Source organism: Microvirga aerilata, from assembly GCF_016743775.1.
Classification (GTDB): Bacteria; Pseudomonadota; Alphaproteobacteria; order Rhizobiales; family Beijerinckiaceae; genus Microvirga; species Microvirga aerilata.
Genome location: NZ_JAEQMY010000004.1, coordinates 113,057 through 169,086, shown reverse-complemented (window position 1 = coordinate 169,086; position 56,030 = coordinate 113,057). Strand labels below are relative to the sequence as shown.

Genomic DNA, 56,030 nt, shown 5'->3' with positions numbered 1-56,030 from the left:
GCATTCGTCCAGCCCGGCGACCGGATCGTGTGCGTGGAGCACGTCTATCCTGACGCGTACCGTCTCTTCCAGACCTATCTCAAGCGCATCAACGTGACCGTCGACTATGTGGACGGCCGCGACCTCGATGCGGTGCGGCGCGCTCTGCCCGGCGCGCGGCTCTTCTACATGGAAAGCCCGACGAGCTGGCTCATGCATGTTCATGACGTGGCGGCGCTTGCGCGGATCGCCCGCGAGAACGGCGCCCTTTCCATCATCGACAACAGCTGGGCGAGCCCGGTCTTCCAGCAGCCGCTGACCCTCGGTTGCGACCTCGTGGTGCACTCAGCCTCCAAATATATCGGCGGCCACAGCGACGTGGTGGCGGGTGTGGTCGTCGGGTCCAAGGCGCTCATCGGCGAGATCCGCTCCCGCGTCTATCCTTACCTGGGAGGCAAGCTGTCCCCCTTCGATGCGTGGCTCCTCCTGCGGGGCTTGCGCACCTTGCCGATCCGTATGAAGGCGCACGAGGCGGCGGCGCTGCACGTGGCGCGAGCGCTTGCGGACCGCCCCGACGTGGTGGCGGTTTACCATCCCGGGCTCGGCAACGGCTTGCCGGATGGGCTGCAGGGCTCATCCGGCCTGTTCTCCTTCGAGTTCGACGACAGCGTGGACATCCCGAGGTTCGCGGATGCGCTGCGGTTCTTCAAGCTCGGCGTCAGCTGGGGCGGGCATGAGAGCCTCGTGGTGCCGGCCCAGGTCGTGCGGGTGCAGGCGGCAGGCCCGAACTCCGCCATCGATTTCGGCGTCTCGGAGCGGATCGTGCGGCTCCATGTGGGCCTGGAGGGCCAGGAAGCCCTGGTCGAGGATCTCTCCCAAGCCATCAGGGAGGCGAAGATGAGTTAGACGAAGCGTCATCCACGAGCGGTCGAACATGTTCGAGTCAAAGCAAACATAGAGGGAAGACCATGATCCAACGCCTACTGCTCGCCACTGCGCTCGCCACCGCTTTCGCCGGCAGCGCATTTGCCCAAACCACATTGAAGCTCACCGAGGTCATCACCAGCCCCGAGCGCACGGAAACCCTCAAGAGCATCGTCAAAGGCTTCGAGGATGCCAACCCCGGCGTCAAAGTGGAGATCACGTCGCTGCCTTGGAGCCAGGCCTTCGAGAAATTCGCCACGATGGTCTCTGCCGGCGACACGCCGGACGTGGTCGAGATGCCGGATCGGTGGCTTTCGCTTTACGCCAACAACGGCGCCCTGGAGAGCCTCGAGCCCTACCTGAAGACCTGGCCGAATACGGCCGGCCTCAACGACAGGGCTCTGGAGGTCGGCCGCTCCGTCAAGAACACCGCCTACACGATTCCCTACGGCTTCTATCTCCGGGCCATGTTCTACAACAAGAAGCTCTTCGAGCAGGCCGGCGTGAAGGAGCCGCCGAAGACGCTGGCGGAGTTCGAGGAGGTCTCGAAGAAGGTCTCGGCCATTCCCGGCAAGTACGGATACTGCCTGCGCGGCGGCCCGGGCGGCCTGAACGGCTGGGTGATGTTCGGCGCCACGATGGCCGGCGACAACACCTTCTTCAAGCAGGACGGGACCTCCACCTTCGCCGATGAAGGCTGGGTGAAGGGGCTTGCCTATCTGACCGATCTCTACAGGAAGGGCTATGCGCCGAAGGACAGCGTCAACTGGGGCTTCAACGAGATCGTCGCAGGCTTCTACTCCAGCACCTGCGCCATGCTCGATCAGGACCCCGATGCCCTGATCGCCATTGCCGAGCGCATGAAGCCCGAGGAATACGGCGTGGCGCCGTTCCCGAAGGGCCCTGACGGCAAGGCTTTCCCGACCCTGGGCTATGCCGGATGGTCGATGTTCGCCAGCAGCAAGAACAAGGACCTGTCCTGGAAGCTGCTTGCCGCGCTTGCCGGCCCCGAGGGCAACATCGCCTGGAACAAGAAGACGGGCGCTCTGCCGATCTACAAGTCTGCCGAGAACGATCCGTTCTATGCCGGCCCGCAGTTCAAGGGATGGTTCGAGGAGCTGGCCGACAAGAACGTCGTGCCGACCATCATGCCGACCTACCTGCAGGAATTCGCCTTCTTCGCCGACTCGCTGGCGGTCAAGACGAGCCAGCAGGCGCTCCTCGGGCAACTCGCCCCGAAGGACATGGCCACGCAATGGGCCGACTACATGACCAAGGCGCAGAAGAAGCACCTCGCTTCGGCCAAGTAGGATGAACACCGGCGCGGCTCGACGAGCCGCGCCGCTTCTCGGTTCGTAACGCTTAGGAGCGCCGCATGTCCACGATGCCCTTGTACGAGGAGGCTGCACCACGCAGGCCCGCGCCCCTGCGCAGGCTGGCGCTCGGGCTGGAGCCGTACCTGTACATCGCTCCATCCGTGATCCTGATCGCGACCATCATGCTGGTGCCGCTGATCGTCGGATTGTCATACGCCTTTCGCGACATGCAGCTGATCAACCCCTTCAGCGGCGGCTTCATCGGCCTGGAGCATTTCCGGGCCCTGTGGACGGATGCGGCGTTCTGGCTTTCCATGAAGAACACCCTCGTCTGGACCTTTGCATCCGTCGCGCTGCAATTCGCCTTCGGTCTCGTGCTGGCGCTTCTCCTCAACAGCCCCTTTCCAGGACGCGGCATCGTTCAGGCCCTGGTCTTTCTGCCCTGGGCCGTGCCGACCTTTCTGTCGGGCCTGAACTGGGCCTGGCTCTTCAATCCGGTGGTCGGTCCCCTGCCGCACTGGATGGCGGCTCTTGGAATACTGCCCGCCCCGGAAAACATCCTGTCGGATCCGAGCGTTGCGATCTGGGGACCGATCATCGCCAATGTGTGGTGGGGCATTCCGTTCTTCGCCATCACGCTCCTGGCGGCTCTTCAGTCGATTCCCCAAGACATCTATGAGGCCGCATCCATCGACGGCGCAGGCGCGTGGCGGCGCTTCACCGACATCACGCTTCCCTTCCTGGCGCCCACCATTGCCATTGCGGTGCTGCTGCGGACCGTGTGGATCGCAAACTTCGCCGACCTGATCATCGTCATGACCAATGGCGGACCCGCCGATCAGACGCAGATCGTGTCGAGCTACATCTTCACCCAGGCCTTCAGGCGGCTCGATTTCGGATATGCATCCGCGATTGCGATGGTTCTTCTCGTCCTGCTGCTGGCCTATTCCTTCGTCATCATTCTGCTGCGGCAGTCCCTGCTGAGACGATGAGGAGAGCATCATGACATCCTCTGCCCGCAGCACTTCGCACTGGCTCTTGCATTACGGGCTTCTCGCCTTCTACGTGGCGTTCGCGTTGTTCCCGCTGTACTGGCTGCTCAAGGTCTCGGTGACGCCCAACGATCTTCTCTACAGCGAGGGCATCCGGCTCTGGCCGTCGCGCTCGTCCCTGGCGCATTACACCTTCGTGCTCGCCCACAGCGACTTTCCGCTCTTCTTCAAGAACAGCGTGATCGTTTCAGGCAGCACCGCGGTGCTGGTGACGCTGATCGCGGCCTTGTCCGGCTACGCCATGTCGCGCTTCGATTTCCGCGGCAAGATGTGGCTGGTCGGGCTGATGCTCATCACGCAGATGTTCCCGCTCGTCATGCTCGTGGCGCCGATCTTCAAGCTGTTCTCGCCGCTTGGACTCACCAACAGCCTGACAGGTCTCGTCATCGTCTACACGGCCTTCAACGTGCCCTTCGCGACATTCCTGATGCAGTCCTTCTTCGACGGCATCCCGAAGGACCTGGAAGAGGCTGCCATGATCGACGGCGCATCGCGCTTTCGCGCCTTCAGGCAGATCATTCTGCCGCTCACCCTGCCGGGCGTTGCCGCAACCCTCGGCTTCGTGTTCACGGCCGCCTGGAGCGAGCTGCTCTTCGCCCTGATGCTTGTATCGAAGGCCGATGCCAGCACCTTCCCCGTGGGGCTGCTCGGTTTCGTGTCGAAGTTCTCGGTGGATTTCGGGCAGATGATGGCAGCCGGCGTGCTGGCCCTGATCCCCGCCTGCCTCTTCTTCCTTCTCATTCAACGGTATCTCGTCCAGGGCCTCACGGCCGGCGCGGTCAAAGGCTGAAGGTTCGCAACATGGCTTCCATCGATATCCAAGGCGTCCGCAAATCCTACGGGACCGTGCCCGTCCTTCATAACGTCGACCTGTCGATTCAGGACGGGGAGTTCGTGGTGCTGGTCGGGCCGTCGGGATGCGGCAAGTCCACGCTCCTGCGCATGGTCGCGGGGCTGGAGGGCATTACAAGCGGCGCGATCCGCATCGGCGAGCGGGTGGTGAACGAGCTCGCGCCCAAGGACCGGGACATCGCCATGGTGTTCCAGTCCTATGCCCTTTATCCCCACATGACCGTCCGGGACAACATGAACTACAGCCTCAGGCTGCGCCGGACGCCGGCCGAGCGCATGGCCCATGTCGTTTCCGCCGCCGCTTCCAAGCTCGGACTCGACACGTTTCTCGACCGCAAGCCCCGCACCCTCTCGGGCGGACAGCGCCAGCGCGTGGCCATGGGGCGCTCGATCGTGCGGCAGCCGCAGGCGTTCCTGTTCGACGAGCCCCTGTCCAACCTCGATGCCCGCCTTCGCGAGCAGATGCGCGTCGAGATCAAGAAGCTGCACCGCGACCTCGGCACGACCTCGATCTATGTCACGCACGATCAGGTGGAGGCCATGACCCTGGCAGACCGCATCGTGGCCATGAACGGCGGCGTCGTTCAGCAGGTAGGAACTCCGCTCGATCTTTATGAGCGCCCCACCAACCTTTTCGTGGCCGGCTTCATCGGCTCGCCTGCCATCAACATCATCAACGCCGTCTTGCGCCATGATGGAGAGCAGCGGCTGATCGCGCTCGAGTCGGGAGAGCGGATTCCTGCGCCTCCTCGTGTCGGTGGTCACGATGGGCAAGCCGTGAAGGTAGGCATCCGCCCCGAGGATGTTCAGATTTCCGCCCAGGCCGAGGGAGACTTTGCCGGCCATGTCGAATTGGTCGAGCCCATGGGCCTGGGAACGATCGTTCACCTTGGGACGGCGCATCATGCCTTGAAGGCGTTCGTAGTGGAGCGCGTCAACTATCCGGTCGGAACGAACATCGCCTACAGGCTGCCTGCCTCCAAGCTTCACATCTTCGATGCCAAGACCGGCCAGAGGCTTCCGGAGTAGGGGCTCGCGTCTCCTGCGCAGCAGGGCCGTGTTGCCGACATCGAGGTGACGTCGGCAACCGTTGCGTCATTGGCTAGGTCGCTGCCTTCTTGACGAAACGATCGTCGAAGGTTGCTGCGAGATCGACCTTGGCATCCCTCAATTCCGGATCGAGCTGCTTGAGCATGTCCATGACGCTCGCCATGCCGTCCGGCGGCACGATGCCGGTGCGGGAGTAGCTCTCCAACGAGTTCTGCACCGCCTTCAGGTAGAGCGCCTTGTCGCCGAGGTGGTATTCCGGCGGCACGGTATCCGCGACCTCTTCCGGCTTGGCCGTCTGAAGCCACCGGAGCGATTTCATGAAGGCATTGACGAGGTGCTGGGTCGTCACCGGGTTGGCGTCGATGAAGTCCTTTTTGGAATAGAGCGTTGCGGCCGGGTTCGAGCCGCCGAAGAGCGCCCGTGTGCCGGCTTCCGTGCGTGTATCGATGAGGACCACGATGTCTCCATCCGATTCCAGCTTGGCGATGACCGGGTCGAGATGCGAGATCACGTCGATTTCGCCCTTCTGCATGGCGGCCACGCCGCTGGCGCCCGATCCGACGCCGATGATCGCGGCGTCCGCAGGCTTCAGGCCCGCCTTCACCATGGCGTATTGCGCCGTGAGCGCGGTCGACGAGCCTGGGGCCGTTACGCCGATCTTGATGCCTTTGAAGTCGGCCGCGGATTTGATCTGCCCGGCCTTGTCCTTCTTGACCGCAATCACAATGGCCGGAAAGCGTCCGAGCTCGGTGATGGCGCGAATGTCCTGGCCCTTGGCCTGCATGCGGATCGTATGCTCGTAGGCGCCGGTCACGACATCGACCGAACCGCCGATGAGCGCCTGAAGCGACTTGGCGCCGCCCCCGAAATCGTTGATCTCGACCTCGAGCCCTTCCTCCTTGAAGAAGCCTTTCCGCTCCGCAATGGTCAGGGGCAGGTAGTAAAGCAGCGGCTTGCCGCCCACTCCCAGGGTGACCTTGCTTTTCTCGGGCTTCGACTGTGCAAAGGCGCCCGGGCCGATGCCCGCGGCCAAGGCAGCCGCGCCCGTTCCGATGAGAAATGTACGGCGTTCCATCCTAGTCTCCCTGCTTGAATGCAGTTTGTCGCAGGGAGAGGATTGCCTAACCTTGCCCGTTTGTCGATGGGCTTGGATGCCAGACCAGGAGGCGCCGTTCGATGAACGTCACCACCGCATCGATGAGGATCACGAAGATGGACAGGATGGCCATGCCGGCGAAAACACCGGTCACGTCGAAGACGCTTTCCGCCTCGTGGATCTTGTAGCCAAGGCCCGCCGAGGAGCCGAGATATTCCCCGACGACCGCGCCCACGAGGGCAAAGCCCACGGAGGTGTGCAGGGACGAGAACATCCAGGTCAGCGCCGCCGGCCAATAAACGTGCCGCAGGAGCTGGCGCTCGTTCATGCCGAGCATCCTCGCATTGGCCAGCACCACAGGGCTCACCTCGCGCACGCCCTGGTACACGTTGAAGAACACGATGAAGAAGACCAGCGTGAACCCAAGCGCAACCTTCGACCAGATCCCCAGGCCGAACCACAGGGCAAAGATAGGCGCGAGCACCACGCGCGGCAGCGCGTTCGCCGCCTTGATGTAGGGGTCGAAAACGGCGGCGAGCAGCGCGCGCCGGGCGAACAGGAACCCGAATAGAATGCCGCCTCCGGCCCCGAACGCGAAGGCGAGGATCGTCTCCAGAAGCGTGATCCCGAGATGCCGCCAGATCTCGCCGGAGGCAAATTCCTTCCAAACCCGCGCGAGCACGTCCAGGGGTGTCGAGAAGAAGAACTGCGTTTGTCGGGTGGGCGCGAGAATGGGGTAGGCGGTCAGGACATGCCAGAGCAGCAGGAAGGCGATGCCGACTGCCAGCTGAAGCAGGATCAACTTCATGCGGTTCATGGGGCGGCTCCCTCTTCCTGTGCATAAGCCTTCTGCACCTCCGCGCGGAGGCTCGCCCAGATCTCCTTGTAGATCTGATGGAACGACGGGTCGAGCCGAACCTCGGCAATGTCGCGCGGGCGCGGCAGCGTGACCGGGAACTCCCCGATGATGCGTGCGGCCGGGCCGGCGGACATGACCACGACCCGATCGGCGAGGGCGATCGCCTCTTCCAGATCGTGCGTGACGAAGAGCACGGCCTTGCGATTGGCGGCCCAGAGATCGAGGAGCAGATTGCCCATGATCTGCCGGGTCTGCGCGTCGAGCGGGCCGAACGGCTCGTCCATCAGCAGGATCTCGGGGTCGCGGATCAGCATCTGGGCCAGGGCGACCCGTTTTCTCTGCCCGCCTGAAAGCATGTGCGGGTAGCGGTCGACGAAAGCCGATAGGCCAACCCGGCGCAGCCAGTCACGGGCCCTGTCCCGAGCCTCCGCAGGCCCGACACCCTTGGGCTCGAGGGCGACGCTCACGTTTTGAAGCGCCGTCTTCCATGGCATCAGCGCGTCCTGCTGGAAGAGATAGCCTGCCCGGCCGTTGAGGCCGGACAGCGGCGTGCCGAAGATCTCCACGTGGCCTTCGGAGGGCTTGAGCAGCCCTGCCGATGCATTGAGCAGGGTTGACTTGCCGCAGCCGGTCGGCCCGACGATGGCGATGAACTCCCCGGGTTTTGCGGCAAGATCGATGGATTTGACCGCCGTATAACCAGCCTCCTTCGCGCCGAAGGTGATGGCGATATTACGGAGCAAAACGGCAGGGGCAATAGGTGGTGCGAGCATGAGGATCGGCGGTTCCCGCGCCTGTCAGCGACGCTTGTGGCTATCCTAAGGGCTTGCACCCGGATGACAAGGCCTGCCAAGCCTGCTGGACTGGGAGCACCCGCGGTATGAGCCCACAGGCGCACATCCGCCCCGTCGTCAATGATCCAAGAATGAGCGGTTTCGATCATCCGTGTAGATGTCGTGCGGCTCCTTCTCGAGCCGGCCCGCAAGGTAGAGCACGCTTGCGACGCTGCCGGTTCTGGTCTCGGGCAGGATCTGCCGGGAAACAAAGGGAAACACGCTGCGGATCGTAGCATCGATGCTGCGGCTGAACCTGTCCTCGAACGTGGGCGACGTGATGATGTTCATGATCACCTGACCTTCCGGGGCCACAGCCTGCCGGACGGCTTCGAATGCCTCCCGCGTGACCAGGTCCGGCGGCAGGTTGATCCGGTTGGTGAAAGCATCGAGCACGACAACATCATAGGTCTGGGTGTTGCGCCGCAGGAATGCGCGGGCCGATTCAGGCACGAAGGTCTTGTTCGATGACAAAGGCTGGCGCAGGAAGTGCTCCTCGCTCACCTCCCGCAGGGCGGGGTCGATGTCGACATAGGTGTAGGCATGGAAGCGATCTTCCAGGCCGATGGTGAACCCTCCGGCCCCGATCACCAGGATGCGGCGAGGCCGATCCGTCTCGAGCCGCCTGAGAACTTCCCTGTCGATGAACTTCAGGTAGGCGAAGCGGTGCTCCGGATGGGCGGCTACCTTGGAAGACGGGCTGTTGTTGATGACCAGCAGGCGGCTGTTCTGCGCCGGGTTCTCGACGACCCGGACCTCGCTGTAAAGATTGTTGCTGACGATGCCGTAGGCTCTGACCGCTGCGGGGCTGTTGATGGCAACGATGTAGGCACCAAGCGCACCCGCCGTGAGAACCAGCCTGTTGCGCCCCTCCATCCGCCAGCCGATGAGGGCGGCGAGCACGACCAGAAGGCCCAGGGTGAGCGCCACCGTGATGTGGACGCCGAAGAAGGTCATGAACACAAGGGTCGACACCACCGAGCCCAGGAACGACCCGAGGGTGGACAGGAACAGCATCAGCCCCGTGGATCGGGGCAGGTTCGCGCCGGTGGAGCAGTAGGCGACCAGCGGGATGGTCTGGCCCAGGAGGTAGACCGGATAGACCAGGAACAGGGAGGTATGAGCGGCAGCCTGGACCAGGCGATGCGTGAGACCAAGGCCGTCGAGGATCTGGAAGAAGGCGGCCAGGAAGGGATGGGACAGCCCGAAGCTGAGGATCAGGGCCGCAATCAGAAGGTTTCGGGTGAGCTGCCGGCGTACGCCCGCCTCATCGCCAGGGACGAAACTGGCCCGGCCGCCAGCCTCGTACCCGAGCGCCAAAGGAAGCAGTACGGCCGCAATGACGATGGCGACGGTGTCGGTGGCATTGCCCACATAAGGGGTGAGCTGACGGATGGCGAGAAGTTCCACCGCCAGAACGGCGTAGCCTTCTATGGCAATCGCCCCTAGCAACAACGGGGAGGAGAACATGAGCAGTTACCGCCTTTGGCCGCTGGGTAGCATGCAGGATGCCCGGCTGACGATCTCATATAGGGGAGACAGGCGTTGGCGGGAGGGAAAGGTCAGCTTCTCCGTTTCGCCAAAGCGGCGCCTGCGCCTATCAGGCAGCCTATGGACGGGGATTGGAGGAAGCATCGGGACAAGCCCTGTCGCCGAGGCTCCGGAACGATGAGGATTGCTGTGACATTGCCTCGATGCCTCCATCGATCTGTTCAGGGATGACGACAACCATGTTCGATAGTCTGCCGTCGGTGTTGATCGCACTCTTCCTGGCTTTATGTGTCCTCTGGCTGATATGGCAGATGTTCAGGCGTCTCCTGTCTCCCGGGAAGAGGAGGCGAGAGCCTTTTCGTGATGTCGAATCACACCCGGGTCTCGAGGCTCCAACCGCGCAGCCGGCGACGGCAACAGTGTCGACAATTCCGGACGCGGCCGACGTTCTTGCCCTCAAGGCGGCAATCGACAACCTGGCCCGGCAAGTTGCTGCTCTCGAGCGGCGTCTCGCGTCAGGTCAAGCCAGCGTCCCGCCCCAGCCATTGCCGGGCGACAGAGCCGTCGAGCAGAGGTCCACGATTCCGTCCGTGACGCCGGACCATCGGATCTGACGCGGAATCGCTGTTGAGCCTTCTGTTTCCAGACCCCTCAGGCCATGCCGTGTCGTGGCGCGATCACGTCGATGTCTGTGCCTCGCCAGCCCACGGGTGCGGTCTGCGCATGGCGGTGTTGCGCCGATCGAGGAGACAGAGCACTGTCATTGCCCCACATCCGACCTAGCTTGTGCAACAAGGACCTTTCCCTGCCAAGCTGTCCAAGGGCACCTCCGGAAGCGATCTTGAAGTTATGACCCATACCCCTGCCGCTACGGATCAGCCCGCCGCCAAGCCCGGCTTCATTGCGCTGCTCATTGCCGTTTCCGCCGTGAGCCCGCTCGGCATCAATATGTACCTGCCTTCGATGCCCGGAATGGCGCGGGCGCTCGGTGTCGATTTCACGACCATTCAGCTTACCCTGTCGCTTTATCTCGGCGCGATGGCGTTCGGACAGCTGGTTATCGGTCCCCTGTCCGATAGACTGGGACGACGGCCCGTTCTTCTGACAGGCCTGCTCGTCTTCGTGGTCGGCTCGGCCATCTGCCTGTCGGCTCAGAACATTGGGGTGCTGATCTTCGGTCGTATCGTGCAGGCCATAGGAGGTTGCGCGGGGATCACCCTGAGCCGCGCCATCGTCCGTGATCTTTACGGGCGCAATCAGGTGGCGAGCATGATCGCCTATGTCACCATGGGCATGGCGGTCGCTCCCATGATTGCACCAACCATCGGCGGCGTGCTCGAGACGTTTTTCGGTTGGCGCGCCTCGTTCGCCTTTCTGATCGGATTCGGCGGGCTGGCCTTGATGTTCGCGTATTGGCATCTTCGCGAGACGAACCACAGTCGCGCCTCCGGGGAGTCCGCCCGCGAACTCCTGCGGGGCTACGGGAGCCTTTTCCGGTCCCGCCAGTTCTGGGGCTACACGCTGGTGACCAGCTTCGTGTCGGCCATGTTCTTTGCGTTCCTGGCGGGGGCCCCGTATGTGATGATCGAACTGCTCGGGCGCAGTCCCGCCGAGTACGGCTTCTATTTTGCCATGGTGCCGAGCGGCTATATCCTGGGCAACTTCGCCACTGGCCGCATAGCAGGCAGGATGGGGCCAAACCGGATGATCCTGGCGGGCACGCTCCTGTCTCTGGTCAGCATCGCGGCCATGGCGGCTTTGATCGCTTCAGGCTTCCTGTCGCCGGTCGCCCTGTTCGGGCCGATGCTGTTCATCGGCGTGGCGAACGGGCTGGTCCTGCCGAGCGGCATTGCCGGCGCCGTGAGCGTGAGGTCCGATCTGGCCGGGGCCGCCGCTGGCCTGTCAGGGAGCTTCCAGATCGGGTTCGGCGCGCTCGTCGCCCCCATTGTTGGCGCGACACTCAGCTCCACTGTCTGGCCCCTCATCGCGATCATGACGATCTGCTCCTCGCTGGCCATCGCCTCGTTGGCACTTGTCGCTACTCGGCGCATGCCGGCGGCTGGCAACTAGGCTGCCGCTGGTGGCGCAAAGGGCGCCGCCGTCACAAATGCAGGCGTTGGCTTTTGCCCCAGAGGAGCGCTGGCGCCGTGCCAGAGCCTAGTTGTTCGGGTCGACCGCCGCCTTGATACGCTGCAGCCCCTCTGGCGTCAGAGGATCAACTCTCAGGATCGGGTGACCTCCTGCCGAATGGCGTTGCGAGAATATAAGGCGGACGTAGCCGCCATCCTGCAGAGGCAGGAAGAAGATCCCGTCTGTTTCTCCCTTCAGAAAGCAGCGCAGGCCGATGTAGAAGCTTTCCTCGTACCCGCCTACGGCGCGCCGGATGGCAGGATGAAGCACAAGGGTGATTTTCTTGCTCTCGCAGACCTCTTCGACGGTTTTGAAACTCAACACTGCTTGACCCTCGCTGACCGCACGGCCCATCGGCCGCTGTCCTGGGTCAACGCAGTTCGCAAGGTTACGGTTCTCGCGGATCATCTCACCGGAAATCACGGGCTTGACCCTCACGAGAGCCATCAGGCTTTCGGACCACGGTGGCGCTCCCATGCGTCGGGTGCCAAGAGGCTGCGCGGCACAGACGAATGGGCAATTTCACCAATCGATGAGGCAAACCTGTAATGTGTTTCCTGCGATATGAGGTTGAGGAGAAGAGGGCTGCGGCATCGGCCGCTTCTAAGTCCTGACTCCATAAGGGATATGCATGAAGTCTCGGACAAATCCGGGTTTTTATCCTTGCGTCCTCTACGTAATACGCTCTGCATAGGAAAGTATTACGCTAATCGTTTGTAAACGCTTTAGAGCAGACGATGCCCCTGGGGTCTGGGTTTCTGTTGTTCCACAGGTGCTGTCATGAAGAGTTTCCGCCGCTTCCTTGTTGCTCCGTGCCTTGCTCGCATGATCTCGAGAGATCTGGGTGTCGATCGTCAGATTGTTGAAGGCTATCTCTCGTCCCAGCCTGGCAAAGACCAATTCATCAGGCTTGAGGCTAATCAGGCTCACTTCGTCCTGTCCGGGAGCGATCCGGCAGGAGATGTGCTGGAGAACCTGGCTCCGCTCCCGCGTGAGCATGCCGAGGCGCTGTTCGGTCTCTGCATCGGCCAGATCTCCTACGACCGCCTCAATGTGCCCGCCCAAAGCGATCTCGGCTATACGATACAGATCGACCGGGTCGTGTATCCATGCAGCATCGATCTCATCACGGTCGCGTTCGCCGATGCCCAACAGGCAGAAGCCTTCGAGATCCCAATGTGGTTTGGGCCTGAGGTGACGGCCGAGTATGCGTATGAGTGGCGCTACATCGCGCTGAACGGCCTGCAGTCGAACCCCGAGGTGCCGCTCTTGAGCCAGCAGGTCGAAGCTGTTCTCGATATGCTGGACCAATCCAAGCAGGCCGTTCAAGCCAGCAACATGTCTGCGGCTGACGACGTTATTGTCGCCCTCAGCCGTTCGCTCGAGACGTCCGGTCTCCTGAAGGCAACAAAGGAAAGCGCTGTTCCGCCAGCCCTGGAACCGGTGGCCGAAGAGTTTTGCGGGCCGGTGAAGAGGTCGGCTCAATAATCTCGTGCAACGGACGCTTGAGCGGAGCGACCCGGCATTCGATGGGGCTGGCCTTGATGCGGACTATTCCGCATGCCGGCCCCATCTGTCAGTGCAACCCTGAGGGATCCCTCACAATGCCTGCTCCTGCGGTCGTGGCCGAAGGCGTTTCCATGACCAGATGAAGGCCGGCCACAGCAGGGCCGCGATGGTCATCGTGGCCAGAACGGCCGAGACGGGGCGCTCGAAGAACGGCAGCAGGCTCCCGTCGGATTTGATCAGCGACGTGACGAAACTCTGCTCGACCATTGTGCCCATCACGATGCCAAGCACCATCGCGGCAACGGGAAAGCCGTTATTTTCCATCACATAGCCAATCACGCCGAAAGCCGCGACGAGGATGATGGCAAACAGGTTGTTGCCGGTCGCGAAGGCCCCGACGGCGCAGCAAACCAGGATCACCGGCATGATGGTCGCACGAGGAGCCCGCAGGATTGAGCTCGCCGCGCGGATCATGACGATTCCGAGCGGGATCATGATGATGTTGGCGAGAATGAAGATGATGTAGAGCGCGTACATGCTCGAGGCTCTCTCCGTGAAGAGAGTCGGGCCCGGATTGAGCCCCTTCATGTACAGGACGCCGATGGCGATAGCCGTAATCGTATCCCCGGGTATGCCGAACAACAGTGCCGGCACCCAGCCGCTTGCAAGGCTCGCGTTGTTGCTTGCTCCCGCTTCGACGAGCCCCTCCGGATGCCCGGTACCGAACTTCTTCGGTTCCTTGGAGAACCGTTTGGACATGGCATAGCTCACCCAGGCCGCCATATCTGCGCCCGCTCCCGGCAGAACGCCGATGATGATGCCAACGACATTGCCCCGGGTCATCTGCCGCCAGTATTTGCGGGTGAGGGCGAGTTGACCGGCCAGGATGCTGCCAAACCTGCGGGACGGCAGGGGAGGTGGTTCAGGCGAGACGATGGCGCGGATAACCTCCGACACGGCAAAGACGCCGACCAAGGCCGGGATCGGCTCGATGCCGCCGAGGAGCTCCGCGACCCCGAATGTGAAGCGAGGCACGCCGCCGGGGTTTTCCATCCCGATGCAGGCGACGAGAAGGCCGAGCAGCATGCTTGCAATTGCTTTTACCGGGGACGACCGCGCCACCAACGTCGCGCACATCAAACCCAGGAAGGCGAGCCAGAAATACTCGTATGTCGAGAAGTTCAGCGCCAGCTCGGCGAGCATAGGGGCCATGACCACGAGCGAAATCGTCCCTGCGACACCGCCCAGTGCGCTGAACCAAAGTCCCGCCCCAAGAGCAACCTCCGCCTGCCCGTTGCGGGTCATCGCATAGGCTTCGTCCGTGTAAGCGGCGGACGCGGGAGTTCCGGGAATGCGGAGCAGGCAGCCCGGTATATCGCCCGAGAAGATCGCCATGGCGGACGCCGCGATGATCGAGGCTACCGCAGCGATGGGAGAGAGATAGAACGTCACCGGCACCAGCAGCGCCGTTGCCATGGTGGCCGACAAACCAGGCAACGAGCCGATGACGAGGCCGTAGATCGACGACAGCAGAATCGCGATCATCACGTCGGGTGCGAGGACGAGCCGGAAGGCTTCAACGAGTTCGTTCATGATCACCAGGGCATCGGTAGAAGGCCGGGAGGCAGTGGGACGCGCAGAAGCTTGTAGAAGATCAGGTGGATGACGATCGGCGCCAGTAGAGCGAGCGGAAGGGCCACGCGCAGCTTGGCGCTGAAGGCCAGGGCCGATATGAAGATCATCACGGCCGCAACCGGAACGAACCCGATCCGGTCTGCGGCGTACACGTAAAACAAAAGCAGAATGGGCGGCAGCAAGGCACGAAGCCTGTAGCTCAAGGGCTCGGAAGGCTGTGCCTCCTGTGACGGTCCCTGAACGGCGGCAAGGTCAGCCTCGGCCTCGTCTTCGAAGCTGTGCCCGATCCCGAACGCGATCATGAGCCCGCACAGGATGAGGCCTACGCCTATCACCATCGGGAACACGCTCGGCCCGACATCCTGACCGGGCACTGGGGGAAGCTGCGAGCCCCCATAGGTTGCCAGCGCGCCCAGCGTGGCGACGAATGAACCGGTAACGCGGTCGGACAGGCGCATGGACGGGGCTCTTCCGGCATGAACAGGATGAACCCGGGCGCCTTCGCTTCGGTAAAGGCGCCCGGTCGGTTAGAAGCCGCTTCGGCTCGGTCCGCCTACGCCTTTGCCAGGCCTGCGGCTTTCATGGCCTCGCCCATCTGCCGATCGGACTCATCCATGAATTGACCATATGCGGCTCTTTCGGCCCATTGAGTCCCGAAGCCTCGGCTGCTCATGAAGTCCTTGTACTCCTTGGAGTCATAAACCTCCTTGAGCACGGCGACCAGCTTGTCCTGAACGTCTGCCGGAAGGCCCTTGGGGCCGGCGATGCCTCGCCACACTCCAACCGATTTATGGGGTCCCATCTGCTCGTCGAGCGTCGGCACGTTCGGAAACTGCGGGTTCCTTTCCGGCGCCAGGATGGCAAGGCTCTTGGCCCGACCGGCGTCGATCATCGGCCGTGCCTCGGGGAGCGAGCAGGGCACGATGTCGATTCCGCCGGCTGCCAGGTCCTGCATCCCTGGCGCGGCGCCGTTCGAAGGCACCCAGGCGACGTGATTGGGCTGCAGCCCGAGAGATTGCAGCCATCCTACGAGGGCCAGGTGCCAGATGCCGCCCTGGCCGGTTCCCGACGCTTTCAGCTTGCCGGGAGGCGCCGCCTTGATGGCGTCGGCGAGTTCCTTGATATTCTTGTAGGGACTGTCAGCCTTTACCTGAATGGCCGGCGCGTCAACGTTCATCAGCGAGAGGGGAGTGTAGCTTTTCGGCGTCAGATCCGTCAGGCCCTGCCAATGCATCATGGCAATCTCGACCGTGAGCAGACCGATCGTATAGCCGTCCGGTGCTGCGGTTGAAATGGCCGTGTGCCCAACCACGCCGTTGCCGCCCGTTCGATTCACCACATTGACGGGCTGGCCGACCTTCTGCTCCATCACCTGCGCGATGATGCGTGCCGTTGCATCGGTGCCGCCGCCTGCTCCCCATGGACAGATGAGCGTTATCGGTCTGCTCGGGTAGTTCGACTGTGAGAAGCCGGGTTTCACCCCAACGATCGAGCTTGCAAGTACGGTGGACGCCGACGCGATAAAACCGCGTCTCGTGAATGAAGTCATGCATTTCCTCCTGGCTAGTCCCCAGCCATGGCTGCGCCTGTTCCCGGCGCTTTGCCGTAGGGTATTCTACGTAGGCTTCTTTTCGGCGCAACTGTGTTTGCCCAGAATTGTCGCGAAAGTGTCCATGCTGGCGGCATGCTCCCGCCCTGAAGGAGCATCGCTGGGTATTTGATGGGCCAGGATGGTGACGAGAGCTTGCGAACTCCGGGCTCATCGCCGCGAACTGTTCATCTCACGCTCTGCGACTCGCGGCAGGCCCGAGTGGCGCCGGTTACTGGCGCGCCAGAACGATCTCGGAGGTCTGCTGGACCGGGCCGCCGGGAGTGAGATTATCCGCGACCGTGATGCGCAGTGTGCCCCTGCCATCGTTGCGGATGACCATCGAGGCTTGCATGTCGCCGTTGACCGGACGCGGCCATTCGATCCTCAGGTTCACCGTGTCGCCGTTGCGCGTGCCGCTGAGACGAGCGGGACCGATCCGGGCGCCGGTATAGGTGCCGCGATAGGTGCTGGAGCGGGCATCATAGGCGAGATCAACCCCGATCGGGCGGCTGAAGATGAGAGCGGCGCGGCAATTGCCCTGGGCGCTGATCCGGTTCTCGGAAGGGTTTCCGGTCACGGAGCAGGTCACCTGCCGCGGCTGGGAATTGCCTTCGCGCTGAACCTGGCCGGAGCCGGACCAAGTGCCTCGGAAGCGTCCGAGGAAGTCGGTCTCGGCAGCCTGCACGGAACTCCAAGTCAGTGCGGCAATGGCGCATGACATGACGGCGGCTGCGATGGGGCGGAGTGCGGCTGTGCTCATGCAGGCGTTTCCTGTGATCCGGCAATAACGCCCGCTCACCGCACCTGTTCCCTCGGTGTCGTGTTCGCACGCCGCACCGTCGAGAAGCGGTTCTCGTGATAGACGGACGTATACGGCACCTGGACGTATTCAAGTGTCTTCCGTGCGGCCCAGCCCGGCAGCGTGTCTCTGTACCTGGCGAAGTTCGGATAGGGTCCGCTTCCGAAGAGAACCTCGTTGAGGTTCAGCCCCACCCCGACATAAAAGGATCGCTCGATCGGGTAGCCGAGCTCGCGCTCCTTGTCCTCGAACCCGCGCGCATCGAAGCCGGCGTGCAGTTCAACGTATCGCAGAGGCGTATTCTTGAGCGTTTCGAACCCGCTGCCCTTCAGGGCCATGATGTAGCGCTGGCGCTCGTACGGAGGGAGAATGCCGTTCTCGCCTGTGACGCCCGGCCGCTCGAAGCTTGCAGGCGTGTACATGATCCGCCAGTCGAGCTTCTCCCGCAGCCCGGGGATGGAGTTCCGGAAGACTGAGAAGAGCGCACCGACGCCGTTCGCCACGATGTCCTCGCGCGAGAAGCGGTGCCTTCCCGTGAAACCATCCAGGGTCTCAACCAGTCCCATGATCCCGAACGCGACAAGCGAGGCCGTGATCGGGGCACCTGCTGGATTAGAGGCATTGGCCCGGATCCTGTCCGTCAGGAGGTCGGCGATAACGTAGGTTGAGAACGAATGGCCGATCTTGTCCATTCCGCCGTGCCGGGTGTTCTTGGAAAACCATCCTTCCTCGATGGTCTGGAACCCCGAGCCGTTGCCCCAATCCCAGTCCATGATGCCGACGGTGACGATGGCCGCGCCCACGATGGCCAGCTCCCATCGGACCGCATGCAGATGATCGCCCAGTTGGCTGACCGAGTAGAAGGTTGGGGGGACAGGCGTCGGCTCTGCCGTCGTGGCTGGCGCTGCTGTTCCGGCCGTGACCGCATGGGGTCGCGCATGCTCCCCTTGCGCTGGATAAAGGGAGCGGTACTCCGGTGGTCCGCTTGTTTGCGCGAGGGATGCCTCAGGGCGCAAGACGGCGCCCAGGATGACGAGGCAGGCGACGAAGGCAACGACCCGCATTGGCCGATCCTCTTCCATAAACCCCTGACAGCATCTTTCTATGGTGCGTGGCGGAACTCAACCCCTTCGGGTCAGATAACTTGCTCCAGGGCCGGGGAGCAGGAAACGAGGGTAAACGGAACCCCAAGAGCGCTCGCTCCAGGAGTTCCGGCCGGCATATGCAGATCAGCAGCTTTGTGCCTCGTCAGTGCCTCTCCAGGATGACGTATAGTCCGGGCACCGGGCGACCTGCCTCAAGCCGGATGTGGCTTTCCACGGACTCCAGAATAACGAAGTCGGTGGCCGCCGTCTTGAGGTGCTCAAGAGAATGAGCAAAACGACCGGACGGTCGCAGCGTGAAGCTTTGTCCTTCTGCAACCTCGATGCTCAGGGCGAGCAGCCCCCCTTGTACCATGGCGCCGGCAGCGGCGCGCAGCAGCGGTCCGAGGTCGCCGAAATAGATCAGCGAATCCGCAGCGAAGATGAGATCGAAGCGGTCTTGCGTTGTTTGAAGATAGGCGACTGCCTCTGACTTGACGAGTTCGGCGTATCCGCCTCGCTTTGCCGCCTCTGCCAGCATGCCGGAGGAGAGATCGACCCCGATAAGGGTCGAGCCGAATCGCATCAGCTCCTCGGCCGCAAGGCCGGTGCCGCAGCCCAGGTCGAGCATCCGGTTGAAGCGGTCCCGGTGCCCGGCCACAAGCTTCGCCATCTGGCTTGGGGCATCGTATTGGAGCGTCCCAAGCAGTTTGCTGTCGAACTGCGGAGCGAACTGATCGAAATACTGTTCGATATATTCGGTGGGAGCAGCCGCCATGGTGCGCCCGACAACGGCATCGAGGAGATAGCGCCGGACCGGATCGTCGGGCTTCTCGGCTAGACGCATCCGGCCGATTTCGGCGGCCGCTTCCAGGTGACCTGAGGCGCTGAGAACCGAAAAGGCGTCCCGCGCGATAACATCGAGATCCTCGCGATCGTCTCCTGCGATCCCGGAATACTCTTGAAGGGCTTCCTGGACACGGCCTTCGATCATGGCCTGGAATGTGATGGCCCGCGCTCGCTTCTGCCTGCTCGGCGCGTCGAGCGGCAATGTAAGCCGAGCAGCCTCGTCGAATGCTCTCGCGCAGCTTGCGAAGTCGAGGGCGATGAAGGACAGGTGGCCGAGGGCGAAATGGGCCAGGCCGTTGACGTAGTCCAAATCAACGGATGCCCGCACGGCAGCCAGGGCTGCTTCGTAGCTCTTGCGCCTGAAGAGCAGAAGGCCAAGCCCGAGATGAGCGGCGGCGGCCTTCGGATTCAGGTCGATCACGCGGCGATATGCGCCTTCTGCGGTCTCGGCATCGTCCAGCCGGTCCGCCACGCTGGCGAGGGTCTGCCAGGATTGAGCATTGTCCGGGGCGAGCTCCAGGGATACTCGGATTGCCGCCAACGCCTGCTCGTCCTGATCCAGTGCGCTGTAGACGCTAGCCAGATCGCGCCACAGATCAGGGTCCTCGGTCGCGAGGGAAAGCGCGGAGGTGAAGGCCCTGGCGGCCGCATCGAAACGTCCGTTCTCCCAGTGAACCAGACCAAGCTGACGGAGGGCTGGAGCCGCATGTCCATACCGGTCGACGATGCGGCCGAAGTCCGGCAAGCTCGCCTTCAGCTGGGTCACCAGCGCCTCTGTGGTGCCGACGTCAGGAAGTTGGATGTTCGTCATGTAAGGATCCACATGTCATTTCTGCCCATCGCGGGTTTGCGACGCTTGTAGCTTGGAGGCCCATTCGAGACTGGCCTTATGAGCTCAGCGCACGAAACCAAATCACTGGGTCCAGGATTAAACGAGCTAGCTTTGCTGGACCTTGCCGGTCGATGGGTTGTTCTGCGGAGGCTGAAAAAAGCCTCATCAATCTTATCCGGTTGGACTTAATTCCTGCTCAAGTTAACGGAATAACGACAACCTTCGGCGGATAGTGGAGAGGATCGTCGCTTACAGGCCGAATCGAAGTCCGTTGTGTCAGCCTCTCTGATCGTTGCCTTCTGCACCCTTATTGCGATTGCCGCCGTCATCGGCGCAGTCGTCCTCCTCGTGCGAGGGTATGCCGACGATCTCGCGAAAGCCGAGGGCGACTTGGCCAACCTGGCGCTGGCTCTTCAGGAGCGGACCGAGGGCATCCTCCAGCCCATCGAGAATGTTCTGGGCGACGTGGTCGGCCGAATTCCGCAAGCGAGCCTCAAGGCGAACGAGTTCGACGGGTTCGCCGGATCTCAGGCCACAAAGGTGGTTTTGGCCGGGGCCTCCTGCATCCTCCCCCAGATCGTCCGTATCGATCTCATCAATGCCAAGGGGCGGCTCGTCGGCACCTCGAACCCACGCCCCGTTTCCGGCTCCATTTATCTGAACGACACGTCCTACTACGAGGCACTCGCGACGGATCCGTCCCTTGTTCTGTATCTGAGCGAACCGATGAAGATCCGGGCGACGGGCAGAAGGGTGCTTTCCCTTGCCCGCAAGATCAAGGACACCGAAGGAAACTTCCTCGGCATCATCGTGTCCACGATCGACCTCAGCCACTTCGAGACAATCTACAAGGATCATCTCAGGACGCGCTCATTGAGCATCACGCTTTATCGGCGCGACGGCATCATTCTTGCTCATGCTCCGGATCCGGAGCGAGCTCTTGGGCGGCGGATTTGGAGGCCCAATACCCCTCTGCAGCGGATGATCGCGAGGAACAGCCCGACGCTTATTCGTGACGCCAGCTGGATCGACAGAAGGGAGAGACTGGTCGCCCTTCATCCTCTTGCCCATTATCCGGCCGGCATCGCTGTCAGCAGAACCGTGGCAGAACTCATGGCGGGCCAGCGCCTCGAAGCCCGCCTGATCGGGTTCGTCGCCTATCTCATGGGGATTGCAATCGACACGGCCAGCCTGCTGGGCTTGAGGCATGTCAGAACCGGCATTCTGAGGGCAGCCAGCGAGAGCTACCTGTCGCGTCACGATATGCTGACCAGGCTTCCCAACAGGCTGTTCTTTGCCGAGGAGCTGAGGCGTACATTCCTGGCTTCGCAAAGAGGAGGCACGGATTTTGCCCTGCACCTTCTCGATCTCAACCGCTTCAAGGACATCAACGACAACCATGGACATGGGGTCGGGGACGAGATCATCAAAACCGTAGCCCGGCGCCTGCGCGAACGTCTCAGAAAGAGCGACTTCATCGCGCGCATCGGCGGGGATGAGTTCGCCATCATTCAAAGGCCCACCAGAGGCCGGCAGCCGGTCATGGACCTGATCACGGCCGTTCAGACCTCCATGAAGACACCATGCACGGCCGCCAACACCGAAATCGACGTCGCGCTGTCCATCGGTGTGGCGATCGCTTCATCTGACGGGAAAACCCCAACCGAGCTCATGAGATCGGCCGATATCGCTCTCTATGCGGCAAAATCAGATCCCGACAGCAGCCATCGGCTCTACGACCCGTCCATCAAGGATTCCCGGGCCGAACGTCGCGCACTCGAGGGAGCCCTGAAGAGCGCCCATGAAAACAGGGAATTCGAGTTGTTCTACCAACCGATTCTCGATCTGGCGACAAATCGGATGTGGGGCTGTGAGGCGCTGGTGCGATGGAAGCATCCGGCGAAAGGCATGATCTCACCTCTCCAGTTCATTCCGACGGCCGAGGAGTCGGGGCTCATCGGCCCCATCGGCGATTGGATTCTCGAGGAAGCCTGCTCGACGGCCATGACCTGGGACCTGCCATTGTCTGTTGCGGTCAATCTCTCCCCGGTGCAGTTCAAGCGTCGGGACGTGTTCGCCAGCGTCAAGAAGGCTCTGGATATGTCCGGCATGCCGGCTCATCGCCTGGTTCTGGAGGTCACGGAATCCGTCAAGCTCACGGAGGAGGCAACCGCGACCCTCAAGCGGCTCAAAGGTCTGGGGGTTTCTATCTCGCTCGACGACTTCGGGACCGGCTACGCATCGATGAGCTATCTCAGCAGCTTTCCCTTCGACAAGATCAAGATCGATCAGTCGTTCGTGCGCGGAATGATGGAATCCCCGGACAGCCGCGCGATCATCAAAGCAACGATCGGTCTCGCGAACGATCTAAGGATGAGCACGACGGCCGAAGGCGTCGAAACGCAGGAGCAGCTCAACGCCTTGCGCTCAGCCGGCGCCTCGCAGGCGCAGGGCTATTTCATTGCAAAGCCCATGCCCCGCGAGGCCATTGCGGCCTTCATCGCGGATTCTCAAAAGGCTCAGCAGAACAGGCGTGGGGAACAGCTCCCGACACGGGCGGTCGCCTGAACTCGCCCGCTTCGCCCTGGTCATCCAACCTGGCTAAAGCTCGACCAGCGCCTTGATTACCCCCGCCTCCGACGTCGACCACTGGGGGACAAGGCCAGGAGCCTCATCGAAGCCGCCGCGATGGCTGGCAAGCCCTGCAACAGGCACTCTGCCGTTGCGCATCGCATCGAGCACCGTTTCGAAGTCATGCCGCGTAGCATTGCGGCTGCCCAGCAGCGACGTCTCACGCTTGTGGAACTCCGGGTCGCTGAAGGTGATGTCGGCGCGCACGATCGACAGGAGCACATAGGTGCCGCCATGACCGACATAGGAGAAGCCCTTCATCATTGCCTTGGGACTTCCCGTTGCATCGAGGACGACATCGAAGAAGTCGCCTTCGGTTGCGGCTTTGAGGCGGTCGTCGATGTCGGGCGAAACCTCGAATGCATGGTCGACCCCGATCTCATCCTGGCAGAAGGCGAGTCGTCGGGTATTCATGTCGAGAACCGATACTTCGGCTCCTCGTGTCTTCGCAAAGATCGCGGCGGCGATCCCGATCGGTCCGGCCCCGACGACGGCGACGCGGCTCGCCGGTCCCATGCCGGAGCGTTGCACGCCATGGGCCCCGATGGCCAGGAACTCGACCATCGCCGCCTCGTCCAGGCCCAAGCCTGTTGCTGGTACGACATTGCGTTCCGGAACCGCGATGTATTCACAGGCTCCGCCATCGCGGTGAACCCCCAGCACCTGCAGGTTCTGACAGCAGTTTGTCTTGCCGAGGCGGCAGGCACGACACGTGCCGCAGTAAAGATAGGGCTCGATGCAGACGATTTGGCCAATCTTCAAGGAGCTGCCGGCCGGCGCCTCGGCGACTTCGCCGGCAAGCTCATGGCCAATCACCCGCGGGTACTCGAGATAGGGCTGATTGCCATGGAAGATGTGATAGTCGGTTCCGCAAATCCCGACCCGCCGAATTCGCACCAGGATCTCACCGGGGCCAACCTTTGGAATATCCTGCTGGATAATGCTGAGCTTTCCAGGCTCGTCGCATCGAAGCGCTTTCATGACCGTCTCCTCCGGCCAAGTGTGCCGGTTCGCCTCGTGGAGTGTAGTGCGAAGACGCAAAAGTCCAAATTCGATGAGGACTGCCTCTGGTTTGACCGCGCGCAGTGAGGACATCCCGACAGCAAGGAGTTCGCCCGGGTGTCAGTTGCAGTCCGAGAGAGGCTGGAGATTTGATGCTCGAACAGCAGGGCTCGGGCTTATCGCAGAAGCGTTTGCCCGAGCCCTGGGGATGGTTCTATTCCGCCGCAGCAGGAGCGGTCGGTGCGGGGCCGCCCGGGCGGCCGCCACGGGCCGGACCTCTTGCGTCGCGAGCGGGACGTTTCGGCGCTGCAATCAATCCTTCGCGGATGGCTTGCTTGCGGGCAGCTTTCCGGGACCGGCGAACGGCTTCCGCCTTCTCGCGCGTCTTGCGTTCCGACGGCTTCTCGTAAGCCTTTCTGGCTTTCATCTCGCGGAAGATCCCCTCCCGCTGCATCTTCTTCTTGAGCGCTCTGAGCGCCTGATCAACGTTGTTGTCTCTGACAAATACCTGCAAAGGATATTCCCTCCCGATAGAGGTGAATGAACTATCGCAGAACGCGTTCCGCGACAGGCGACGAAAGCGTCATTTCAACGAGCGTTAGGTGCCGCGGATTTCGCTCTCACGAACCGCCCTTTCGACCACGCCGGACTTGATCCGGTAGAAGAGCTCCCCGGTCTGATCGGCCGGCATCAGCCGCACGACCTCATAGACGCTCGCAGCACCGGCTCGCGTATCGGAAAAGCCCGGCTGCTGCAGCCGGACCATCTGCCGAACTTTGAATTTGTGAGACATCGTCAATCTCCTTGGATGCTGCATGCATCTTGATGCAGCCCTGTATGAAGGGACTACTTCCGCGCCTTGCGAGCCGCGTAGCGAGCATCGCGGGCGGCCTTCTGCTCCAATTCGAGCTGAGCCTTGTTCGCTTCGTTCTCGGCGGCTTCACGCTCTTGCTGAGCGGCCGCCTCTGCGGCGGCTGCAGCAGCCTGGGCGGTTGCCCGCTCCTTTTGAGCCACTGCCTCGGCTGCGGCCGCGGCCGCATGAGCATCGCGCTCGGCCGTGCGAACGGCCCGTGCCGCGCTCACAGCTTCCCGTGCCAGTCTTTTCTCGACAACAGCCGGATCGTCGGACCCGGGCCGCTGGAGAAACTTGGCCGTCATCGCCTGCTTTGCATTCTTGGCAGCACTCAACCGGTCACTAAAATCTTTGTCTTTCATGCGCTCATCAAATCCTTCTGTCAGCCTCTCAAGCGGATTGTCTGCTCAACGGACACGCTTGACGCTGACGATATTGCCCTCTGGCAGGACACCTTGCTCCTGCTGGGTTCGTGCGATCAGGCCGACAGCCCGTGCGTCGGCCGCCTTCGCGGGATTGTCGACCCAAAGATAGGCCGTGCGGGCGTTGTCGTAGTTTACTGCAAACATCACTGACTTTGCAGGAGAGGCCTTTCGGAACATGCTCATTGGGTCCTCACAGGTTCAATCACCAAGACAAGTCGCTAGAAAAGAAAAGCCGCTCCCATAGGGAGCGGCTTCGTGTTCAGCGCAAAAATCTGCGCCGTTCATCATTAGGCCGTCTGGATGTTGTTGACGGCGACCTTGCCGGAGCGGCGGTCTTCAGCGGTATCGAAGGAGACCTTCTGACCCTCGACGAGACCACGGAGGCCGGCGCGCTCCAGGGCCGTTGCGTGGACGAACACGTCCTTGCTGCCGTCGTCAGGCTGGATGAAGCCGAAGCCCTTTTGGTCGTTGTAGAATTTTACGGTGCCCGTAATCATGGGAATATCCTTAGGCTATACGTTAGTGCACGTGAGCAGCAGGACATGCCGAAGCACGCCCTTACGCTCGGGTTCGTCGATGTTTGGGAGAAGTGTCTGAACGTGCGCCTGGCATGCCAAGGCGAAACAGCCCGATTGTCCGGCCAAATGTCGATATAAGACATATAGGCAGGTTCCTCAGATTTGCAAGTAGCTCAGATGATTTGACCGATGCACAAGAGTTTTGTGCTTGTTCTTGCAAAAGCTATGGCGAGGAAAAATCGGCTTTTTCTTTGAGATAACAGGGAGTGAGCTAGCGATGACGCCCCTGGAATAAAAGGATTTCGGCAGGGGCATCCAGCAGAACGGCGCCTGATTTTTTGTTCATCTTCAATCTTCATGGCCACAGGGGACTGCTGCTCACATCCCTGTTGGAGGTTAGGAATGGGTTCTGCCCGAGCGGCTTGTCATAGCAGGCAGAGACCTGCCGAGCTTAAGGCCTCGTTCGAGAAAAGCCCCGCCCGGAGGGGCGGGGCTGGAGTGATCAGCTGCGCTTGGGCGGGTTGGCCGGCCAGCTCTTGATGAGGGTGTCGTAGTCGACCGTTTCGCCCTTCGGCTTCTCGTTCGCCAGCTTGCGCTGAGGTGCGATGGTGCCTGCGGCTTCGGCCTTCTTGAACCACTCCTCGGCGGAGGTCTTCGGGTTCATCTTCGGTCCGCATTCGCCCTGAACGTTTGCGCGCTCGAGACGGGTGAGCACATCGTCCTGGGCGGCTGCGAGCGAGTCCATCGCCTGCTGCGGTGTCTTGGAGCCGGAGGCCGCATCGCCGATGTTCTGCCACCAGAGCTGCGCGAGCTTCGGGTAGTCCGGGATGTTGTTGCCGGTCGGCGTCCACTGCACGCGGGCCGGCGAACGGTAGAACTCCACGAGGCCGCCGAGCTGCGGTGCCCGGTCCGTCATCGACTTGTGCCAGATATCGCTCTCGCGGATGAAGGTGAGACCCACATGGCTCTTCTTCAGGGAGACCGTCTTGGACGTCACGAACTGGGCGTAAAGCCAAGCGGCCTTGCGGCGCTCGACCGGGGTGGACTTGAGCAGCGTCCACGATCCCGCATCCTGGTAGCCGAGCTTCATGCCCTCCTTCCAGTAGGCGCCGTGAGGCGAGGGGGCCATGCGCCATTTCGGGGTGTTGTCCTGGTTCATCACGGGAAGGCCGGGCTTCACCATGTCGGCGGTGAACGCCGTGTACCAGAACATCTGCTGGGCGATATTGCCCTGGGCAGGAACGGGTCCTGACTCGGAGAAGGTCATGCCGGCAGCCTGCGGCGGAGAATACTTCTTCAGCCACTCGAGATATTTGGTAATGGCGTAGACGGCCGCCGGGCCGTTGGTGTCGCCGCCGCGCTCGACCGAGGAGCCCACCGGGCGACAGCCTTCCATGCGGATGCCCCATTCGTCGACGGGCAGGCCGTTGGGGATGCCCTTGTCGCCATTGCCGGCCATGGAAAGCCAAGCATCGGTGAAGCGCCAGCCGAGCGACGGATCCTTCTTGCCGTAGTCCATGTGGCCGTAGACCTTGACGCCGTCGATCTCCTTCACGTCGTTGGTGAAGAACTCGGCGATGTCCTCATAGGCCGACCAGTTCACCGGCACGCCGAGATCGTAGCCGTACTTGGCCTTGAACTTCTCCTTGATGTCCGGACGCTGGAACCAGTCATAGCGGAACCAGTACACGTTCGCGAATTGCTGGTCCGGCAACTGGTACATCTTGCCGTCCGGCGCGGTCGTGAAGGACTTGCCGATGAAGTCGTTGATGTCCAGCGTCGGCGAGGTGACGTCCTTGCCTTCGCCCGCCATCCAGTCGTCGAGGGCCACCGCCTGCTTGTAGCGGAAGTGGGTGCCGATCAGATCGGAGTCGTTGACCCAGGCATCGTAGATGTTGCGGCCCGACTGCATCTGCGTCTGGATCTTCTCCACCACGTCGCCTTCCTGGATCAGGTCGTGGGTGAGCTTGATGCCGGTGATTTCCGAGAACGCCTTGGCAAGGGTCCTTGCCTCGTATTCATGGGTCGTAATCGTCTCGGAGACCACGTTGATCTCCTGGCCGGCGAAGGGCTTGGCCGCATTCACGAACCATTCCATCTCCTTCAGCTGCTCCTCCTTGGAGAGCGTGGAGGGCTGGAATTCGCTGTCGATCCAGCGGCGAGCTTCCTCCATGCCGGCGAATGCTGCGCCGGTTCCAAGCGCCATGGCGAGGACGCTCGTTGAGACGAACAGTTTCAGGCGCCGGTGAGATTGTGTGAGTTTCATTATTTCCTCCCAGTTTGCGCCCTTGCCGGCTTGTTTGCTGGTCTTGTTCCCTCCGGTTCGGGCTAACCGAAGAGCATTGTTGAGCCATGCCCTCCTAAACGAAGCGGAACACCGCCGCCGCGTAGACGAGGGACAGGCCGGAGGCCCACCACAGATCCGGACCCACGAGTCCGAGCCAGGCGAGATGGATGAAAGCCGCGCCGAGAAGCGAGATGAAGAGGCGGTCGCCGCGCGTGGTCGGAATGCGCAGGATCCCGACACGCTCCGTCTCAGGACGATAGGCTGCCAATAGCGTCATCAGCAGGAGCAGGCTCGCGATCAGGGCAAAGAAAAGCCCCGTCTGCCATGTCCATGCCATCCAGGCGAAATCAGGCATGCGAATCCCCTCAGACGCGCCCCAGGGCAAAGCCCTTGGCGATATAGTTGCGGACGAACCAGATCACGAGCGCGCCGGGCAGAATGGTCAGGACCCCTGCAGCGGCAAGCAGGCCCCAATCCATGCCGGAGGCCGAGACCGTGCGGGTCATGGTAGCGGCGATGGGCTTTGCAGTAACGGAGGTGAGCGTGCGCGCGAGCAGCAACTCGACCCAGGAGAACATGAAGCAGAAGAAGGCCGCAACACCGACGCCGGAGGCGATCAGCGGCATGAAGATCTTCACGAAGAAGCGTGGAAAGGAATAGCCGTCGATGGCGGCCGTCTCGTCGATCTCCCGCGGCACCCCCGACATGAAGCCCTCTAGGATCCAGACCGCAAGGGGCACGTTGAAGAGGCAATGCGCCAGCGCCACGGCCCAGGGCGTGTCGAAGAGGCCGATGGCCGAGTAAAGGTTGAAGAAGGGCAGCGCGAACACCGCCGGCGGGGCCATGCGGTTGGTGAGCAGCCAGAAGAACAGGTGCTTGTCGCCGAGGAACTGATAGCGCGAGAAGGCATAAGCCGCTGGCAGCGCGAAGGCGATCGACAGCACCGTGTTGATGACAACGTAGGTGAGCGAGTTGATGTAGCCCGAATACCAGCTCGGATCCGTGAAGATCTTGACATAATTGTCGAAGGTGATCTCCCGCGGCCACAGGGTGAGGCCGGACGTAATCTCCATGTTGGTCTTCAGGCTCATGTTCACGAGCCAGTAGATCGGCAGCATGAGGAACAGCAGGTAGAGGGTCATCACCACGACGCGGCCGCTCACGCGAGGGCCGGAGAGGGCGCGGTTTGCCGCAAGGGGTGCTGCGGCAGGTTTTACATTGGATGGGCTGACGGCTATGGTTCCGCTCATGCTTCGACCCTGTCGCGCTGCGCATCCACATTGGTCATGACCGTGTAGAAGACCCAGCAGATGGCAAGAATGATGAGATTGTAGACCAGCGACATGGCAGCCGCCTTGCCGAGATCGAACTGGCCGAGGGCGAGCTTCACCAGATCGATGGACAGGAACGTTGTCGCATTGCCGGGTCCTCCGCCGGTGAGCACGAAGGGCTCCGTATAGATCATGAACGAATCCATGAAACGCAGGAGCACGGCAATCAGCAGCACGCGCCGCATCTTCGGCAGCTGAATCGTGCGGAAGACCGCCCAGCGCGAGGCGCCGTCGATGCGGGCTGCCTGATAATAGGCGTCCGGTATCGACTTGAGGCCCGCATAGCACAGGAGCGCCACGAGGCTCGTCCAGTGCCACACATCCATGACGATGATCGTGATCCAGGCATCGATGGGATCGCCCGTGTAGTTGTAGTCGATGCCGAGGTGGTTGACGATCCAGCCGAGGAGGCCGATGTCGCCGCGGGCGAAAACCTGCCAGATGGTGCCGACCACATTCCACGGAATAAGCAGCGGCAGCGCCATGAGCACGAGGCAGAGCGCCACCGTCCAGCCCTCGCGCGGCATGGCCAGAGCCACCGCGATGCCGAGCGGCACCTCGATCAGAAGAATGATGAACGAGAACAGGAGCGTGCGCATCAGCGACGACAGGAACTGTTCGCCGAGCTGGCTCGACGGGTCGAGCAATTCCTGGAACCAGGCGATGCCGTTCCAGAAGAACTGGTTGTTGCCGAAGGTATCCTGCACCGAATAGTTCACGACGGTCATCAGCGGCAGAACCGCCGAGAACGCCACGATGGCGAAAACCGGCAGGACGAAGAACCAGGCCCTGTTGTTGACCGTCTTTGTCACGCGCCATGCCCTCCCGTAGCTTCGCCCGGAACCAGGTGTCCATCCGCATAGATGTGTACGTGGCGCGGATCGATGGCGAGCGCAGCTTCATCACCATCGATGAAGATGCCGTCCGGCACGCTCGCGGCAAGAGGACGTCCGTTCATCTCGACGCGCGCGATGCGGGCGCGGCCGATGTCGTCGATGCGTCTCACCTGCACGGGCAGTCCTGCTCCCTTCGGCTGCAGACGCACGAATTCGGGGCGAATGCCGAGTTCGACGCGGTCGGAATCCGACAGGGTCCGATAGGCCCGCTGCAGGGATATGGTCGTGCTTCCGACGAAGGCCGTGGTTCCCTCGACCCGGCAGGGCAGGATGTTCATTCCCGGCGAGCCGATGAAATGACCCACGAAGGTGTGGGCCGGACGCTCGAACAGCTCCTCGGGCGTTCCCGTCTGAACCACGGCGCCATCATGCATGACCACGACCTTGTCGGCGAAGGTGAGCGCCTCGGTCTGATCGTGGGTCACGTAGATCATGGTGATGTCGAGGGCGTGGTGGATCTCCTTCAGGGTGGACCGCAGCTGCCATTTCAGGTGCGGATCGATCACCGTAAGCGGCTCGTCGAACAGGATTGCCGCCACATCCGGGCGCACGAGGCCGCGTCCGAGCGAGATCTTCTGCTTCATGTCGGCGGTCAGGTTGCTGGCCCTGCGGTCGAGCACGCGGGTCAAATCGAGCAGCCGGGCGATCTCCTCCACCCGCCGTGCCGTCGTTTCGCCGGCTACGCGCCGGTTCTTGAGCGGGAAGGCCAGGTTCTCGCGCACGGTCATGGTGTCGTAGACCACGGGAAATTGGAACACCTGCGCAATGTTGCGCGCTTCCGTCGGCAGATCCGTCACGTCGACTTCGTCGAACAAAACTCTTCCGCGCGTCGGGCGCACCAGACCGGAGATGATGTTGAGAAGGGTGGTCTTGCCGCAGCCTGAAGGGCCCAAGAGGGCATAGGCGCCTCCCTGGCTCCACACATGGTTGACCTCCTTGAGGGCGTAGTCCTCCGGCCTCCGGGGATCGGATCTGTAGGCATGGGCGAGATGATCGAGGGTGATGCGTGCCACAGGGCTCTCCTCAAGCCGCTTTCTGCGCAGGGTCTGCGCCGGCAAGGCGACCGGCTGCATCGAACAGGAAGAGGTGCCGCGGGTCGATATAAGCCGTGACGGAGGACTTCGGCTCCAGGCGCCTCACTCCCGGCACGAGGGCCACGAAACGGTGCTCGCCCGCATCCAGGTGCACATAGCTCTCCGATCCTGTGATTTCGGCAACCGATACGGTTGCCGGAAGGGCGATCCCTTCGGGGCCCATCGGTTCCAGGCTCAGATGATGCGCCCGGAAGCCGACCGTATATTCGCCGTCGGCAACAGCCACGAGGGCTCCTGTCGCCGGAATTCGCTCGCCCGCGCCCAAAGTTACGGCGTCCCCCGTCTTGTGGATCGTCATGGTGTTGAGCGGCGGATCGGAAAAGACCCGTGCGGTGGTGAGATCCTGGGGTTGCCTGTACACGCGGGGCGTTGGCCCGAATTGGGTGAGGCGGCCCTCGAAAAGGGTGGCGGTGTTGCCGCCGAGAAGAAGAGCCTCCGACGGTTCAGTCGTTGCATAGACGAAGATGGCGCCCGATGCCGAGAAGACCCGCGGCAGTTCCTCGCGAAGCTCCTCGCGCAGCTTATAGTCGAGATTGGCCAGGGGCTCGTCGAGCAGCACGAGGTCCGCGCGCTTGACCAGCGCTCGCGCGATGGCGGTGCGCTGCTGCTGGCCACCGGAAAGGTTCAGCGGCTTGCGGTCGAGATAAGGCTCCAGCTTCAGCAGCTTGGCGGCATCGCGGACGCGGGCGTCGATTTCAGATCCCGGCAGGCCGGCGACGCGCAGAGGCGAGGCGATGTTCTCGTAAACCGTCAGGGACGGGTAGTTGATGAACTGCTGGTAGACCATGGCGACGCTGCGGCGCTGCACGGGCCAGCCCGTCACATCCTTGCCGTCGACCAGAACGCGGCCGCTCGTGGGAACGTCGAGACCGGCCATGAGGCGCATGAGCGAGGTCTTGCCGGCCAGGGTCGCCCCAAGCAGCACGTTGAGGGAGCCGCGCTCAAGGGTCATGTGGATGTCATCGATATGGACCGCTGCTCCGACCTTTTTGGAAACTCCTTCCAGAGCAAGCGTCATCCGCGATGTCCTTGATGCTGAGCCGCGTTCACAGGGGGCGTGGCACTGCGCCTGATCCGGCCGAAAAAGGTCACGGTGTGACAGGCCGGTGCATGTCGAGCGATGCCCTGGCCGTTGAAGCCAAGAACATTCGCGACGCCAAGCGCCGCCGATTCATGCGGACTCAATAGCGCTCCTCCTGGTGCCAAGCCTTGGTGGCCTGAGCTTTTCTCTTCTTGTTACGGTGAAGGTATATTGGCCCCAAAACGAAAGCAACTGCCTGAAATGAGACGAGCAACTGGTCTTCTACTGGACTGAAGCGACATTCGGCTCGGGCTTTCAGCAACCGGCACGGCACAGTTTTGAACTCAGGCAATGTTCAGGAGTTCATGCCCTATGCGCCGGGTTCACTTCCTCCCAACAGTGGCCGGTAGCCTCCTCAACACGGATTGGAGAATGCCATGCCCGAAACTGCAAAGCCGCTTGCGATCGTCACCGGTGCATCTGTCGGTATCGGTTATGAACTTGCAAAACTCTGTGCGCAGAATGGCTACGACCTGCTCATTGCCGCCGATCAGGCCGCCATTCACGATGCTGCCAAGGAGTTTCAGGCGCTCGGCGCCTCGGTTGATGCGGTTGAGGCAGATCTGGCAACGCTTGAGGGCGTCGACCGGCTTCATGCTGCGATCAAAGGGCGGCCGGTGGGCGCTCTTCTGGCCAATGCGGGGCATGGGCTGGGACATGCCTTTCTCGATCAGGATTTCGCGCAGGTTCGCCACGTGATCGACACCAACATCACGGGCACGATCTACCTGATCCAGAAGGTCGGCCGCGACATGCGTTCCCGGGGTGAGGGCCGAATCCTCATCACCGGCTCCATTGCGGGCTTCATGCCGGGCACGTTTCAGGCCGTCTATAACGGCACCAAGGCGTTCATCGATTCCTTCTCCTTCGCCCTCCGTAACGAGCTGAAGGACAGCGGCGTGACCGTCACGTGCCTGATGCCCGGCGTCACCGATACCGAGTTCTTCGAGCGGGCCGACATGATGGATACCAAGGTCGGCCAGGACAAGAAGGACGATCCGGCCGACGTGGCGAAGGTCGGGTTCGAGGCCATGATGCGCGGTGACGGCGATGTGGTCAGCGGCTGGAAGAACAAGCTCACCACCGCCATAGCCTCGGTGACCCCGGCCGGAATGCTTGCCGAACAGCATCGCAAAATGGCCGAGCCCGGCTCCGGCCAAAGCTGATCGGGGCCTGGAGCGCTTCCTTCAGGGCCGCTCAGGCGAGACTGCGGCTGCGCATTTGATGATATGTTGACGGCACGGCCGCGATCGGTCAGGAGCGGTGTCGAAGGTTCGGAGGCTTCTCCGCCCCTGAGGGAAGGTGCCTGACGGGCGTGCTTCAACAAGGCATTCAGATGAACATATCGGCGGACTTTCTCCAGCGTCTGACGAGCGCTCTCGGTCCGGCCTCGGTCATCACCGATGGGCCGGATCTCGAGCCTTACTCCGTCGATTGGCGTAGGCTCTTTCCCGGCACACCCGCCTGCGTCGTCCGCCCTTCCTCCACCGCCCAGGTGGCCCACATCGTGCAGGTCTGCCGCGAGGCGGGCGTCCCGCTCGTGCCGCAGGGCGGCAACACGGGCCTTGCGGGCGGCGCAGTACCCGATCCCTCGGGCACGCAGGTCGTTCTCTCCCTGAATCGCATGGCGGCAGTTCGCAATGTGGATGCGGTCGGCATGACGATTGAGGCCGAGGCCGGGTGCATTCTGAAAGTGGCGCAGGATGCCGCCTCGGCCGTTGGCCGCCTGCTCCCGATCAGCCTTGCGGCCGAGGGCTCGGCCACCATCGGGGGCGTCGTGGCGGCGAATGCCGGCGGCGTGAACGTGCTGCGCTACGGCATGACCCGAAGCCTCGTGCTCGGCCTCGAGGTGGTTCTGCCGGACGGTACCGTTGCCAACGGCTTGCGCCGCCTGCGCAAGGATAACGCGGGGTACGACTGGAAGCAGCTGTTCATCGGCAGCGAAGGCACGCTCGGGATCGTCACGGCGGCAATCCTAAGGCTTCTGCCGCGGCCGAAGCACTCCGTAACGGCGCTGCTGTCGGTTGCGGATCCTGCCGCGGCGCTGCGGCTTCTGGCACTCGCCCAGGACGAGCTGGGCGACCAGATTTCCGCCTTCGAGCTGATCTCGGCCACCTCCATGCAACTCGTCGCGAAGCATGCCGGGTTGAAGGCCCCGATTGCCCAAGGTGATTGGTTCGTGCTGATCGAAGCCGCCTCCAGCCTTCCGGGGCTGCGGGAGGCGGCCGAGGCCATGCTGGGTGCTGCCTTCGAGCAGGAGATCGCGCTCGACGGTGTCATTGCCGAGTCGGGTGCGCAGGCGGCTCAGCTCTGGGCCCTGCGCGAGCATGTGACGGAATCGGAGGCGCGGGAGGGAAAGAGCGTCAAGCACGACGTCTCCGTGCCGCTGACCGAGGTTCCCCGCTTCCTCGATGAGGCCGGGGAGGCGCTCGCCGCAGGGGCTCCGGGAACGCGGGTGAACGCCTTCGGACATTTGGGCGACGGCAACATCCATTATAATGTGTTGGTCGACGCAGGCCAGGACGCAGGCGTCGTGAACCGGATCGTTCATGACGTGGTGGCCGCTTTCGGGGGCAGCATCTCGGCGGAGCACGGGATCGGACAGTACCGCGTGGGCGAACTGGCGCGGTATCGTGCTCAAACGGAGCTGGACCTCGCCCGCAAGCTCAAGCGGGCTCTCGATCCCGATGGCTTGCTCAATCCGGGCAAGGTGCTTTCCCCCTGAACGGAGGCCGATCAGCTCCGGCCGAGCATATAGAACTCCTCGTTCGGCCGCATGTTGGTCGCGTTGGCGAGGCGGTTCGACATGGCGAAGAAGGCGGTGATCGCCGCAATGTCCCACACGTCCTCTTCCGTGAAGCCATGCTCGCTCAAGGCCGCAATATCGGCATCATTCACGGAATAAGCCTCAAAGGCCACCTTCATGGCGAAGTCCAGCATCGCCTTCTGCCGCGGCGTGATGTCGGCCTTGCGGTAGTTGATCGCCACCTGATCGGCGATCAGCGGGTTCTTGGCCCGGATGCGCAGGATCGCTCCGTGGGCCACGACGCAATATTGGCACCCATTGGCGCTGCTGGTGGCCACCACGATCATCTCGCGCTCGGCTTTGGTCAGGTTGCCGGGCTTGTCCATCAGCGCATCATGATAGGCGAAGAAGGCGCGAAACTCGTCGGGCCTGCGGGCGAGCACCAGAAAGACATTGGGAACGAAGCCGGACTTCTCCTGAACGGCGAGAATGCGGGTGCGGATATCGTCCGGCAGATCGATGATCTCGGGAACGGGGAAGCGGCTGATCGACGGTTTGCTCACAAGGGCACCTCTCGTTGGCCCCGGTCCGAGGTGGCGCTCCTCAAGGGGCTTCTTGCCATATGAAGCTTATTCGGGTTGGATCGCGTAAACAACGTGTCCGCAACCTGAGGAAAACGCTCATGAGTGCTCAGCAGGCTCCTGCCGCCGACCCCATTTTGCTGCGGGACGACCGCGATGGCGTCGTGACGCTCACCCTCAACCGGCCGGCTCGGTTCAACGCTCTGTCGGAGGAGATGCTCTCAGCTCTCCAGACGGCGCTCGAGGGTATTGCGGCTGATGAAACGGTGCGCTGCGTCGTTGTCGCCGCCGCTGGCAAGGCTTTCTGCGCTGGCCATGACCTCAAGCAGATGCGGGCCAATCCGAAGCAGGATTACTACGAGGCCTTGTTTACCAGGTGCAGCCAGGTGATGCAGAGCATCGTCAATCTGCCCGTCCCGGTGATCGCACAGGTGCACGGGATGGCAACCGCTGCGGGTTGTCAGCTGGTGGCTTCCTGTGATCTGGCTGTTGCCGCCGAGAGCGCCACGTTTGCGGTCTCAGGCATCAATGTCGGGCTGTTCTGCTCCACGCCGGCGGTGGCGCTCTCGCGCAATGTCTCGCCCAAACATGCCTTCGACATGCTGGTGACGGGACGCTTCATCTCGTCCGCCGAGGCCCTGTCCTTCGGGCTCGTCAGCCGGGTGGCGCCGGACGCGGAACTCGACAAGGCCGTGGCTGCACTGACGTCCGATATCTGCGCCAAGAGCCCTGTGGCGATCCGCACTGGCAAGGCCATGTTCAGCCGCCAGCGCTCCATGGGCCTGGAAGAGGCCTACGCCTACGCGGGCAACGTGATGGCCTGCAACATGATGGCGGAGGATGCAGGCGAGGGCATCGACGCCTTCATCGAAAAGCGCAAGCCGAAGTGGAAAGGCCGCTAGGCTCCGCCCCTGTAGGCGCGTGCCATTTCCCTGAGCTGGAACTTCTGAATCTTGCCGGTGGAGGTCTTCGGCAGCTCCGTGAAGATCACGGTGCGGGGGCACTTGTAGGATGCCAGATGCTGCCGGCACCAGGCGACGATATCCTCAGGCGATACGGACTGACCGGGCTTCACCTCCACGAAGGCGCAAGGGGTCTCGCCCCATTTCTCGTCGGGCATCGCCACAACGGCCGCTGCCTGAATGGCAGGATGCTTGTAGAGAGCATCCTCCACCTCGATGGATGAAATGTTCTCGCCGCCCGAGATGATGATGTCCTTGGAGCGGTCCTTCAGCTGCACGTATCCGTCCGGGTACTTCACTCCGAGATCGCCCGAATGAAACCAGCCGCCTTCAAAAGCCTTGGCCGTGCCGGCGGGATTCTTCAGATATCCCTTCATCACCACATTGCCGCGGAACATGACCTCGCCAAGGGTCCGTCCGTCCGCCGGCACGGGCAGCATCGTCTCCGGGTCGAGCACATCGAGCGCTTCGAGCACCGGATAGCGCACGCCCTGCCGGGCCTTCTTGGCCGCATACTCGCCTGGATCGAGATCGTCCCACTCCCGGTGCCATTCGTTCACGACCGCCGGGCCGTAGACCTCCGTGAGGCCATAGAGATGCGTCACGTCGAAACCCGCAGTCTTCATGGCGGCGAGCACGGCTTCCGGCGGGGGAGCCGCAGCCGTCATGAATGTCACCGTGTGGGGCAGGGATCGCTGTTCAGACGCCGGCGCATTGAGCAGCGTCGACATGACGATGGGCGCGCCGCAAAGGTGCGTGACCCCATGATCGGCCAGGGCATCGTACATCGGCCTAGCGCGCACGGCTCGCAGGCAGACATGGGTGCCGGCCACGATGGAGAGCGACCAGGGAAAGCACCAGCCGTTGCAGTGGAACATGGGCAGCGTCCACAGGTACACCGGATGCTGCCTCATGCCTGCCGTGAGGATGTTGCCCATGGCAAGCAGGTAGGCGCCGCGATGGTGGTAGACGACGCCCTTGGGGTCGCCGGTCGTGCCCGAGGTGTAGTTCAGCGTAATGGCGTCCCACTCGTCCTGCGGCGGGCTCCAGGAGAAATCCGGATCGCCCTCGGCCAGCAGATCCTCGTACTCCTGGGAGCCCAAGCGCTCGCCCGGTCCGGTGAACTCCGGATCGTCATAGTCGATGACGAGAGGCCTTGCCGAGGTCAGCTCCAGGGCTTCCTTGACGGTGGCCGAGAACTCCCGGTCCGTGATCAGCACCTTGGCTTCGCTGTGCTCCAGGGAGAACGCGATGACCTTGGCATCGAGGCGTGTGTTGAGGGTGTTGAGGACTGCACCGGCCATGGGGACGCCGTAATGGCATTCGAGCATGGCCGGCGTGTTGGGCAGCATCACCGACACGGTGTCGCCGCGCCCGACGCCGCGCCGGGCGAGGGCCGAGGCGAGCTGGCGTGAGCGGGCGTAGAAGTCACGGTAGCTGCGTCGCAGGGGACCGTGAATGATGGCTGTTCGGTCAGGATGAACGCTGGCCGCCCGCTCCAGGAAACCAAGAGGGGTCAGGGGCTGAAAGTTCGCCGGATTCTTGTCGAGGTTCGTGTCGTAAACGGTTGCAGCCACTGTGGTCCCTCGCATGCCGGGCCGTGAGTATCGCCAGGAGCCATGAGCCTGACAAGCCTACGAAATGTCAGCACCAATGCGTTTTGCCGGAACCCGTCATGCCTTGATGGACATGACTGCCCTCTCGGCTTTCGCGGTGATGTCGTTCCACGCCTTCGCGCGAATGTCGGACGTCTGGCAGACCCAGGATCCGCCGATGGCCACGACATTCGGCAAGGTAAGCCAGTCTCTGGCATTCTTCTCGTCGATGCCTCCGGTCGGGCAGAAGCGGGCCTGCGGAAAGGGACCAGCGAGCGCCTTCAGGGCGGGAATGCCGCCCGAAGCAACGGCAGGGAAGAACTTCACCGTCTGGAAGCCGTGCTCCAGGGCTCCCATCAGCTCCGACGCGGTTGCGATGCCCGGAATGAACGGCATCTCGCTTCCGGCGGCAGCTTCGAGCAGGGCCGGCGTGGCGCCGGGGCTCAGGGCATAGCGCGCGCCCAGCGCCTGAGCGCGTTCCAGGTCCCTGGGCGTCAGAACCGTGCCTATTCCGACGATCGCCTCCGGCACCTCCTGGATGATGGCTGCGGCGGAGTCCGCTGCTGCGGGGGTTCTCAGCGTGATTTCCAGCAGGCGGAGCCCGCCGGCCACGAGAGCCCGCGCGAGAGGAACGGCATCGTCCACACGCTCCAGGGTGATGACGGGAACGATGGGGCCGGCCCGGAGGATGTCGGCCAGCTTTTTATCACGGGAGCCGGAGAGGCTCGTCAGGTCTTGGGTCACGCAAGGGCCTCCTTGAAATGGGCTTGCAAGATCGGGCTCAAGGCATGGCCTCGGCCGGAATGATCGCGCCGCGGTAGCGCACAACCTGACCGGCGAGACGATGCCCCGCGCTTGCAGCGGCTTCGGGGTTCGCACCGGACAGGCGCGCATCGAGATAAGCGGCCGCAAAGCTGTCGCCTGCGGCGGTCGTGTCGACGACATCTTCCGCGGCCTTGCCCGGCACCAGCACTTCCTGACCCTGCGCGATGACGCGGCAGGTCAGGTCCGGGAGCTTGAGGACGATTTCAGCCTTCTCGGAGAAACCTAAAAGATCGTCGACGCCGGCATCGCCGAACAGAAGATCGAGGTCCTCCGTCGATGCGAGAACGATGTCGGCGCATTCAAACGCCTGGCGGAATGCGGCCCGTGCAACTGTCGGGTCGGGCCAGCCACGGGGGCGGAAGTTGGTGTCGAAGGCAATGCGCCGTCCATGCATGCGGGCCTCGTGCAGAACCCTGAAGAGGCGATCCCGCCCGTCCTCCCCGTAAAGGGAAAGCGTGATCCCTGAAAAATAGACCAGGTCGTATGTGCCGATGGCCGTGACGCTGTCTTGCGCCTCGGGCGCTTGGAACAGGGATCGCGCCGCAGCGCTGTCGCGCCAATACGAGAAACGGCGTTCGCCTTTCGAGTCGGTCTGGATGATGTAGAGGCCCGGAAGGCGGCCGGGCAGGCGCGGCACCTGCTGCGTGCCGACTCCTTCGGCGTTCCATGCTGCGATCAGCTCATCGCTCCAGCTGTCGTCGCCCAGAGCAGTGATGTAATCGACCTGCGTCCCAAGACGGGCGAGATAGACTGCCGTGTTGAGCGTATCACCGCCAAAGCTCCGGGACAGCCTTCCATCGACCTCCTCCCGAAGCTCGATCATGCATTCTCCGATGCAAGCGACTCTGGTCATGCGTTCACCGTAGTTTTCCCGATCCCGATAGCGTTGATGACCGGCTTGTCGTTATTCTTTTGTGACGACCACAAGGCTGCAGCGTCCCGAGGACGGAGGTGACATCAGTTCGCTCCATCCTGTCTAGTCTTTATTCCAAGGATGATATCAAGCAACTTCAATCGTTCATAGGATCCCGGCGAATGCGAGGTTTGAGTGCATTCGTCAGGCAATCTTTGATCGGGTTGCGCGCCGCAGCGGTTCAAAGAGCCTGGAGCGTTTCTCATCTTCAGGGTTTGATTTCGGGCAGCATTCAGGGGCAGCCCGGCGAGAATTGCAGGATCTATCCAAGACTATTGTGCGGAAACCTCATTTTGCCATCTTTAAATCTTGGTCAAAAGCGCTATTCAGATTTTGCTGTCTATGAGTTCACAGTTCAAAAGAAGGAGTTTCTGATGGCCAAGACTGCAACCAAGGTTTCGTCCAAGAAGGCCCCTGCCAAGAAGGCTGCGGCGCCTAAGGCTGCAGCAAAGGCATCGGCCAAAACCGCGAAGGCACCTGCAAAGGCAGCCACCAAGGCAGCTGCAACGAAGGCTGCCGCGAAGGCCCCTGCCAAGAAGGTTGCATCCAAGGCCCCTGCAAAGAAGGCCGTCAGCAAGGCCTCCGCAGGTGGTGCAGCGTCCGTCCTGACGTTGCGCAACATCGCGGAAAGGCTTTCGGAAACCCACGAGCTTCCCAAGCGCCAGGCGAACGAGATGCTCACCCAGGTGGTCGAGATGATCGCAAAGAGCCTGAAGAAGGGCGAGAAGATTCGGTTGACGGGTCTCGGCATTCTGCAGGTGCGCAAGCGTGCTGCCCGTATGGGCCGCAATCCGCAGACGGGCGAGCCGGTGAAGATCAAGGCTTCCAAGAAGATTGCCTTCAGGGCTGCAAAGGACCTCAAGGAATCCGTATAAATTTCCTGGAGCTTCGAGAAGCGACAGATCCAGCATTGGCAAGGCGGTCCGCCGCCTTGCCGTCGGATACGTCGGAGGCCGCTGCGGCAGGTGGCCTGCCAGATGATCAAACCAGCGGCGTGTCAGTTCAATGAATGGTCGCGCTGCGCCATCTGGCTGAGGACGGAGACAAGCCGTTCCTGACTGAACGGCTTTTGGAGGATGGCGAGCGGCCCCGTTGCCTCCGCGGCCTCCCGTGTTGACGGGTCCCCCGAGCCGGTGATGAACATATGAGGGATTTCGCGGGCGCGCGTTGCCTGCGCCAGATCGATCCCGTTCAGACGGCCCTTCAGCCTGATGTCGAGGATGGCGAGATCGATAGCGCTTCGCTCCAGATATTCCAGCGCCTTCTCTCGCGTCGCGGCGATGCCGATGACCTCGTGCCCAGCCTCCTCCACGAGGTCGGCAATAAAGTCCGCCACAAGCGCTTCATCATCAACCACGAGAACCCGAAGCTTCTCGCTCATAGAGGAACGCTCACCTGCCATGCGGCTCCTGCCGCATGGTGCTCGAGCGATACTTCGCCCTCGATTTGAGTGGCAAGGCGCTGGATCAGGCGCATCCCAAGGCCGGTCTTGGCCGTATCCGGGTCCTCCCCGGATCCAGCCCCGTCACCGGAAATTCGGAGGATGAGCGTTTCCGCTATCTGTTCGAGCCGCATGGAGAGGTGCCCTGGACGATCATCGGGAGAGGCATGCTTGAGCGTAGCGTTGAGAATTTCGTTGGCTATGAGACCCAATGGAACAGCCAAGTCGACGGGTAATTCAACTAGGTTAAGCTCGGCCGTAAGTTCGATGCGGCCTCCTGAGGTTTCCAATAGATTGCGAGCCAATCTCTCCAGAAAGCTGCTGAAGTTCACGCGCCGGAAGTCTTCCGAGCGGTAGAACTCTTCCTGAAGGGCGCTGAGAGCCTGGATGCGGCGCCCGAGATCGGCAATCTGCTGTCTGTCGCTTTCATGCCCAAGGGTCTTTTCGGTCATTCGCAGGAGGCTGATCACAAGCTGAAGGTTGTTGTGCAGCCTATGGTACAGCTCCTTGAGAACGAGATCGCGGCTTTCGCCGAGTTCGCGCAACCTGTTGTTGCGCTCATAGGCACTGCGAACCGTGATCGCGAGACGGCGAAGCTGCTTGGATCCTTTGACCACATAATCATCAAAGCCGTGCTTGAGGGCTCGCACGGCAAGTTCCTCATTGCCGGTTCCGGTAAACATGACGGTGCAGCACAGGGGGTTCGCGGCCTTCACCCGGTCAAAGATCTTTATCCCGTCAGTCCACCGCAGGTCGAAGTCCGTAACGAGGATCTCGGGAGGCCGCTCCTGCAAAACCTCATCAAGGCTGGTCAGGTCCATCGCCTCCCGGATGGTGGCATTCGGGAACTCATGGGTAACGGCCCGAATTGCCAGCGCACGGGTATCTGGATCATCATCGACAAAGAGGATTCTCATGGGATCAGGCAATCCGAAGCAGCGATCGGCGGTTATGTGTCAGTTCAACGATAACGAATAGGGGAAGTTGTTGCTCCCTTTCAAAGTTAATCCGCCGCTTCGCTGGAGTTCCGATGCAAGCCCGGCGCAGCATGGAACCGATCCGGAGCCGCCTCGCTTCGGATCGGCTGCCGTTACGGCGGCATTCGTTCTCGCCGGAGCGCTCATGGTGGCAAGCGCGATTGCCCTGAACCTGATCCTGTCGAGCCTTGGGCAGAATCGCGTCTTCGTGCTCCAGACCAGCGCAATGCTGCGGGAGATGGCTGAACTGCATGTGGATGTGCGAGCGGCCGAAACGGGCCAGCGCGGCTATATCCTGACGGGAGAGCGTCGCTATCTCGCGCCCTACGATCGGGCGGTCGGCAAGGTCTGGACAAGTTTTGGGACCCTTGAAGGCGCAGTCAGGGACCCGGCGCAGAAAATCCGCCTGCAGCGCCTGCGTGGTCTTGTCGAAGACAAGCTGGATGAACTCTCCCAAACGGTTTCCTTGCGCCAGCAGGGGTTCGATGCCGCCTTGGCCGTGGTCCGAACGGACGTCGGGCAAAAGCTGATGGAGGATATCGATGCCGCAATCGTAGACCTGGAGAATGCGCAGCAGAGTCTTCTGGCCTCGCGAACGCGACAGCTCGAGAATCAGGCGGCCTGGGCGACCGGGATCGCTGTTCTGGGTGGGGTGTCTGCTCTCGTCAGCACGATTCTCGGCATGCTCTGGCTGTCACGGCAGCGCGCCAATGCCAAGCTTCTTGAGGCCGAGCGGCGTTTTCGGCAGGATCTGGAGCGGCAGGTGGAGAGCCGGACCGCGGAGCTGACCCAGGTCAACCGGGAGCTCGATGCCTTTGCGTACACGATTTCCCACGATCTGCGCGCGCCGCTGCGGTCCATGCATGGCTATGCCGATGCCCTTGTTGAGGATTACGGCGCTTCTCTCCCGGAGGAGGGCAGGGGCTTCACGCAACGGATCGTTGCGGCGGCGGACCGGATGGACAACCTGATCCAGGATATTCTCACCTATAGCCGGCTGGCCCGTGGGGAAGTGAACCTGCGCCCCGTGGCGCTCGAGCAAATCGTTCATCAGGTTCTAGCGCATAGTGAGCAAATGGTGAGCGAGGCCCGCGCGGAGATCGAGGTCGAGCGCCCGCTGCCCAGCGTAAAAGCGCATCCTCCGACGCTGGTGCAGGCCGTCGAGAACCTGATCTCGAATGCGATCAAGTTCGTGCCTCCGGGGAACAGGCCCTATATCCGCATTCGGGCGGAGAGGCAGGCGAACCGCGTGCGGCTTTGGTTCGAAGACAATGGCATCGGCATCGATCCCGCTCATCAGGAGCGCGTGTTCCAGCCATTTCAGCGCCTGCACGGTGTTGAGGCCTATCCCGGAACAGGGATCGGCCTGGCAATCGTCCGAAGAAGCCTCGAGCGCATGGGCGGCGAGTGCGGCGTCATATCGAAACCCGGGGAGGGGAGCCGCTTTTGGATCGAGCTTCCGGCCGCGGAGGAGGGGACACAATGAGCCAGGATGAGGGAATGGTGCTGATTGTCGAGGATAACGCCGACGACCGGGACCTGCTGGCACGAGCCTTCAAGAAGGCCGGCATCGCCGTTCCTCTCTGGTTCGCCAAGGATGGGGATGAGGCCGTGGCCTATCTGGAACAGACTGCGACAGACCCGATGCAGGCGAGCCCTTTCATCATTCTCTTGGATCTCAAGCTGCCCCGCCGTTCGGGCTTCGAGGTGCTGGAATGGATCAAGGGAACGGCAAGGCTGCGGCGCATCCCGGTCATCATCCTGACGTCGTCGCGCGAAAACGTCGACCTGGAGCGCGCCTATGACCTCGGAGCCAATTCGTACCTGGTCAAGCCGGCGCGGCCGGAGGCGTTGCGCGAGATGGTCGAGCAAATCAATGCGTACTGGCTCGGCTTGAATGAGATGGCGATCCAGGGGTCCAGCCTGTCCTAGAGTCTCAACCGGCTGGTTCCCAACCTGCCGAGCCCTAGAACAGGGGCGTGCAGGACGATCATTCTCATCCACGGCGGCGTTCCAGGCTCGTGCCGATCATCCTTGGCCGGCTTGCCGTTGTAGTCGCCATGGGACTGGCGGTATGCGGCGGATTGCTTTGGGCCGGCGTGATCGTGGTTCCCAATCACCTCAATCCGTTCAGCCCCTTGCGTATTGCGGACAGCCCAAGCTGGCTCACGCGACTCAAGCTTGGCCGCCTCGAGCGGAATGGCGCGCAATGCCTGGCCGTGCTGGCCGATTCGGAGGTCTCGCACAAACCGGTCACGGACCAGCCGCTGGAGCAAGGGTGCGGGTTTTCGAATGCCGTGGAGGTGAGCCGGTCGTCCGTGGGGTTGAGCCGCGGATTTACGGCCACCTGTTCGCTCACCGTGGCATGGGCCCTGTTCGAGGAGCATGTTCTGCTGCCTGCCGCCCGTCGGCATCTGGGGCAGGAGATCGTGCGTGTTACGCATTTTGGAACATATGCCTGCCGCAACATCAACCATCGCGCAGGAGGGCGGCGCAGCGAGCACGCGACGGCCAATGCCATCGACATTGCAGGCTTCGTACTTGCCGACGGACAGCAGATTACGGTCAAAGGCGATTGGATAGGAAGCGATCCGCGCCGCAGGGCATTTCTCCGTGCCCTGCGGGACGGTGCCTGCGATGTTTTCGACGTGGTGCTAAGCCCCGATTACAACGAGGCTCACCACGATCATTTTCATTTCGACATGGGATCCTACCGGACATGTCGGTGAAGGCTCGGTGCTTGTCGCCAGCCTTCGAGCGTGGCGCTGATCAGTTGAACGCGTAGCTCGGAGCATCGCCCATCTGAGCGGCCTTGGCGGCCAGCAGCAGGGCCTCGCCGAGTTCGCGGGCATGTTCGGGGGTCATCGCGACCGGCATCTGGCGCCGGATGCCGCGCTCGTATTCCTCGGTGGTTGTTGCGAGTTCGATCACCATCATCGCGTCGCGGCCGTCGAGCGTGCCGACGGAGAAGCTGGTGAGAGCGCCGATCAGGTCCATATCCGGTTTCATTGTGTTGCCCCTTGCGTAACGTAAGAAAACCATAGCTGAACCTCCCAACCCTTGTCTGCTCTGCGTATGGAGAGTGGATTTTGTTACGTGTGTCTTGGGCCAGGGGCGCACCCCGGAAAACCGAATAACTCAACCGTCGACTCCCCTCCATTCAGAGGGGCCGGAGATCAAGTCCAAGCTTTTGGCCCGTCACGAGCGGCCTTGATGTTTTATCCCGAGCGCCAGCGTATCAAACAGCTGGCTGAAGCGTTGACAGTTGCAATCTTGGCAGCGGTCGCAGGATCGGCAGCCGGGGCGGAGGTGGCCATGGCGAACAGGCTCCTGAGTACTCTCGCGTTTTTGCTGCTGGCAGGCGATGCTCTGGCAGGCGGGCCCGCCGGAGCCGAGCATCCGCTCGATGTTGCCCTTGTGATCGCAGTCGATGTCTCGTCATCCATGGAAAACGATGAGCAAGGATTGCAACGGTCTGGATTTGTCGACGCCTTTCGCTCTGTTCTCGTTCACGAGGCCATTGCGAACGGCATGCACGGACGGATTGCCGTCACATATGTCGAATGGTCCGGCGCGAGAGACCAGCGCGTTCTGGTGCCTTGGACGGTCATCGACAGTCCTGAGGACGCGCGCTCCTTCTCGGATCTCTTGGCTTATCAACCCATTCGGCAGGCCGGGATGACGTCGATCTCGGGCGTGATCGACTACAGCCGCAAGCTCTTCGCAGATCTCGGAGGGGCCCCGATCCGGCGCGTCATCGACATCTCCGGCGACGGCCCGAACAATGACGGTCGCACCATCACCTATGCGAGAGATGAGGCCGTCGCGGACGGCACCATCATCAACGGCCTGCCCATCATGTATAAACGGACGACGGGCAGCGCGGAACTGGCGGATCTCGATCTCTACTTCAAGGAGTGCGTCATCGGCGGCATGGGCTCCTTCGTGCTGCCCCTGCACGATCCGGAGCAATTCGCCATGGTCATCCGCACGAAGATCATGCGGGAGATCGCCGGCCTCGGGGACATGCGGCCTCTGATCGTTCCAGCGCAGCAAAGCATGAACTGCGTGACAGGTGAAAGGCGCAAGCAGGAGGATCTGCTGAGCCAGGAGCGGAAGCCGTAAAGCGCCGCGGTCGGAGGCAGGCGCAAGCGTCGCGCCTGGCTTCCCACGGCATGTTGCTCCAGGCGCTTACTTCATGAGCCCGGCGGCCTTCAGGGCTTTCGTGATCACCGCGTTCACATCGAAGACAGACCGGGCGGCTTTCTCGCGAGGCTCATGCGAGCGCCGTGCCGTCCTCTTGCGCCCGATGGCTTTCGGCGCGTCCGAATGAGCCGGATCCGCGCCCTCATTCTTTCGAGCCGATTCGTCAGCCGTTCGCTTCTTGACCGCGCCAACCGGCCGCCCCGTCAGCCCCCAGAACTTTGCGATCCGGTAGCTCGACGAGATGCCCACATCGAGGAGGAAGGGGCCAGCCGCCCCATAGCTGTTTTCATCGTCCCCCACTGCCAGAGGGGTGCCGTGCGCCATGCCGGTGATGACATATTCCTCGATGACCTCCTCGCCTGCAGCGTTGGTCCAGACCCGGTGCGGATATCCATCCACCGTGTCGCTGCGGCTCGGGTTGGCTCGCAGGCCGTGCACATTCGTCCATTGCTTGAGGATCTCGCCCGCATTCATGGGTTTGACAGTCGCGTCGGCGCTTCCGTGCCACACGGACACCTTTGGCCATGGCCCCTCGTGGGAGGAGGCGCCTCGAACGAGGTCGCCCCATTCCTTCGCCGACCGACCCTTGCCCTGGAACATGGCTTCGAAAGCCTCCGCGACACTGGTGGCGGAATGGTAGGGCAGCCCTGCGATGATGGCGCCGCCGGAGAACACCTCAGGGTAGGCCGCGAGCATCGTCGAGGTCATCGCCCCGCCGGCGGAGAGCCCGGTCACGAAAACGCGGCTGCGATCCACCTCATGGGCCCGGATGGCATGCTCGACCATCTGCCGGATCGAGCATGCCTCTCCCCGGTCGCGCTGGATGTCACCGAGCTGAAACCAGTTGAAGCAGCGCTTGGGGTTGTTGGCATCCTGCTGCTCGGCGTAGAGCACGACAAACCCGTACCGGTCCGCAAGCTCCGACCAGCCTGAGCCATGATCGTAACCGGCAGCCGTTTGGGTGCACCCGTGCAGGACCACCACGAGGGCAGGGGATGGAGCAAGGATCTCCGGCACATAGGTCAGCATCCTAAGGTTGCCGGGGTTGGAGCCGAAGCCCGAAACTTCCGTCAGACGGCTCGGCGCGGGCGGTTGGCCGTCGAATGAAGACTTTGCCGCCCCCGCAGCCTTCATCAACCCCTCCCATTGCGTGCGGGAGCGGGCCAGCTGATGAATCATTTTTCCTAAGCGCTGCATGATGACCGGGCCCTTCGGGGTAAGGAGTTGTTCTTATGGTAACGCCTGATATGGGGGCTCCGTTGCGTTGCACAATAGAATTGGTGCGATGCAGCAATTTTGGGCTGACAAGCCTTCGGAACGGCAGGAAGGGGATTCTACGGCGCAAAGCGCGATACAGCCGGGCTGGGCCGTTTTTCAGCTAGGTCTTGCGTTGAGATGGACGACGCTCGTTTAAACAGAAAAAGGGCGGGGCATCCGTCTGCCCCGCCCTTGTTTCACCTGTTAGGAACGCTTTTCAGCAGAACGCTTCTTGTCCTTCGGGCCTTTGGAGCTCTTGAAGTCTCTCGGGCCGGTGGAGTCCTTCGGACCCTTGCGATCCTTGAAGTCCTTGCGCGGAGGCGCCGCGCCCCTCTCCTTCGTCCCCTTCTTGGCGGGGCCATCCCAGGACTTGCCCGAGCCGGCATCGGCCGGCTCGATGCGGATGTCCTCGTCATTGGTCTTGCGCACGGCCGAGGCGAATTTCGGAGCGTGGGATTTCACGATCTCGAATTTGGTCTCCCGGTCGAAGATCTTGATCGAGCCGATCTCCTTCTTCGTCACATGGCCCAGGCGGCAGATGATGGGGAGAAGCCAGCGGGGATCGGCGTTGTTGCGCCGTCCGACGCTCATGCGGAACCACACCATGTCCTCCGACGAGCGCTCGAACCCGCCCTCGGACGAGTCCCGGCCACGTTCCTTCGGCCCGCGGGTGCGCTCCTCGGTCCGCTCGCGCTTGTCCTTGCGCAGGCGCGGCTCGCGGTCGGAGCCCGCATCGACGATCTCTTCGGGAGCGGGCAGGCGAGCCCGATGAAACTTCACCAGGGCATTGGCGATCTCTTCGGCCGAGCGCTCGGCAAGAAGCGCCCGCGCCATGGCGAAATCGTCTTCCGTCGCCTCCTCGGCGAAGATCGGATCCTGCATCAGCCGTTCCCGGTCGCGCACCCGGATCTCGTCCGCGGACGGCGGGCCGGCCCAGCTTACGTCGATGCCGGCCATGTCGATCAAACGCTCGGCCTTGCGGCGACGGGTGTAGGGCACGAGCAGCACGCAGGTGCCCTTGCGGCCGGCGCGGCCCGTGCGGCCGCTGCGGTGGAGAAGCGTCTCGTGGTCGTTCGGCAGGTCGAAGTGAATGACGAGGCCGAGATCGGGCAGGTCGATGCCGCGGGCGGCCACGTCGGTGGCCACGCAGACCCTCGCGCGTCCGTCGCGAAGGGACTGCAGGGCGTTGCTGCGCTCGTTCTGGGTCAGCTCGCCCGACAGGGACACGGCCGAGAAGCCCCGCTCCACCAGGCTCGCATGAAGGTGCCGGACCGCCTCGCGGGTGTGGCAGAACACCATGGCGCCGCGGCTCTCGTAGAAGCGCAGCACATTGACCACCGCATGCTCGACCTCGTTGGGCGCGCACCGGAGCGCGCGATAATCGATGTCGCCGTGCGGCTGGTTCTGGACCAGGGTGTCGATGCGGTGGGCTTCGCGCTGGTAGCGCCGCGCCAGGGCGACGATGTTCTTCGGCAGGGTCGCGGAGAACAGCAGGGTGCGCCGGTCCTCCGGCGTGGCATCGAGGATGAACTCCAGGTCCTCGCGGAAGCCGAGATCGAGCATCTCGTCGGCCTCGTCGAGCACCACGACGCGCATCTTCGAGGTATCGAGACGGCCGCGCTCCAGGTGGTCGCGCAGGCGGCCAGGGGTGCCCACGACGATGTGGCAGCCGTCGGCGAGCGCCCGCTGCTCCCGGCGCACATCCATGCCGCCGACGCAGGAGGCCACGCGCGCGCCCGCGGGACCATAGAGCCAGATGAGCTCCCGGTTGACCTGGAGGGCGAGTTCGCGGGTCGGCGCGATGATCAGCGCCAGGGGCTCGCGCGGCGGGTCGAACCGCTCGGCGTCGCCCAGGAGGGTGGACGCCATGGCGAGGCCATAGGCGACCGTCTTGCCCGAGCCCGTTTGAGCCGAGACGAGCAGATCCCGGTTGAGGGCGTCCGGCTCGAGCACGGCGCCCTGGACGGGGGTGGGGTCATTATAGCCTTTGTCGGCGAGAGAGCGTTCAAGGCTGGGATTCGTTGCAGGAAAAGGCATGAGAGTGTGGCTGAACCGTTTCTAGGGAGACGTGATAGGCCCCGGTAATAATGATCAGCCAGAGGCGGCGGTGTCGTCTATTTCGTCGATCGACACCAGAAACACGACATCGATATCGAGGTCGTCATCATCGTCTTCGTCGTCTTCGTCGACCTCGTCCTCTTCGTCCAGGGCCTCATAGAAGGCATCGATCTCGTCTTCCGATGCCGGCCGTGTCGTCAAGGCAGCTGAGCCGTCCCAAAGGGACCGGCTCTCGCTCTTAAACGACTTCAGGTCATCTTTAAAGCTCTCACTGAGAAAGAGTTCGCGGGCCTGATCCTCATCCGCATTCGTCACGGCAACCGCTTTGCCGGCAATCTCAAGGGTGACCATGGCTTGTCCTTCGCCGATGCAGGGTGATCCAAATCACTAACGCCCAGGCTGGGAATTCGATCAAACCGATCCTGCATAAGCCTTTTGGAGGCCAGGAAGGGTGTGAAAAGCGCCTAAGACCAGTCTGGACAGGACGCAACCAATATGAGACCAGTTAAGCTGTGAACGCTACCGGCCCTTACCCTCTTTTCCGGTCCCTGCACCGGCTTTCCGTACCAGGCTCCCGCATCAATGAGGACGGGATCGGCCTGCACGGCCGCTTCGCCTGGGTGATCGACGGCGCCACCGGGATGGCCGACGAGCAGCTGACCGCCGGTGGCAGCGATGCCGCCTGGCTTGCCGGCCGGATCGGCGAGCAGCTGATGAAGCTTTGCGGCAATCGGAGCATGGATGAGGCGCTGGGCCGGCTTGAAGCCGACATTCGCTCGGCCTTCGGGGAGGCGACGGCGCATGTACTGGCAATCGATGACCACCATGCTCCCTCCGCGTGCCTCGGCCTGATCGAGGCTCAGCCGGGGGAAAGCGGCCATATCGGCATCAAGGGCCGTTTCCTGGGAGACGTGATCGCCCTAGTGCCGACGGAGAACGGGATCGTTCGGTGGACCGACGAGCGGGCAAAGCCGTTCGAGCGGAAGACCTTGGCGGCTCTTGGAACCCACGGGCATGAGCCCGGCCGGATACCCGAGGGGGTGAAGCGCCAGATCCTTGAGAACCGCACCAAGCTCAACCAGCCGGACGGCTACTGGGTCGTCAACCCGCGCCGCCCTTGGGCCGGTCACGAGCTCCGGTTCGAGGCAAGGGTGAAGCCGGGTGACGCCATCGTGCTCGCCACGGACGGCTTCATGCGGCTTGTCGATGTTTTCGAGGCTTATTCGGACAGCGCTCTTCATGCCCGGCTCGCTGCGGGCAGGGGAGGCAACCTGATGCAGGAGTTGCGGGAACGGGAGCGTGGCGACCTTGAAGCGGGGGCTTATCCTCGTGTGAAAACGCACGACGACGCGACCTTTCTCGTGATCACAGCCGAGGCACACGGCTGAAAATTTTCCGCAGGGCATGCCGTTTGGACATGCCGTGCGGTGGGAGGACAAGGACTTCAACAATGAGGGAAACAACAATGAAACTGACCCGACGCATTCTCATGGCCGCTGCCGCCGGCAGCGTCCTGCTCTCAGGCACGGCCGCCATGGCCCAGCAGACCGAGCTCACCTTCTGGAGCTGGCGCCAGGAAGACCGCGCCTTCTACCAGGACGTCATCAAGAAGTTCCAGGCCAGGGAGCCGGGCATCTCGGTGAAGTTCGAGACCTATGCGCCCGAGAACTACCAGACCATCCTGTCCACGGCGCTTGCCGCCGGCCGCGGCCCGGACGTGATCCAGGTGCGCGCCTATGGCAACCTGGAGACCATCGCGACCCCCGGCTATCTGCTCGCCCTCGACAAGCAGAACGTGCCGGAGCTGGCGAATTTCCCGGAAGCGGCGCTCGCCGCCGAGACCCTGCGCTCGGACAGCAAGGTTTATGCCGTTCCCTTCGCCATGCAGGCCCAGCTCGTGGTCTACAACAAGAAGATCTTCAAGGATAACGGCGTGAACCCGCCGAAGACCTGGGACGAGATGATGGCGCTTGCTCAGGCGCTGAAGGCCAAGAACGTCACGCCGTTTGCCAACGGCACCGCGACCGCCTGGCAGAACGAGACCATCGTCGGGGGCCTGCTGTCGTCCATGCTCGGCAAGAGCTTCGAGGAGGAGATCGTCTCGGGCAAGGCGAACTTCACCGATCCGCGCTTCGTCGGCGCGCTGGCCAAGCTCAAGGACATCAGCCAGTACTTCTCGCCGAACTTCACCGGCGTGGACTATCCGTCCTCGCAGCAGCTCTTCGTGGCGGGCCGCGCGGCCATGTTCGCGGGCGGATCCTATGAGGTAGCGAACTTCAAGAACCAGAATCCCACGCTCGATCTCGGCGTGTTCCCGGCTCCCGTCCTGAAGGCGGGCGATCAGGCGCTGATCGCCACCTATTACGACGGCGGCTATGCGGTGAACGCCAAGACCGAGAAGAAGGATGCGGCGCTCAAGTTCGTGCGCTTCCTGGCGACGCCCGAATACGGCACGTCCTTCACCAACGCCCTGAAGAACCTGTCGCCGATCAAGGGCATCAAGATCGAGGACCCGATCACCCAGGAAGTGGCGAAGCTCGCCGAGAACGCCATGTCCTACCTGATGCTCGTGCGCTTCCGCTACCAGGAGCCGAGCGGCTCCGTGCTGCTCCAGTCGAACGTGCAGAAGATGCTCGCAGGCCAGCAGACCCCGGAACAGGCCGCTGCCGAGATCAACAAGGGCATCGCGACCTACTACAAGCCGTTCCAGAAGTAAGATTCTGACAAGGAGGCGGCCGGTTCATCGCCGGCCGCCTCTTTCTCGAAAGTGTTCACGCCATGCCCGTTTCTCCCAAACAGGCCCGTACGCTGAAGCATCGAAGCTGGGTGGCGTTTCTCGTCATCCCGTCCATCGTCTTCATGTCCCTGTTCGTGGTCTATCCGATCCTCTCCGCCTTCGCCTATGCCTTCTACGATTGGCAGGGTTTGGCGCGCGGCGAGTTCGTGGGCTTGAAGAACTTCAGGGAAGTGCTGTTCGGCGCCACTATGGCGCCCGTGGTGTGGAACGCCTTCCTGCACAATGTCTATGCGCTGATCGCGCTGATGATCGTCCAGAACGGCGGCGGATTCTTCCTCGCCTGGCTGCTCTACAAGGAGCCCTTCGGCTTCCGCTTCCACCGGGTGGCGGTGTTCGTGCCCGTGGTGCTGTCCACGATCATCGTGGGCTTTCTCTGGAAGCTCTTCCTCAACCCCAATTTCGGCGTCATCAACCAAGCGCTTTATTCCCTGGGCCTCGACGCGCTGGCCAAGCCCTGGCTCGGCGACTCGTCGACGGCGCTTGGAGCGCTCATCCTCGCCAACGCCTGGCATTTCGTGGGCTTTCCGACCCTCGTCTACCTCGCCGGCATGCAGCGCATCCCTCCTGAGATCATCGAGGCGGCGCGCCTTGACGGCACCAGCGAGTGGCAGCTTCTGAAGAACATCGTGTGGCCGCTGGTGGCGCCCAGCACCACGATCCTGTTCACGCTGCTCTTCATCGGCGCGTTCAACTGGTTCGAGATCCCTTACGTGATGGTGGGGCTCGACGGCTCGCCCTTCGGCACAACCGACGTGCTGGGCCTCGTCTTCTACCGGACGGCCTTTGGCAACCAGAGCGCCAGCATCCAGAACTTCGGGTTAGGGTCCGCGCTTGCCACGCTGCTCTTCCTCTTCATCGTCGTCTTCGCGTCCATGCTGACCCTGTGGCTGCGCCGTCGGGAGATCCAGTTTTGACCGCTCTCACATCCCAGGCGCCCGCATCGCGTCAGCCCATCTCCTTCGCGCTGCTCGCCCAGGTCATCCTGATCGCCAATTCCTTCATCATGCTCTACCCGGTCGTGGTGATGGTGCTGTCCGCCTTCAAGACTACCGGCGAGATCTTCGAGCATCCCTTCGCGCTGCCCGATTTCACGCAGGTCGGGAACTTCGCCAAAGTGCTCGGCGAAACCGCGATGCCAACCTACTTCGTCAACTCGATCCTGGTGACGGGCACGTCGATTGTCCTCATCCTCGTGCTCGGCACCATGGCGGGCTATGCGGTGGCGCGCTACGAATCGCGCACCAACACCTTCATCCTGCTGTTCTTCCTGGCAGGCCTGATGCTGCCCTTGAAGCTCGCGGTCATTCCGCTCTTCATTCTCCTGCGGGATCTGGGCCTGCTCGACAGCCGCTGGAGCCTGATCGTCACCTATACGGCCATCGGCCTGCCGTCCGCCGTGTTCATCATGGCGGGCTTCCTGCGCTCCCTGCCGTCGGAACTCGAGGATGCGGCGCGCATCGACGGCGCGTCCGAGCCGCGCATCATGTGGTCCGTCATGCTGCCGCTGGCACGTCCTCCCATGGCCATCGCGGCCATTCAGAACGCGGTGCCGATCTGGAACGACTTCTTCTTCCCGCTCGTCTTCATCCAGACCGATGCCCGCAAGACCCTGCCGCAGGGGCTCACCACCTTCATGGGCGAGTACACCACCGATTGGGGCATGCTGTTCGCGGGCCTCACCATTGCGGCTGCTCCCATCACGCTTCTCTACATCGCCCTGTCGCGCCAGTTCATTCAGGGCATGACGGCAGGCGCGGTGAAGTAAGAGGCGACCATGCTGATCCCGAAAGGCGCTCTTGTCGTCTCCTGCCAGGCCCGCGCCGACAACCCGCTTCACGGACCCGTCCACATGTCCGCCATGGCGCAGGCGGCGGAGGCCGGCGGCGCAGGAGGCATTCGGGCCAACGGCGCGGAGGATGTGGCCGCAATCCGTGCCGTGACGAGGCTGCCCGTCATCGGGATCGCCAAGGTGTGGGACGACCGCTTCCCGGTCTACATCACGCCGGGCTTCGAACAGGCGGCGCGTGTCGCGCTGGCGGGGGCCCACATCATCGGCCTCGATGCGACGGCGCGCCCCCGCGACGGCGAGCCGGTGGAGCGCCTGATCGGCCGCATTCGGGACGAGCTCGGCCGGGAGGTCTTTGCCGATATCGCGACCCTGGAGGAAGGCCGCGCGGCGCATGCCCACGGCGCGACCTACATCGCGACGACCCTCTCGGGCTACACGGACGAAACGGCCTCCCGCAAATCCGCAGCTCCCGATCTGGAGCTCCTGTCGGCTCTCGTGGCCGAGGTTCCGGCACCGGTTGTGGCCGAGGGACGCTTCGATACGCCGGAGCTCGTCGCCGAAGCATTCAGGCGCGGAGCCCATGCGGTCGTGGTCGGCACCGCGATCACCAATCCGCGCGAGATCACGAGAAAATTCGCTCAGGCCGCTGAGGCTTGGGCCGCAACGGAGAGATTGTGATGGCCAATGTAGCAATCCGGGATGTCCGGAAGTCTTTCGGAGCCGTTTCGATCATCAAGGGCGTCGACGTGGACATCCAGGATGGCGAGTTCGTCATCCTGGTCGGACCGTCAGGCTGCGGGAAGTCGACGCTCCTGCGCATGATCGCGGGTTTGGAGGATATCACCGGCGGCGATATCCGCATCGGCTCCCGGATCGTCAACGACGTTCCGCCCAAGGATCGGGACATCGCCATGGTGTTCCAGTCCTACGCGCTCTATCCGCACATGACGGTCGCTGAGAACATGGCCTTTTCGCTCAAGCTGAAAGGCGTATCCCAGGCCGAGCAGAAGAAGCGCGTGGGGGATGCGGCGGCCTCGCTCGGCCTGACCCCGCTCCTCGACCGCTATCCGCGCCAGCTCTCCGGCGGCCAGCGCCAGCGCGTTGCCATGGGCCGCGCCATCGTGCGCGATCCGCAGGTGTTCCTCTTCGACGAGCCGCTCTCCAATCTCGATGCCAAGCTGCGCGTGCAGATGCGGGCCGAGATCAAGGAACTGCACCAGCGCCTGAAGACTACAACGATCTATGTCACCCACGACCAGATCGAGGCCATGACCATGGCCGACAAGATCGTCGTGATGCATGACGGCATCGTGGAGCAGATCGGCGCACCGCTGGACCTCTACGACCGCCCGGCGAACCGCTTCGTGGCAGGCTTCATCGGCTCGCCCGCCATGAACTTCCTCGACGGGCGCCTGGAGGAGGGCGGACTTGTCCTGCCGAGCGGGACCGTTCTGCCCCTCGACCTGCGGCCGTCCGTCCCGGCCGGGACGAAGATTACCCTCGGCATCCGGCCCGAGCATCTGCAGATCGCCCCGGCTGGGACGCCGGGCTCCATCCCGGCCACCGTGTCGGTGATCGAGCCCACGGGCGCCGACACCACCTTGATCGTCAAGGCGGAGGGCGGCAATCTCACGGTCGTGCTGCGGGAGCGCTGCACCCTGAAAGCCGGAGAAGCCGTGGCCTTGAGGCCTGTTCCTCAACAGGCGCATCTCTTCGACGAGCAGGGGAAGCGCATCGCATTCGTGTGAGATGCGTACCCTGTAACGGAAACGTGAGAGCACCCCTGGCGTTCTCGGGTGTACCCATTCACAATGGGTTCCAAACGAGGTGCCGCCGTGCTGATCCGCCGCCCTGCCGATATCCTGCCCTCCGAGATCACCCCTCGG

The 56,030-nt window shown here is 62.6% G+C and carries 57 protein-coding genes (2 of these 57 running past the window's edge); 24 read left to right on the top strand and 33 right to left on the bottom strand.

Annotated features, from left to right (window positions below; genetic code table 11):
• From JKG68_RS04680 to JKG68_RS04660, 5 genes are all read left to right on the top strand, one after another.
• A protein-coding gene (locus JKG68_RS04680; RefSeq protein WP_202056306.1) for a PLP-dependent transferase crosses the window boundary here: on the top strand, positions 1-885 show its 3' portion. The gene continues 288 nt to the left of window position 1, outside the view; 885 of the gene's 1,173 nt are visible here — the last part of the coding sequence; the start codon falls outside the window, past its left edge; its stop codon occupies positions 883-885.
• 62 nt (positions 886-947) lie between these two features.
• Positions 948-2,213, top strand: coding sequence for an ABC transporter substrate-binding protein (locus tag JKG68_RS04675; protein WP_210346216.1), 1,266 nt, complete (start codon positions 948-950; stop codon positions 2,211-2,213).
• A gap of 65 nt (positions 2,214-2,278) precedes the next feature.
• Positions 2,279-3,211: a carbohydrate ABC transporter permease gene (locus tag JKG68_RS04670; RefSeq protein WP_202056303.1), complete on the top strand. Its 933-nt coding sequence runs from the start codon at positions 2,279-2,281 to the stop codon at positions 3,209-3,211.
• 10 nt (positions 3,212-3,221) lie between these two features.
• Positions 3,222-4,061, top strand: a complete 840-nt coding sequence (locus tag JKG68_RS04665; protein ID WP_202056301.1) for a carbohydrate ABC transporter permease — start codon at positions 3,222-3,224, stop codon at positions 4,059-4,061.
• An 11-nt stretch (positions 4,062-4,072) separates the two neighbouring features.
• Entirely contained in the window at positions 4,073-5,152 is a 1,080-nt protein-coding gene (locus JKG68_RS04660) for an ABC transporter ATP-binding protein (protein ID WP_202056299.1), read from the top strand.
• A 73-nt stretch (positions 5,153-5,225) separates the two neighbouring features.
• Here JKG68_RS04660 and JKG68_RS04655 read toward each other — a convergent pair whose 3' ends face one another.
• From JKG68_RS04655 to JKG68_RS04640, 4 genes are all read right to left on the bottom strand, one after another.
• A complete protein-coding gene (locus JKG68_RS04655) occupies positions 5,226-6,248 on the bottom strand; it encodes an ABC transporter substrate-binding protein (RefSeq protein ID WP_202056297.1) in 1,023 nt (340 codons plus the stop codon).
• Between the two features lie 46 nt (positions 6,249-6,294).
• Complete coding sequence (locus JKG68_RS04650; protein WP_202056292.1) at positions 6,295-7,086, bottom strand: ABC transporter permease; 792 nt, start codon at positions 7,084-7,086, stop codon at positions 6,295-6,297.
• Complete coding sequence (locus tag JKG68_RS04645; RefSeq protein WP_202056291.1) at positions 7,083-7,901, bottom strand: ABC transporter ATP-binding protein; 819 nt, start codon at positions 7,899-7,901, stop codon at positions 7,083-7,085. The genes JKG68_RS04650 and JKG68_RS04645 overlap by 4 nt, the downstream gene beginning before the upstream one ends.
• Positions 7,902-8,039: 138 nt before the next feature.
• Positions 8,040-9,431 carry a fused MFS/spermidine synthase gene (locus JKG68_RS04640; RefSeq protein WP_202056290.1) on the bottom strand — a complete coding sequence of 464 codons (1,392 nt, stop codon included), beginning with the start codon at positions 9,429-9,431 and terminating at the stop codon, positions 8,040-8,042.
• A gap of 440 nt (positions 9,432-9,871) precedes the next feature.
• On the opposite strand from JKG68_RS04640, the gene JKG68_RS04635 reads away from it, so the two are divergent.
• Positions 9,872-10,066, top strand: coding sequence for a hypothetical protein (locus JKG68_RS04635; protein WP_202056285.1), 195 nt, complete (start codon positions 9,872-9,874; stop codon positions 10,064-10,066).
• A gap of 235 nt (positions 10,067-10,301) precedes the next feature.
• Positions 10,302-11,522 (top strand): multidrug effflux MFS transporter, encoded by a 1,221-nt coding sequence (locus JKG68_RS04630; protein ID WP_202056282.1) that lies wholly within the window; start codon positions 10,302-10,304, stop codon positions 11,520-11,522.
• Between the two features lie 87 nt (positions 11,523-11,609).
• Here JKG68_RS04630 and JKG68_RS04625 read toward each other — a convergent pair whose 3' ends face one another.
• Positions 11,610-11,990 (bottom strand): hypothetical protein, encoded by a 381-nt coding sequence (locus tag JKG68_RS04625; RefSeq protein WP_246515080.1) that lies wholly within the window; start codon positions 11,988-11,990, stop codon positions 11,610-11,612.
• Positions 11,991-12,362: 372 nt separating this feature from the next.
• Between JKG68_RS04625 and JKG68_RS04620 the strand changes: the two genes are divergently transcribed.
• The gene (locus tag JKG68_RS04620) at positions 12,363-13,070 is read left to right on the top strand and encodes a CYTH domain-containing protein (protein ID WP_202056280.1); all 708 of its coding nucleotides are present in this window, start codon (positions 12,363-12,365) and stop codon (positions 13,068-13,070) included.
• 111 nt (positions 13,071-13,181) lie between these two features.
• On the opposite strand, the gene JKG68_RS04615 is transcribed toward JKG68_RS04620, so the two are convergent.
• The 6 genes from JKG68_RS04615 to JKG68_RS04590 all read right to left on the bottom strand — a co-directional run bounded on the left by JKG68_RS04615 (position 13,182) and on the right by JKG68_RS04590 (position 19,858).
• Entirely contained in the window at positions 13,182-14,636 is a 1,455-nt protein-coding gene (locus tag JKG68_RS04615; RefSeq protein WP_376773113.1) for a tripartite tricarboxylate transporter permease, read from the bottom strand.
• 50 nt (positions 14,637-14,686) lie between these two features.
• The gene (locus JKG68_RS04610; protein WP_202056279.1) at positions 14,687-15,184 is read right to left on the bottom strand and encodes a tripartite tricarboxylate transporter TctB family protein; all 498 of its coding nucleotides are present in this window, start codon (positions 15,182-15,184) and stop codon (positions 14,687-14,689) included.
• Between the two features lie 95 nt (positions 15,185-15,279).
• Entirely contained in the window at positions 15,280-16,275 is a 996-nt protein-coding gene (locus JKG68_RS04605) for a tripartite tricarboxylate transporter substrate binding protein (RefSeq protein ID WP_202056278.1), read from the bottom strand.
• Between the two features lie 271 nt (positions 16,276-16,546).
• Positions 16,547-17,077: a hypothetical protein gene (locus tag JKG68_RS04600; protein WP_202056275.1), complete on the bottom strand. Its 531-nt coding sequence runs from the start codon at positions 17,075-17,077 to the stop codon at positions 16,547-16,549.
• Between the two features lie 35 nt (positions 17,078-17,112).
• The gene (locus tag JKG68_RS04595) at positions 17,113-18,180 is read right to left on the bottom strand and encodes a DUF2279 domain-containing protein (protein WP_202056272.1); all 1,068 of its coding nucleotides are present in this window, start codon (positions 18,178-18,180) and stop codon (positions 17,113-17,115) included.
• Between the two features lie 184 nt (positions 18,181-18,364).
• Positions 18,365-19,858, bottom strand: coding sequence for a tetratricopeptide repeat protein (locus JKG68_RS04590; RefSeq protein WP_202056271.1), 1,494 nt, complete (start codon positions 19,856-19,858; stop codon positions 18,365-18,367).
• A 294-nt stretch (positions 19,859-20,152) separates the two neighbouring features.
• Between JKG68_RS04590 and JKG68_RS04585 the strand changes: the two genes are divergently transcribed.
• Positions 20,153-22,447 (top strand): bifunctional diguanylate cyclase/phosphodiesterase, encoded by a 2,295-nt coding sequence (locus tag JKG68_RS04585; protein ID WP_202056268.1) that lies wholly within the window; start codon positions 20,153-20,155, stop codon positions 22,445-22,447.
• A gap of 33 nt (positions 22,448-22,480) precedes the next feature.
• Here the strand turns inward: JKG68_RS04585 and JKG68_RS04580 are convergent, their stop codons facing one another.
• From JKG68_RS04580 to JKG68_RS04525, 12 genes are all read right to left on the bottom strand, one after another.
• Positions 22,481-23,491 (bottom strand): zinc-binding alcohol dehydrogenase family protein, encoded by a 1,011-nt coding sequence (locus JKG68_RS04580; RefSeq protein WP_202056260.1) that lies wholly within the window; start codon positions 23,489-23,491, stop codon positions 22,481-22,483.
• 235 nt (positions 23,492-23,726) lie between these two features.
• On the bottom strand, positions 23,727-24,026 hold the full coding sequence (gene rpsU, locus JKG68_RS04575) for a 30S ribosomal protein S21 (RefSeq protein WP_202056258.1): 300 nt from the start codon (positions 24,024-24,026) through the stop codon (positions 23,727-23,729).
• Between the two features lie 84 nt (positions 24,027-24,110).
• Positions 24,111-24,305 carry a hypothetical protein gene (locus tag JKG68_RS04570; protein ID WP_202056256.1) on the bottom strand — a complete coding sequence of 65 codons (195 nt, stop codon included), beginning with the start codon at positions 24,303-24,305 and terminating at the stop codon, positions 24,111-24,113.
• Between the two features lie 53 nt (positions 24,306-24,358).
• Entirely contained in the window at positions 24,359-24,727 is a 369-nt protein-coding gene (locus tag JKG68_RS04565) for a DUF6481 family protein (RefSeq protein ID WP_202056253.1), read from the bottom strand.
• A gap of 45 nt (positions 24,728-24,772) precedes the next feature.
• Positions 24,773-24,934: a hypothetical protein gene (locus JKG68_RS04560; protein ID WP_202056250.1), complete on the bottom strand. Its 162-nt coding sequence runs from the start codon at positions 24,932-24,934 to the stop codon at positions 24,773-24,775.
• A 143-nt stretch (positions 24,935-25,077) separates the two neighbouring features.
• On the bottom strand, positions 25,078-25,287 hold the full coding sequence (locus tag JKG68_RS04555; protein ID WP_202056248.1) for a cold-shock protein: 210 nt from the start codon (positions 25,285-25,287) through the stop codon (positions 25,078-25,080).
• A gap of 523 nt (positions 25,288-25,810) precedes the next feature.
• Positions 25,811-27,514: an ABC transporter substrate-binding protein gene (locus tag JKG68_RS04550; RefSeq protein ID WP_376773112.1), complete on the bottom strand. Its 1,704-nt coding sequence runs from the start codon at positions 27,512-27,514 to the stop codon at positions 25,811-25,813.
• 154 nt (positions 27,515-27,668) lie between these two features.
• On the bottom strand, positions 27,669-27,950 hold the full coding sequence (locus JKG68_RS04545) for a DUF2160 domain-containing protein (RefSeq protein WP_202056245.1): 282 nt from the start codon (positions 27,948-27,950) through the stop codon (positions 27,669-27,671).
• A gap of 10 nt (positions 27,951-27,960) precedes the next feature.
• Positions 27,961-28,737, bottom strand: a complete 777-nt coding sequence (locus JKG68_RS04540; protein ID WP_202056355.1) for a carbohydrate ABC transporter permease — start codon at positions 28,735-28,737, stop codon at positions 27,961-27,963.
• A 104-nt stretch (positions 28,738-28,841) separates the two neighbouring features.
• Positions 28,842-29,738, bottom strand: a complete 897-nt coding sequence (locus JKG68_RS04535; protein ID WP_202056244.1) for a carbohydrate ABC transporter permease — start codon at positions 29,736-29,738, stop codon at positions 28,842-28,844.
• Positions 29,735-30,835, bottom strand: coding sequence for an ABC transporter ATP-binding protein (locus JKG68_RS04530; RefSeq protein WP_202056243.1), 1,101 nt, complete (start codon positions 30,833-30,835; stop codon positions 29,735-29,737). Before JKG68_RS04530 ends, JKG68_RS04535 begins: the two co-directional genes overlap by 4 nt.
• Before the next feature lie 10 nt (positions 30,836-30,845).
• On the bottom strand, positions 30,846-31,934 hold the full coding sequence (locus JKG68_RS04525; RefSeq protein WP_202056242.1) for an ABC transporter ATP-binding protein: 1,089 nt from the start codon (positions 31,932-31,934) through the stop codon (positions 30,846-30,848).
• Between the two features lie 440 nt (positions 31,935-32,374).
• On the opposite strand from JKG68_RS04525, the gene JKG68_RS04520 reads away from it, so the two are divergent.
• A complete protein-coding gene (locus tag JKG68_RS04520; protein WP_202056240.1) occupies positions 32,375-33,163 on the top strand; it encodes an SDR family NAD(P)-dependent oxidoreductase in 789 nt (262 codons plus the stop codon).
• A 170-nt stretch (positions 33,164-33,333) separates the two neighbouring features.
• On the top strand, positions 33,334-34,722 hold the full coding sequence (locus tag JKG68_RS04515) for an FAD-binding oxidoreductase (protein WP_202056235.1): 1,389 nt from the start codon (positions 33,334-33,336) through the stop codon (positions 34,720-34,722).
• An 11-nt stretch (positions 34,723-34,733) separates the two neighbouring features.
• Here JKG68_RS04515 and JKG68_RS04510 read toward each other — a convergent pair whose 3' ends face one another.
• Entirely contained in the window at positions 34,734-35,306 is a 573-nt protein-coding gene (locus tag JKG68_RS04510; protein ID WP_202056234.1) for a peroxidase-related enzyme, read from the bottom strand.
• A 119-nt stretch (positions 35,307-35,425) separates the two neighbouring features.
• Between JKG68_RS04510 and JKG68_RS04505 the strand changes: the two genes are divergently transcribed.
• A complete protein-coding gene (locus JKG68_RS04505) occupies positions 35,426-36,226 on the top strand; it encodes an enoyl-CoA hydratase (protein ID WP_202056233.1) in 801 nt (266 codons plus the stop codon).
• On the opposite strand, the gene JKG68_RS04500 is transcribed toward JKG68_RS04505, so the two are convergent.
• The 3 genes from JKG68_RS04500 to JKG68_RS04490 form a co-directional block, all read right to left on the bottom strand.
• Positions 36,223-37,863: an acyl-CoA synthetase gene (locus JKG68_RS04500; protein WP_312890731.1), complete on the bottom strand. Its 1,641-nt coding sequence runs from the start codon at positions 37,861-37,863 to the stop codon at positions 36,223-36,225. The genes JKG68_RS04505 and JKG68_RS04500 overlap by 4 nt on opposite strands.
• A 96-nt stretch (positions 37,864-37,959) precedes the next feature.
• A complete protein-coding gene (gene eda, locus JKG68_RS04495; protein WP_376773110.1) occupies positions 37,960-38,625 on the bottom strand; it encodes a bifunctional 4-hydroxy-2-oxoglutarate aldolase/2-dehydro-3-deoxy-phosphogluconate aldolase in 666 nt (221 codons plus the stop codon).
• Between the two features lie 37 nt (positions 38,626-38,662).
• Positions 38,663-39,559, bottom strand: coding sequence for a sugar kinase (locus JKG68_RS04490; protein WP_202056227.1), 897 nt, complete (start codon positions 39,557-39,559; stop codon positions 38,663-38,665).
• Between the two features lie 434 nt (positions 39,560-39,993).
• Between JKG68_RS04490 and JKG68_RS34475 the strand changes: the two genes are divergently transcribed.
• Positions 39,994-40,494, top strand: a complete 501-nt coding sequence (locus JKG68_RS34475) for an HU family DNA-binding protein (RefSeq protein ID WP_202056225.1) — start codon at positions 39,994-39,996, stop codon at positions 40,492-40,494.
• A gap of 122 nt (positions 40,495-40,616) precedes the next feature.
• Here JKG68_RS34475 and JKG68_RS04480 read toward each other — a convergent pair whose 3' ends face one another.
• On the bottom strand, positions 40,617-41,000 hold the full coding sequence (locus JKG68_RS04480; RefSeq protein WP_202056223.1) for a response regulator: 384 nt from the start codon (positions 40,998-41,000) through the stop codon (positions 40,617-40,619).
• Positions 40,997-41,977, bottom strand: coding sequence for a sensor histidine kinase (locus tag JKG68_RS04475; RefSeq protein WP_202056222.1), 981 nt, complete (start codon positions 41,975-41,977; stop codon positions 40,997-40,999). Before JKG68_RS04475 ends, JKG68_RS04480 begins: the two co-directional genes overlap by 4 nt.
• A gap of 70 nt (positions 41,978-42,047) precedes the next feature.
• Here JKG68_RS04475 and JKG68_RS04470 point away from each other — a divergent pair, with 70 nt between their 5' ends.
• The 3 genes from JKG68_RS04470 to JKG68_RS04460 all read left to right on the top strand — a co-directional run bounded on the left by JKG68_RS04470 (position 42,048) and on the right by JKG68_RS04460 (position 44,766).
• The gene (locus tag JKG68_RS04470) at positions 42,048-43,523 is read left to right on the top strand and encodes a sensor histidine kinase (protein ID WP_202056221.1); all 1,476 of its coding nucleotides are present in this window, start codon (positions 42,048-42,050) and stop codon (positions 43,521-43,523) included.
• Entirely contained in the window at positions 43,520-43,969 is a 450-nt protein-coding gene (locus tag JKG68_RS04465) for a response regulator (RefSeq protein ID WP_202056219.1), read from the top strand. Before JKG68_RS04470 ends, JKG68_RS04465 begins: the two co-directional genes overlap by 4 nt.
• 89 nt (positions 43,970-44,058) lie before the next feature.
• Entirely contained in the window at positions 44,059-44,766 is a 708-nt protein-coding gene (locus tag JKG68_RS04460) for an extensin-like domain-containing protein (RefSeq protein WP_202056217.1), read from the top strand.
• A 40-nt stretch (positions 44,767-44,806) separates the two neighbouring features.
• Here JKG68_RS04460 and JKG68_RS04455 read toward each other — a convergent pair whose 3' ends face one another.
• Positions 44,807-45,046, bottom strand: coding sequence for a hypothetical protein (locus JKG68_RS04455; RefSeq protein WP_202056216.1), 240 nt, complete (start codon positions 45,044-45,046; stop codon positions 44,807-44,809).
• Between the two features lie 306 nt (positions 45,047-45,352).
• On the opposite strand from JKG68_RS04455, the gene JKG68_RS04450 reads away from it, so the two are divergent.
• Positions 45,353-46,162, top strand: a complete 810-nt coding sequence (locus JKG68_RS04450; protein ID WP_202056215.1) for a DUF1194 domain-containing protein — start codon at positions 45,353-45,355, stop codon at positions 46,160-46,162.
• Positions 46,163-46,228: 66 nt separating this feature from the next.
• Here JKG68_RS04450 and JKG68_RS04445 read toward each other — a convergent pair whose 3' ends face one another.
• From JKG68_RS04445 to JKG68_RS04435, 3 genes are all read right to left on the bottom strand, one after another.
• Positions 46,229-47,422, bottom strand: coding sequence for an extracellular catalytic domain type 1 short-chain-length polyhydroxyalkanoate depolymerase (locus JKG68_RS04445; RefSeq protein ID WP_246515078.1), 1,194 nt, complete (start codon positions 47,420-47,422; stop codon positions 46,229-46,231).
• Between the two features lie 282 nt (positions 47,423-47,704).
• Positions 47,705-49,537, bottom strand: a complete 1,833-nt coding sequence (locus JKG68_RS04440; RefSeq protein ID WP_202056213.1) for a DEAD/DEAH box helicase — start codon at positions 49,535-49,537, stop codon at positions 47,705-47,707.
• A gap of 54 nt (positions 49,538-49,591) precedes the next feature.
• Positions 49,592-49,909 carry a hypothetical protein gene (locus JKG68_RS04435; RefSeq protein WP_202056209.1) on the bottom strand — a complete coding sequence of 106 codons (318 nt, stop codon included), beginning with the start codon at positions 49,907-49,909 and terminating at the stop codon, positions 49,592-49,594.
• A 161-nt stretch (positions 49,910-50,070) separates the two neighbouring features.
• Between JKG68_RS04435 and JKG68_RS04430 the strand changes: the two genes are divergently transcribed.
• From JKG68_RS04430 to msrP, 7 genes are all read left to right on the top strand, one after another.
• Entirely contained in the window at positions 50,071-50,946 is an 876-nt protein-coding gene (locus JKG68_RS04430) for a hypothetical protein (RefSeq protein ID WP_202056208.1), read from the top strand.
• 77 nt (positions 50,947-51,023) lie between these two features.
• Entirely contained in the window at positions 51,024-52,274 is a 1,251-nt protein-coding gene (locus JKG68_RS04425; RefSeq protein ID WP_202056207.1) for an extracellular solute-binding protein, read from the top strand.
• A gap of 110 nt (positions 52,275-52,384) precedes the next feature.
• Positions 52,385-53,269: a carbohydrate ABC transporter permease gene (locus tag JKG68_RS04420; RefSeq protein ID WP_312890730.1), complete on the top strand. Its 885-nt coding sequence runs from the start codon at positions 52,385-52,387 to the stop codon at positions 53,267-53,269.
• Positions 53,266-54,120, top strand: coding sequence for a carbohydrate ABC transporter permease (locus JKG68_RS04415; protein ID WP_202056204.1), 855 nt, complete (start codon positions 53,266-53,268; stop codon positions 54,118-54,120). Before JKG68_RS04420 ends, JKG68_RS04415 begins: the two co-directional genes overlap by 4 nt.
• A gap of 9 nt (positions 54,121-54,129) precedes the next feature.
• Complete coding sequence (locus JKG68_RS04410; protein WP_202056203.1) at positions 54,130-54,822, top strand: N-acetylmannosamine-6-phosphate 2-epimerase; 693 nt, start codon at positions 54,130-54,132, stop codon at positions 54,820-54,822.
• Positions 54,822-55,892 carry an ABC transporter ATP-binding protein gene (locus tag JKG68_RS04405; RefSeq protein ID WP_202056202.1) on the top strand — a complete coding sequence of 357 codons (1,071 nt, stop codon included), beginning with the start codon at positions 54,822-54,824 and terminating at the stop codon, positions 55,890-55,892. The genes JKG68_RS04410 and JKG68_RS04405 overlap by 1 nt, the downstream gene beginning before the upstream one ends.
• Before the next feature lie 87 nt (positions 55,893-55,979).
• Positions 55,980-56,030, top strand: partial view of a protein-methionine-sulfoxide reductase catalytic subunit MsrP gene (msrP, locus tag JKG68_RS04400; RefSeq protein ID WP_312890729.1) — the 5' end (the start) only. Its footprint extends 894 nt past the window's final position; only the first 51 of its 945 coding nucleotides appear in the window; the start codon lies at positions 55,980-55,982; its stop codon lies beyond the right edge, outside the window.

What these genes read in the sequence shown, in the direction of transcription:
- JKG68_RS04675 (WP_210346216.1), top strand. Translation starts at nt 948, where the DNA reads ATGATCCAACGCCTACTGCTCGCCACTGCGCTCGCCACCGCTTTCGCC.
- JKG68_RS04670 (WP_202056303.1), top strand. Translation starts at nt 2,279, where the DNA reads ATGTCCACGATGCCCTTGTACGAGGAGGCTGCACCACGCAGGCCCGCG.
- JKG68_RS04665 (WP_202056301.1), top strand. Translation starts at nt 3,222, where the DNA reads ATGACATCCTCTGCCCGCAGCACTTCGCACTGGCTCTTGCATTACGGG.
- JKG68_RS04660 (WP_202056299.1), top strand. Translation starts at nt 4,073, where the DNA reads ATGGCTTCCATCGATATCCAAGGCGTCCGCAAATCCTACGGGACCGTG.
- JKG68_RS04655 (WP_202056297.1), bottom strand. Translation starts at nt 6,248, where the DNA reads ATGGAACGCCGTACATTTCTCATCGGAACGGGCGCGGCTGCCTTGGCC.
- JKG68_RS04650 (WP_202056292.1), bottom strand. Translation starts at nt 7,086, where the DNA reads ATGAACCGCATGAAGTTGATCCTGCTTCAGCTGGCAGTCGGCATCGCC.
- JKG68_RS04645 (WP_202056291.1), bottom strand. Translation starts at nt 7,901, where the DNA reads ATGCTCGCACCACCTATTGCCCCTGCCGTTTTGCTCCGTAATATCGCC.
- JKG68_RS04640 (WP_202056290.1), bottom strand. Translation starts at nt 9,431, where the DNA reads ATGTTCTCCTCCCCGTTGTTGCTAGGGGCGATTGCCATAGAAGGCTAC.
- JKG68_RS04630 (WP_202056282.1), top strand. Translation starts at nt 10,302, where the DNA reads ATGACCCATACCCCTGCCGCTACGGATCAGCCCGCCGCCAAGCCCGGC.
- JKG68_RS04625 (WP_246515080.1), bottom strand. Translation starts at nt 11,990, where the DNA reads ATGATCCGCGAGAACCGTAACCTTGCGAACTGCGTTGACCCAGGACAG.
- JKG68_RS04620 (WP_202056280.1), top strand. Translation starts at nt 12,363, where the DNA reads ATGAAGAGTTTCCGCCGCTTCCTTGTTGCTCCGTGCCTTGCTCGCATG.
- JKG68_RS04615 (WP_376773113.1), bottom strand. Translation starts at nt 14,636, where the DNA reads ATGATCGCGATTCTGCTGTCGTCGATCTACGGCCTCGTCATCGGCTCG.
- JKG68_RS04610 (WP_202056279.1), bottom strand. Translation starts at nt 15,184, where the DNA reads ATGCGCCTGTCCGACCGCGTTACCGGTTCATTCGTCGCCACGCTGGGC.
- JKG68_RS04605 (WP_202056278.1), bottom strand. Translation starts at nt 16,275, where the DNA reads ATGACTTCATTCACGAGACGCGGTTTTATCGCGTCGGCGTCCACCGTA.
- JKG68_RS04600 (WP_202056275.1), bottom strand. Translation starts at nt 17,077, where the DNA reads ATGAGCACAGCCGCACTCCGCCCCATCGCAGCCGCCGTCATGTCATGC.
- JKG68_RS04595 (WP_202056272.1), bottom strand. Translation starts at nt 18,180, where the DNA reads ATGCGGGTCGTTGCCTTCGTCGCCTGCCTCGTCATCCTGGGCGCCGTC.
- JKG68_RS04590 (WP_202056271.1), bottom strand. Translation starts at nt 19,858, where the DNA reads ATGACGAACATCCAACTTCCTGACGTCGGCACCACAGAGGCGCTGGTG.
- JKG68_RS04580 (WP_202056260.1), bottom strand. Translation starts at nt 23,491, where the DNA reads ATGAAAGCGCTTCGATGCGACGAGCCTGGAAAGCTCAGCATTATCCAG.
- JKG68_RS04570 (WP_202056256.1), bottom strand. Translation starts at nt 24,305, where the DNA reads ATGTCTCACAAATTCAAAGTTCGGCAGATGGTCCGGCTGCAGCAGCCG.
- JKG68_RS04565 (WP_202056253.1), bottom strand. Translation starts at nt 24,727, where the DNA reads ATGAAAGACAAAGATTTTAGTGACCGGTTGAGTGCTGCCAAGAATGCA.
- JKG68_RS04560 (WP_202056250.1), bottom strand. Translation starts at nt 24,934, where the DNA reads ATGTTTGCAGTAAACTACGACAACGCCCGCACGGCCTATCTTTGGGTC.
- JKG68_RS04555 (WP_202056248.1), bottom strand. Translation starts at nt 25,287, where the DNA reads ATGATTACGGGCACCGTAAAATTCTACAACGACCAAAAGGGCTTCGGC.
- JKG68_RS04550 (WP_376773112.1), bottom strand. Translation starts at nt 27,514, where the DNA reads ATGGCGCTTGGAACCGGCGCAGCATTCGCCGGCATGGAGGAAGCTCGC.
- JKG68_RS04545 (WP_202056245.1), bottom strand. Translation starts at nt 27,950, where the DNA reads ATGCCTGATTTCGCCTGGATGGCATGGACATGGCAGACGGGGCTTTTC.
- JKG68_RS04540 (WP_202056355.1), bottom strand. Translation starts at nt 28,737, where the DNA reads ATGACCCTCTACCTGCTGTTCCTCATGCTGCCGATCTACTGGCTCGTG.
- JKG68_RS04525 (WP_202056242.1), bottom strand. Translation starts at nt 31,934, where the DNA reads ATGACGCTTGCTCTGGAAGGAGTTTCCAAAAAGGTCGGAGCAGCGGTC.
- JKG68_RS04520 (WP_202056240.1), top strand. Translation starts at nt 32,375, where the DNA reads ATGCCCGAAACTGCAAAGCCGCTTGCGATCGTCACCGGTGCATCTGTC.
- JKG68_RS04515 (WP_202056235.1), top strand. Translation starts at nt 33,334, where the DNA reads ATGAACATATCGGCGGACTTTCTCCAGCGTCTGACGAGCGCTCTCGGT.
- JKG68_RS04505 (WP_202056233.1), top strand. Translation starts at nt 35,426, where the DNA reads ATGAGTGCTCAGCAGGCTCCTGCCGCCGACCCCATTTTGCTGCGGGAC.
- JKG68_RS04490 (WP_202056227.1), bottom strand. Translation starts at nt 39,559, where the DNA reads ATGACCAGAGTCGCTTGCATCGGAGAATGCATGATCGAGCTTCGGGAG.
- JKG68_RS34475 (WP_202056225.1), top strand. Translation starts at nt 39,994, where the DNA reads ATGGCCAAGACTGCAACCAAGGTTTCGTCCAAGAAGGCCCCTGCCAAG.
- JKG68_RS04480 (WP_202056223.1), bottom strand. Translation starts at nt 41,000, where the DNA reads ATGAGCGAGAAGCTTCGGGTTCTCGTGGTTGATGATGAAGCGCTTGTG.
- JKG68_RS04475 (WP_202056222.1), bottom strand. Translation starts at nt 41,977, where the DNA reads ATGAGAATCCTCTTTGTCGATGATGATCCAGATACCCGTGCGCTGGCA.
- JKG68_RS04465 (WP_202056219.1), top strand. Translation starts at nt 43,520, where the DNA reads ATGAGCCAGGATGAGGGAATGGTGCTGATTGTCGAGGATAACGCCGAC.
- JKG68_RS04455 (WP_202056216.1), bottom strand. Translation starts at nt 45,046, where the DNA reads ATGAAACCGGATATGGACCTGATCGGCGCTCTCACCAGCTTCTCCGTC.
- JKG68_RS04450 (WP_202056215.1), top strand. Translation starts at nt 45,353, where the DNA reads ATGGCGAACAGGCTCCTGAGTACTCTCGCGTTTTTGCTGCTGGCAGGC.
- JKG68_RS04445 (WP_246515078.1), bottom strand. Translation starts at nt 47,422, where the DNA reads ATGATTCATCAGCTGGCCCGCTCCCGCACGCAATGGGAGGGGTTGATG.
- JKG68_RS04440 (WP_202056213.1), bottom strand. Translation starts at nt 49,537, where the DNA reads ATGCCTTTTCCTGCAACGAATCCCAGCCTTGAACGCTCTCTCGCCGAC.
- JKG68_RS04435 (WP_202056209.1), bottom strand. Translation starts at nt 49,909, where the DNA reads ATGGTCACCCTTGAGATTGCCGGCAAAGCGGTTGCCGTGACGAATGCG.
- JKG68_RS04425 (WP_202056207.1), top strand. Translation starts at nt 51,024, where the DNA reads ATGAAACTGACCCGACGCATTCTCATGGCCGCTGCCGCCGGCAGCGTC.
- JKG68_RS04410 (WP_202056203.1), top strand. Translation starts at nt 54,130, where the DNA reads ATGCTGATCCCGAAAGGCGCTCTTGTCGTCTCCTGCCAGGCCCGCGCC.
- JKG68_RS04405 (WP_202056202.1), top strand. Translation starts at nt 54,822, where the DNA reads ATGGCCAATGTAGCAATCCGGGATGTCCGGAAGTCTTTCGGAGCCGTT.